At 66.2% G+C, this 57,671-nt stretch carries 28 protein-coding genes; 15 read left to right on the top strand and 13 right to left on the bottom strand.

Annotated features, from left to right (window positions below):
* The first annotated feature begins 29 nt into the window (after nt 1-29).
* The 7 genes from BST44_RS20175 (at nt 30) to BST44_RS20145 (ending at nt 8,353) form a co-directional block, all read left to right on the top strand.
* Nucleotides 30-1,061, top strand: a complete 1,032-nt coding sequence (locus BST44_RS20175) for a sulfotransferase family protein (protein ID WP_439330743.1) — start codon at nt 30-32, stop codon at nt 1,059-1,061.
* Between the two features lie 173 nt (nt 1,062-1,234).
* Nucleotides 1,235-2,299, top strand: a complete 1,065-nt coding sequence (locus tag BST44_RS20170) for an NAD-dependent epimerase/dehydratase family protein (protein ID WP_083178883.1) — start codon at nt 1,235-1,237, stop codon at nt 2,297-2,299.
* 282 nt (nt 2,300-2,581) lie between these two features.
* Entirely contained in the window at nt 2,582-3,409 is an 828-nt protein-coding gene (locus BST44_RS20165) for a TylF/MycF/NovP-related O-methyltransferase (protein WP_083178869.1), read from the top strand.
* Nucleotides 3,410-3,533: 124 nt separating this feature from the next.
* Nucleotides 3,534-4,802, top strand: coding sequence for a glycosyltransferase (locus BST44_RS20160; RefSeq protein WP_083178868.1), 1,269 nt, complete (start codon nt 3,534-3,536; stop codon nt 4,800-4,802).
* A 392-nt stretch (nt 4,803-5,194) separates the two neighbouring features.
* Nucleotides 5,195-6,478 (top strand): glycosyltransferase, encoded by a 1,284-nt coding sequence (locus BST44_RS20155; RefSeq protein ID WP_083178867.1) that lies wholly within the window; start codon nt 5,195-5,197, stop codon nt 6,476-6,478.
* Between the two features lie 135 nt (nt 6,479-6,613).
* Nucleotides 6,614-7,417: a TylF/MycF/NovP-related O-methyltransferase gene (locus BST44_RS20150; protein ID WP_083178866.1), complete on the top strand. Its 804-nt coding sequence runs from the start codon at nt 6,614-6,616 to the stop codon at nt 7,415-7,417.
* 132 nt (nt 7,418-7,549) lie between these two features.
* A complete protein-coding gene (locus BST44_RS20145) occupies nt 7,550-8,353 on the top strand; it encodes a TylF/MycF/NovP-related O-methyltransferase (RefSeq protein WP_167380232.1) in 804 nt (267 codons plus the stop codon).
* A gap of 9 nt (nt 8,354-8,362) precedes the next feature.
* On the opposite strand, the gene BST44_RS20140 is transcribed toward BST44_RS20145, so the two are convergent.
* From BST44_RS20140 to BST44_RS20130, 3 genes are all read right to left on the bottom strand, one after another.
* Entirely contained in the window at nt 8,363-9,640 is a 1,278-nt protein-coding gene (locus BST44_RS20140) for a glycosyltransferase (RefSeq protein ID WP_083178865.1), read from the bottom strand.
* A gap of 193 nt (nt 9,641-9,833) precedes the next feature.
* A complete protein-coding gene (locus BST44_RS20135; protein ID WP_083178864.1) occupies nt 9,834-10,919 on the bottom strand; it encodes a glycosyltransferase family 4 protein in 1,086 nt (361 codons plus the stop codon).
* Entirely contained in the window at nt 10,916-11,308 is a 393-nt protein-coding gene (locus BST44_RS20130; RefSeq protein ID WP_279628985.1) for a GDP-mannose 4,6-dehydratase, read from the bottom strand. The genes BST44_RS20135 and BST44_RS20130 overlap by 4 nt, the downstream gene beginning before the upstream one ends.
* Before the next feature lie 1,519 nt (nt 11,309-12,827).
* Between BST44_RS20130 and BST44_RS20125 the strand changes: the two genes are divergently transcribed.
* Complete coding sequence (locus BST44_RS20125; RefSeq protein ID WP_244184884.1) at nt 12,828-13,751, top strand: hypothetical protein; 924 nt, start codon at nt 12,828-12,830, stop codon at nt 13,749-13,751.
* Between the two features lie 272 nt (nt 13,752-14,023).
* Here the strand turns inward: BST44_RS20125 and BST44_RS20120 are convergent, their stop codons facing one another.
* The 4 genes from BST44_RS20120 to BST44_RS20105 form a co-directional block, all read right to left on the bottom strand.
* On the bottom strand, nt 14,024-14,680 hold the full coding sequence (locus BST44_RS20120) for a hypothetical protein (RefSeq protein ID WP_083178862.1): 657 nt from the start codon (nt 14,678-14,680) through the stop codon (nt 14,024-14,026).
* Between the two features lie 198 nt (nt 14,681-14,878).
* Nucleotides 14,879-16,000, bottom strand: a complete 1,122-nt coding sequence (locus BST44_RS20115; protein WP_083178861.1) for a glycosyltransferase family 4 protein — start codon at nt 15,998-16,000, stop codon at nt 14,879-14,881.
* Entirely contained in the window at nt 15,997-16,962 is a 966-nt protein-coding gene (locus BST44_RS20110; protein WP_083178860.1) for a GDP-mannose 4,6-dehydratase, read from the bottom strand. The genes BST44_RS20115 and BST44_RS20110 overlap by 4 nt, the downstream gene beginning before the upstream one ends.
* A 133-nt stretch (nt 16,963-17,095) precedes the next feature.
* A complete protein-coding gene (locus BST44_RS20105) occupies nt 17,096-18,217 on the bottom strand; it encodes a glycosyltransferase family 4 protein (protein WP_083178859.1) in 1,122 nt (373 codons plus the stop codon).
* 216 nt (nt 18,218-18,433) lie between these two features.
* Between BST44_RS20105 and gmd the strand changes: the two genes are divergently transcribed.
* The 3 genes from gmd to BST44_RS20090 all read left to right on the top strand — a co-directional run bounded on the left by gmd (nt 18,434) and on the right by BST44_RS20090 (nt 21,449).
* Complete coding sequence (gene gmd / locus BST44_RS20100) at nt 18,434-19,456, top strand: GDP-mannose 4,6-dehydratase (RefSeq protein ID WP_083178858.1); 1,023 nt, start codon at nt 18,434-18,436, stop codon at nt 19,454-19,456.
* Between the two features lie 8 nt (nt 19,457-19,464).
* A complete protein-coding gene (locus tag BST44_RS20095; RefSeq protein WP_083178880.1) occupies nt 19,465-20,427 on the top strand; it encodes a GDP-L-fucose synthase family protein in 963 nt (320 codons plus the stop codon).
* Between the two features lie 236 nt (nt 20,428-20,663).
* On the top strand, nt 20,664-21,449 hold the full coding sequence (locus BST44_RS20090; protein WP_208619845.1) for a glycosyltransferase family 2 protein: 786 nt from the start codon (nt 20,664-20,666) through the stop codon (nt 21,447-21,449).
* A gap of 37 nt (nt 21,450-21,486) precedes the next feature.
* Here BST44_RS20090 and BST44_RS20085 read toward each other — a convergent pair whose 3' ends face one another.
* From BST44_RS20085 to BST44_RS20060, 6 genes are all read right to left on the bottom strand, one after another.
* Nucleotides 21,487-22,260, bottom strand: coding sequence for an ABC transporter permease (locus tag BST44_RS20085; RefSeq protein ID WP_083178879.1), 774 nt, complete (start codon nt 22,258-22,260; stop codon nt 21,487-21,489).
* Nucleotides 22,261-22,274: 14 nt separating this feature from the next.
* The gene (locus tag BST44_RS20080; RefSeq protein ID WP_083178856.1) at nt 22,275-23,018 is read right to left on the bottom strand and encodes an ABC transporter permease; all 744 of its coding nucleotides are present in this window, start codon (nt 23,016-23,018) and stop codon (nt 22,275-22,277) included.
* Nucleotides 23,015-23,962: an ATP-binding cassette domain-containing protein gene (locus tag BST44_RS20075; protein ID WP_083178855.1), complete on the bottom strand. Its 948-nt coding sequence runs from the start codon at nt 23,960-23,962 to the stop codon at nt 23,015-23,017. The genes BST44_RS20080 and BST44_RS20075 overlap by 4 nt, the downstream gene beginning before the upstream one ends.
* Nucleotides 23,963-24,022: 60 nt before the next feature.
* On the bottom strand, nt 24,023-26,935 hold the full coding sequence (locus BST44_RS20070) for an MMPL/RND family transporter (protein ID WP_083178854.1): 2,913 nt from the start codon (nt 26,933-26,935) through the stop codon (nt 24,023-24,025).
* Between the two features lie 166 nt (nt 26,936-27,101).
* Nucleotides 27,102-30,002 carry an MMPL/RND family transporter gene (locus BST44_RS20065; RefSeq protein ID WP_083178853.1) on the bottom strand — a complete coding sequence of 967 codons (2,901 nt, stop codon included), beginning with the start codon at nt 30,000-30,002 and terminating at the stop codon, nt 27,102-27,104.
* Nucleotides 29,999-30,403 carry an MmpS family transport accessory protein gene (locus BST44_RS20060; protein WP_050790074.1) on the bottom strand — a complete coding sequence of 135 codons (405 nt, stop codon included), beginning with the start codon at nt 30,401-30,403 and terminating at the stop codon, nt 29,999-30,001. The genes BST44_RS20065 and BST44_RS20060 overlap by 4 nt, the downstream gene beginning before the upstream one ends.
* A 963-nt stretch (nt 30,404-31,366) precedes the next feature.
* Between BST44_RS20060 and BST44_RS20055 the strand changes: the two genes are divergently transcribed.
* The 4 genes from BST44_RS20055 to BST44_RS20040 form a co-directional block, all read left to right on the top strand.
* On the top strand, nt 31,367-31,597 hold the full coding sequence (locus tag BST44_RS20055; protein ID WP_083178851.1) for an MbtH family protein: 231 nt from the start codon (nt 31,367-31,369) through the stop codon (nt 31,595-31,597).
* 40 nt (nt 31,598-31,637) lie between these two features.
* Entirely contained in the window at nt 31,638-41,882 is a 10,245-nt protein-coding gene (locus BST44_RS20050; protein WP_083178878.1) for a non-ribosomal peptide synthetase, read from the top strand.
* A complete protein-coding gene (locus BST44_RS20045) occupies nt 41,879-49,525 on the top strand; it encodes a non-ribosomal peptide synthetase (RefSeq protein ID WP_083178850.1) in 7,647 nt (2,548 codons plus the stop codon). The genes BST44_RS20050 and BST44_RS20045 overlap by 4 nt, the downstream gene beginning before the upstream one ends.
* 423 nt (nt 49,526-49,948) lie before the next feature.
* The coding region (locus BST44_RS20040; protein WP_142274593.1) for a non-ribosomal peptide synthetase at nt 49,949-57,671 on the top strand (7,723 nt) is incomplete at its 3' end.

Below are 57,671 nucleotides of genomic sequence, written 5' to 3'. Positions count from 1 at the left end.
TGTGCGACACCGAAAGGTTTGCGTTTGCGATGAGATCCGCCCGAATCGCCACGCCCGATGGAAGCCCACCCCACGCCGTTCGCCACGCGAAGAATTCCGGCCACGGCGGAACGGTAAGTCGCCCGGTGATCATGTTCGTGTTGGGCCCGCAACGCTCGGGTACCTCTGCGATCACGCGGGTTCTCTCGCTCTGCGGTGGCACGCTGCCGGCCGGAATGTTGGGCGCCGACACGAACAATCCGCTGGGCTACTGGGAACCGCGGGCGGCCATCACGCTCAACGAGTCGATCCTGCGCAATCACGCCAGCAACTGGTACGACCCGTCGTTGCGCCTGCTGGAGGGCGACGCCTTCCGTGCCGACGAAAAGGCCGCCCACATCGCCAAGATCGGGGCGTATCTGGCCACCCTGCCGGCCGCGCCGCTCGTGGTGATCAAGGAGCCTCGGATCACCGTCCTGTCCGACCTGTGGTTCGAGGCCGCGCGCCTGGGCGGATTCGACGTCGCGACCGTCATCGCGGTGCGCCAGCCACAAGAGGTCGTCAAGTCCATCGCCGCCTCCTGGCGTGTCTCTCCCGCTCTCGCCAGCGCGATCTGGCTGAAGTACAACCTGCTGGCCGAGCGGCAAACGCGGGGGGTCACGCGCGTGTTCGTCGAATACGCCAATCTCCTTGACGACTGGCGCCGGGAGGTCAAGCGGATCTCCGTGACACTCCCGGATGAACTCAGCACCGAGGAGGAGCAGGCGGTCGAGGACTTCCTCAGGCCTGACCTGCGACGCCAACGACACGCCGGCCCGGTGGCAGACCTTTTCGGCGCCAATTGGATGTCCGCGGTGTACGAAACCTTTCGCGCGGCCGCGCAGGACGAGCCCGTCGACGGAGCCACACTGGACGGCGTCTTCGAGTCCTACCGGGCGTGCGAACGCGACTTTCGTCAGGCATTCCAGGACTTTCACGGGTTGTCCAACAGCATGCTGTTTCGGGCCTTCCCGCCCGTGATCGCGGCGCCGGTGATGGAGATCCTTGCGATGGCCCATCGGCGCAGGGGCACCTGGGCGTAGCCCGGGCGGCCCGGCAAATATGACCAACGCGCGTTCAGCCAAGCGGCACCTGTATCGGGAATCCGGCTGCCCCGCGACGGTCCCCGATATGATCGACCGGACCGCGCTCTCGGCAACTTGTGCCGGTCAGCGACCTGCACACCAATGGGAGGCATCGGCTCGTGTCAGCATCCGTGCTCATCACCGGGGGAGCGGGATTCATCGGGTCGGCGCTGTCGCATCGCCTCGTCGAGGCCGGTTACAACGTGGCGGTGATGGACATCCTGCACCCGCAGGTGCACGGCGCGGGTCGGCCGCTGGACCTGCCGTCGTCGGTGCGGTTGCTGACCGGCGACGTCACGCATGCCCCCGATTGGGACGCGGTGCTTCGGTTGTGCCGTCCGTCCCAGATCGTCCACTTGGCTGCCGAGACGGGGACGGCGCAGTCGCTGTCGGAGGCGACGCGCCACGGCTCGGTGAACGTCGTGGGCACCACTCAACTGCTCGACGCCTTGAGCCGCTCCGGCATCGTTCCCGACCAGCTGGTGCTTGCATCGTCGCGCGCGGTCTACGGCGAGGGATCGTGGCAAGCCGGCGGCGACATCTTCTATCCGCCGCCCCGCAGCCACGCGCAGCTGGTGGCCGGCCAGTGGGACCCGCAAGGGCCCGCCGGTGAGCCTGCGGCGCCGTTGCCGAGTTGCGCGAGCACCACCGAACCCCAGCCGACCAACGTGTATGCGGCGACCAAGCTCGCCCAGGAGCATCTGCTGGCGGCCTGGACCGCCGCCCACGACACAAACCTCAGCGTCCTGCGGCTACAGAACGTTTACGGCCCCGGGCAATCGTTGACCAATTCGTACACCGGCATCGTGGCTCTTTTCGCGCGGCTGGCGCGCGAAGGACAATCGCTGGAGGTCTACGAAGACGGCCGCATCGTGCGCGACTTCGTCTACATCGACGATGTCGTCGAAGCGTTGTTCGCGGCGCTCAAGCGAGCCGCGACCGGATCCCGCCGCTTGGACATCGGATCGGGCGACGCCACCACCATCCACCAGCTGGCCAATAAGGTCGCCGCCCTGTGCGACGCCCCCGACCCGACCGTCGTCCCGAAATTCCGCGACGGTGACGTGCGCGCCGCGAGCTGCGACATCCGACCGGCCGGCACCGAACTGGACTGGCGGCCAAAGTGGACCCTCGACGAGGGTTTGCCGGCGTTGCTGGAGTGGATCGGCAAGGAATCCGAATCTCCCGCCGGGTGATCGAACCGTAGTGACGGCTTTGCCGTGCCTACGAGGAGCAGTGGCGGCGAATCCAGCAAACCACGCCGGGACGTGTCGCCGGAGCGGTCTCGTCTGGGGCATATGATGGTCCATAGTGGCTGACCGGTGGTCAGGCGGCGGGGCGCACGGGTTGGCTACCCGGTTCGGATTGAGAGGTCGGGCGGTGACGAGGATGACGGAAAAATCCGAAACCCATTGGTGGCCTCGGCGGACGTCTAGGCTGATCAACGGGAGGAAATTCGTGCGAACTAGGGGGAAGCCTTGACCGTTGCCGGTCGCGATGCGCGCTCATCATTCGTGGACACGCGATCGGCCTACCTCGATCTGCTCCGGCGCAACCTCACCCGGTACGGCAGCGACGAGTTGGTGCCCGTCGGTTGGAACTACTTCGGCCGCCCGGTTTTCAGCACCCGCAAATTCATGCTGGTGCGCAAACGACCTTTCAATCCGCACGCACGCGGCCTCGGCCTCGATTGGCCGGCGGACGCCCTGACGATGATCGGCATGGAACGGCTGACGAGTTTGCAGCGCTGCGTGGAAACGGTGCTGGAAGACGACGTTCCCGGCGATCTGGTCGAATGCGGCGTGTGGCGCGGCGGGGCGTCGATCCTGATGCGGGCCGTGCTGGCGGTCTACGGCGACAAGAAGCGCAGCGTTTGGCTGGCCGATTCGTTCGAGGGGGTGCCGCCCCCTGACACCGCACACTACAAAGCGGACAAGGGGATTCGGCTGCACCGGGCCGCCGGCGTGCTGGCCGTGTCGGAGCCACAAGTCAGGGCGAACTTCGAACGCTACGGGTTGCTGGACGAGCAGGTTCGGTTTCTCCCCGGATGGTTCAAGGACACGCTGTGCGACGCCCCGATCGACCGCATCGCCGTCCTGCGGCTCGACGGCGACCTCTACGAGTCGACCATTCAAGGGCTCGACGCGCTCTACCCGCGCCTCTCTCCGGGTGGGTTTTGCATCATCGACGACTACCACGCTATCGACGCGTGCCGGCAGGCCGTCACCGATTACCGGACGAAACACGGTGTGACGGCGGAGATCGTCGAGATCGACGGCACCGGGGTGCTCTGGCGTAAGGGGTGAACGCGCTCGCCGCACTGATACCCGCTGAAGTCGGCCGGGTCGATGCGGGGATTCGTCGATATTTACAGTGATCTCCGGGCATCATTGCCGCCGATGGCGTAACTGAAGGGCTTGGATTTTCGCGATGAAACTTGTGCTGGCAAGCTACGGAACTCGCGGCGATATCGAGCCTTCCGTGGTGGTCGGACGCGAGCTGCTCCACAGGGGGCATGACGTGCGCATGGCGGTTCCGCCCGACTCCATCGCCTTCACCGAGGCGGCGGGGTTGCCGGCCGTTTCGTACGGGCTGGAATCGCAGGCCTGGCTCGACCTGTACCGCAACTTCTGGACGTCGCTGTTCAGCACGTTCTACAGGGTGCGGGAGATGAGACGCATGTGGCGCGAAATGTGGGACCTCAGCGACCAGTGCTGGTCGCAGATGAGCACGACCCTGGTCTCCGTGGCCGGGGGGGCCGACCTGCTGTTGACCGGGCAGAGTTATCAGGAACCGGCAGCCAACGTCGCGGAGTATTACGACATGCCCCTGGCCACGCTGCATCACGTTCCCATGCGGCCGAACGGTCAGGTCGTCTCGATGCTGCCACCGCCGCTGGCGCGTTCGGCGATGACTGCGTTCGACTGGTTCTCCTGGCGCCTCAACAAGAAGGTCGAGGACACGCAGCGCCGCGAACTCGGGCTGCCGCGGGCGACGTATCCATCGCCGCGACGCGTCGCCGAGCGGGGAGCACTGGAAATTCAGGCATACGACGAGGTTTGCTTTCCCGGGCTGGCGGCCGAATGGGCGAAATGGGAGGACCAGCGGCCATTTGTCGGCCCGTTGACAATGGCATTGACCACGGGCGCCGACGACGACGTCGCGTCGTGGATAGCCGCCGGAACGCCGCCGATCTGTTTCGGGTTCGGCAGCATGCCGGTCGAATCCCCGGTCGACACGGTCGAGATGATCGCCGGAGCCTCCGCGGAATTGGGCGAGCGGGCGCTGATTTGCGCCGGCTGGAGCGATTTCAGCGACGTGCCACTTCCCGGCCACGTCAAGGTGGTTGGCGCGGTGAATTATGCGACGGTGTTTCCCGCCTGTCGCGCGGTTGTCCACCACGGCGGTTCGGGCACCACCGCGGCAAGCCTGCGCGCCGGAGTGCCCACGCTGATCTTGTCTATGGACGCCAACCAGACCATCTGGGGCGCGCAGCTGAAGCGACTGAAAGTCGGTACGACGCGCCGCTTTTCGGCCACCACCCGCCAGACGCTGGTAGCGGACCTGCGCCGGATACTCGACCCGGACTACGCCCTTCGGGCGCGCGAGATTGCCAGGCACATGACCAAGCCCGCCGAGAGCGTCGTCAAGGCTGCCGACGTGGTGGAGAAGTTTGCCAGCTCGCGGAGCCGCGCCTGACCGCCCAGTCCCGGGGCCCCGGCTGCGTGCGTGTCGACCAGCGCATTTGACCATCGCGCCCGCGCCACGCCCAGTTCGTCCTTCTGGAGACATCGAACCGATCGTCTGGCAGACTGATGTCTGATCAGGCGACGACGCCTGGGCTCGCGTCGCGGCGCCCGGGGTTGTCATAGTTCGAGGTCGGGGGGTAGGGCCGATGCAGTTGGCTTCGTCGTACCTGGCTACGCCCGCTGATCGTGGTTATTCTGTCCGCTCGCGGACCGCCGACCGCAGTCCGATGCGGCGAAAACCCAGTCGATTCCAATCGGGAAGGGAGAGGCCGGAATTAGGGGCTAAAGACTCTATCTCGAGAGTTGCCCACGCACGGGAAAAGTGATTAGGGTTACAGGGCGATGAAATTTGCTGTGGCAAGCTATGGGACTCGTGGCGATATCGAGCCGTGCCTCGCTATCGGCCGAGAACTGATGCGCAGGGGCCACGAAGTGCGCATGGCCGTTCCGCCGAATCTCGTTGAGCTGGCTCAGGAAGTGGGGCTTTCGGCCATCGCGTACGGCCCCGATATGCACGACTTCTGGAGCGACGAATTCATCCGCGACTTCTGGAAGAATTTCGCGCGGGGGCCGGTCAAGTTGATGCGCGACGCCTGGGAGCCCGTGCTGCGCAACTGGCAGGAAATGAGCGCGTCGCTGATGTCGGTGGGTGCGGGGGCCGATTTGCTGTTCAGCGGCCAGCTCTATCAGGACCTCGCGGTCAACGTCGCGGATCATTACGGGATCCCGATGGCCACGCTGCACTACATCCCGATGCGGCCCAACGGCGAGCTGATTCCCAGGTTGCCCGGGCCGATGGTCCGCACCGGAATGTCGGTGTACGACTGGATGTGCTGGCGGATGAACAAGAAGGCCGAGGACAGGCAGCGCCGGGAGCTCGGCCTGCCCACCGCCTCGGTGGCGTCGCCACGACGGATCGCCGAACGCGGGTCGTTGGAAATCCAGGCCTACGACGAGGTGTGCTTCCCCGGTTTGGCGACCGAGTGGGCGAAATGGCAGGGCCAACGGCCGTTCGTCGGCTCGTTGACGATGGAGTTGACCACCGACGCCGACGACGAGGTGTTGTCGTGGATCGCCAAGGGCACGCCGCCGATCTGCTTCGGTTTCGGGAGCATGCCGGTCGCCGAATCCCCGGCGGACACGGTCGCCTTGATCAGCGCGGCCTGCGCGGAGCTGGGGGAGCGGGCGCTGGTCTGCTCCGGCTGGAGTGACTTCAGCGGCGTGCCGCAGTCCGACCACGTCAAGGTGGTGGGCGTGGTGAACTACACGAAGATCTTCCCTTCCTGCCGCGCTGTCGTCCACCACGGCGGCTCGGGCACCACGGCCGCGGGCCTGCGGGCCGGGATACCGACGCTGATCCTGTGGACGGCGGGGGACCAGCCGTTCTGGGGCTCGCACATCAAGCAGTTGAAGGTGGGCACGTCGCGGCGTTTCTCGGCAAGCACCCGCGAAACGCTGGTCAAGGACCTGCGCAAGATCCTCGCCCCCGAGTACACGGCTCGCGCGCGCGAGATCTCCGGCCGGATGAGCAAGCCCTCCGAGAGCGTGGGGCGCGCCGTCGACCTGCTGGAGAGCTTCGCCCGCTCGGGCCGCTGTGATCGCGCCGGCGCGGAGCGTGGTCGCTGAGCTGTTGCGGTGGTCCGGAGAGGTAAGTTGGCGATTCGGGTCTGATTGGCGGATAGACTGCGAAACGCATTGACGGCCCTGGCGGCCGTCTAGGCTCATGACCGGGATTATTGACTTGCGGGATAAGGGGCAGTTTTGGCCGTGACTGATCACGACACGCGGTTCGCATACCTCGATTTGCTCCGACGCGACCTGACCAGGTACGGCAACGACGAATTGGTGCCGGTGGGTTGGTACCGTTTGGGACGCCCCTTGTTCAGCACGCGCAATCTGATGCTGGTGCGCAAGCGGCCGTTCAACAAGCACGCTCGCGACCTGGGACTGGACTGGCCGGCGGACGCCCTGACGATGATCGGCATGCAGCGGCTGACCAGCCTGCAGCATTGTGTGGAGACGGTGCTGGAAGAAGACGTCCCCGGCGATCTGGTCGAGTGTGGGGTGTGGCGCGGCGGGGCGTCGATCTTGATGCGCGCAGTGCTGGCCGCCAACGGGGACGAAAAGCGTTGCGTGTGGCTGTGCGACTCGTTCGCCGGCGTGCCGCCCCCGGACGTCGCAAACTACAAGCAGGACAAAGGGATTACGCTGCACCGGCACGCGCGCATCCTCGGCATTCCCGAATCCGAAGTCAGGGCCAATTTCGAGCGCTACGGGTTGCTCGACGACCAGGTTCGGTTCGTCCCCGGCTGGTTCAAGGACACGCTGCAGGATGCGCCGATCGATCGGATCTCCGTGCTGCGGCTGGACGGCGACCTGTACGAGTCGACGATCCAGGCGCTCGATGCGCTCTATCCGCGGCTGTCGCCCGGCGGATTCTGCATCGTCGATGACTACCACGCGATCAAGGCGTGCGAACAGGCGGTGACCGACTACCGCGCAAAGCACGGCGTGACCGCGGAGATCGTGGAGATCGACGGCACCGGCGTGTTGTGGCGCAAGTAGGCCGCAGTGGGCTAACTGCCTGGCGCGCGCACGGGTGGCTGAAACTTCCTGGATTTCAGCAGCTTTGCTCATCCGGCTGGGTGAACAGGTGAGCCCGTCGCGTTTGTCGCAGATGAGCTGTCCGCCAGTGTTATGGTTGCCGCCGTGGCAACAGGGCTGACAACCGGAACCCGCCTGCGGATGTGGTGGGTGCGCACCGAGTACTGGCTCGCGCGCACCATTCTTCCCGACGTTTACGCCAACGACGCGCTGGTCACGTTCAACAACTATCACGCGTTCCTGGACGATCCGGACTTCCAGCGCGCCTACCGGCGCGGCGCCCGCTCTCTGGGCAAAGAGGATTGGTACCAGTGGCAGTGGCGCGTGCACGTGGGTCTGTGGGCGGCCGCCAGCGCCAGCAAGCTCGACGGTGACTTCGTGGAATGCGGCGTGAGTTACGGGTTCTTGAGCAGCGCCATCATGGAGTACCTGGACTGGGACCGGCTGGGCAAGACGTTCTATTTGCTCGATACGTTCGCCGGGATCGACCCGCGCTTTGTCACCGAGAACGAACGCCGGGCCGGGGCCTTGGAAGTCAGCGAAGACCACCTGCGCAACGGGATGTATGCCAGCGGTGTCGAAAGCGTCCGCGCGAATTTCGCGGAGTGGCAGAACCACCGCATCATCGTGGGCGCGGTTCCCGAGACTCTCGACGAGGTCGACGCGACGGCCGTCGCCTACCTGCACATCGATATGAACTGCGCCCCACCGGAAGTCGCCGCCCTGCGTTATTTCTGGCCGCGGCTCACACCCGGAGCGTTCGTGCTCCTGGACGATTACGCCAATCGGGGCCGCGACGAGCAACGTCGCGCCATGGACGCGGTGGCGAACGACCTGGGCGTGAAGATCTGCGCCCTGCCCACCGGGCAGGGCTTGCTGATCAAGCCGGCGCGCTGAGGACGCGCTTCAGCCGGAACCCTTCTCCCGCGCGGCCTTTTCCAACAGATCGGCGGCCCTTGCGACACTGTCGGCGGGGGTCGTCATCCGGGCGGCGAGTTCCCGGGCACGAATCGCGTACTCCGGGGCGAGGATCTCGCGGAGGTCCGACACAAGCGATTTCTCTGTGGTCCGCGAGAAGCGCCGGGCGGTTCCCACCTTGAGTCGCTTGACCTGATTGCCCCAGTACGGTTGGTCGGCCGAACTCCACAGGATCAACGTGGGGACGCCGGCACGCAGGCTCGCTGCGGTGGTGCCGGAACCCCCGTGGTGAACGACCGCGCGGCAGGCTGGGAAGACCGACGCGTAATTCACCACCCCCACCAGCTTGACGTGCTCGGAATGTGACACTTCGCTGAAGTCGGTTCCGCCGAAACACAACAACGCCCGCTCGCCCAACGCCGCGCACGCCGAGCTGATCATCTCGACTGTGGCGGAGGGCGATTCGAGCGGGATGCTGCCCGTGCCGAAGCAGATCGGCGGCGACCCGCCTGCGATCCACGACGCCACGTCCTCGTCGGCGTCGGTGGTCAACTGCATCGTCAGCGCACCGACAAAGGGCCGTCGGTCGCCCCATTTCGCCCATTCGGCGGCCAGGCCGGGAAAGCAGACTTCGTCATAGGCTTGAATCTCGAGCGAGCCGCGTTCGGCGATCCGTTGCGGCGAGGATTTCGTGGCCGCGGGCAGGCCGAGTTCGCGGCGCTGTTCGTTTTCGACCCACTTCGTCGAGCGCCAAAACAACCACTCGACCGTTTTCATGCTGGAGCGGAACAGCGGCGCCGGCACGCGCGGGACGAGCTGTCCGTTTGCCCGCATCGGGAAGTGATGGAGCGTGGCCAACGGAATGCCGTAAAACTCGGCGACGTTGGCGGCGGCCTGCTCGAAATTCAGGCCGGTGCAGAGCAGGTCGGCGCCGGCCGCGAGCGATGTCAGCGTCGTACTCACCTCGCCCCAATGCCGGATGAGGGGCTCCCACACCTTGCGCATCAGTCTGATCGGGCTGCGGACCGTCCAGATGCTCCGGAAGAACTCCGCCCACATGTTGCGAAGGAACTCTTCGTCGAGAAAATCATGCAGTTCCGGGCCGTACGGGACAGCCGCGAGCCCGGCGGACCCGGCGAAATCCGCCAATTCCGGCGGGACCGCCATGGCCACCTCGTGCCCTCGGCGCAGCAGTTCACGCCCGACAGCTGCCAAAGGCTCGATGTCGCCGCGCGTTCCATACCCGGCGAGGGCGAATTTCGTCACGGGTCCTAGCCTTGCAGTCGCCGCGCGTTGGCGAGGTGGGGGGTACCGGTCACTGCTCTCATTTGCTCTCCGCTGTCGACTGACTGTTCGAATGGTGGTGTCGGGTCGGCTTTGTTAATTAGCAGCAGCCGCGATTTGCGTTTATCGCTGCTTCGCTGCTTCGCTGTCCGTCGGCAGCGCACCGCGCCAGAGCTCACATCATTTCGCGATAAATCGCTGCCGTTTCCGCCGCGCACCTGTCCCAGGAAAACGTTTTAATGCGCGCGTATCCACGTGCTCGCAGATCGGCCTGCAATTCCTCGGCGGTCACGACATGCTCCAATGCCGTGCGCAGTTCATCGGCGCTGTTCGGATCGAAGTAGACGCCGGCATCTCCGACGACTTCTGGAATTGGGCCCGCGGTACTGCACACGACGGGACAGCCATAGCTCATGGCTTCAAGCGGAGGAATGCCGAACCCCTCGTACTTCGACGGGTATACAAAAGCGGCAGCCGCTCGGTAGCGTGCCGCCAGCTCTTGGTCGGAGCCGGACTCGAAACGCACCCGATCTGTAATGCCCAGCCGACTAATCTCGCTTTGCTCATCGCGCTGTGGCGGGTACCCGCCGAAGGCTATTAGATCGAATTCGCGCAGGATCGGTGAGCTGCCATAGGCATGCAGTACTGTTTTGAAATTCTTGTAGCCTCCGCGATGGCCTACGTACAAGAGGGTGGGTCTGCGTCCGTCACTGTCGATGTGCGGCGCTTCTGCCCCCGCAGTCAGCGAATAACCGAGATGCACAACGCTGGTTCGTGCCGCATCGACGTCGTGAAGCCGCAGCAGGTCCTGGCGCGTGTTCTCCGAAATGCAGATTATGTGATCGGCGCGGGCGACAGCGGCGCGCTTCGCAGCTATCGCAAATTTGGCCTCAGGCATAAAGAGCTCGTGAATCATGTCGTAAACCGTCACGACGCGGCGCTGGCCCTTACCAAAGGGTTTGGTGGAGAAGAAGGTTTCATGGATGATGTCGGGACTGGCCCCTCGCCATGACAGCGGTGCAACAAGCCGGTTTGTTAGGCCGACTGCAAGGGGAATGACGCTCAGCTCGGAATTCACGAACCTACCACGTGCAACGCTACGGGCGAAGCCGGCTGCTAGGTAGGTGTTGATATGTAAGGGAGCGATGACTGACGTCTCTACGCCCTGGGCGGGCAGGCGCGTCGCCAGTTCGACAAAGTAGCGTGAAACCCCGCCATACCGCTGCATAGAAAAGATGTGATGGTCGAATGCGACTTTCATAGGCGTTTACCTCCCGTCAGTTGGGCATCCACCATGGCTTTGCCGAAATCGGTCATCCGGTAGGTCGGTAACCTGCTGACAATGTCACGCGCTCTCGGACCATCGTCCATTCCCTGAGCCCGGTGCGAAGCGTATTGCAGCGCTTCGGAGAGGCCCATACGTTCGTGCCAGTTAGCTGCCACTTGCTCGGAAGCGGTTTGTACAAACGCTTCAAGCGTGTGGCCTTCGCCGGTGGCGATCGCAACATCGGCGTCGGTGGAGTGTTGCAGGATGTGCGACATCGCGTCGATGTGCTCACGCACCAACCCCCAGTCTCGAGCAATGCGGGTGTCGTCCGACATCAACCTGGCCCGCCCGGCTGCGACGACGCGAACGGCTGCAGTCGCAATTTTTTGGTCACAAAGCGCGCAGGGCGCAGCGGAGATTCACGGTTGACAGTATGCCGGTGCTTGCCTTCAGCGACTACGCGGCCCGGTGATTCGCGACTTCTCTTGCTCGTGATTGGGGACTGCAGGGGTGAAGACCAGGCTGCAGACCTTGCGGGGTCGGTTCCGCGAAGGATTTCGAGCATGCCGCAAAGTCGTTTCGCGCCATGGTCACTGATCATCGACCACCTCGGCGGCTGTCTCTCTTAATCAGATACGGCGGCTCACCCCCACCTCCTCTTCTGCAAGAGCGGTGGTGCTCGCTACGCTTTCGCCGGATTGGCCTCCGACCAGCCATTTCATGGGTACGAGCGGCGTAATGGTGATCGAGAACTTTTCGCAGATCGGCGGCCAGCGTTTCACACCCGGCGCTCGATAAGCGCCGGGTGGTGTCCATCTTCAGTGGTTTTTGGGTCTCGAAGACCGACTGACGAACCAACCACCCAAGGCAGAGCCCGGTTACTCCGGCGCGTAGGTCTCCCGCGGTGGTGCCCGTGCTGCCGTGGTGCACGACGGCGCGGGAGGCGGGAAAGTCCATCGCGTGGTTCTCACCACGCGATGGACTTTGATCTGGCTGAGCTTGGGCGCGTCGCTGAAATCAGCCGAGTCGCAGCAAACCAACGCACGCTCGTCCAACTGCGCGCAGGCGGCGCGAATCAGTTCGACCTTAGCGCCAGAGTCGACCGGTCGGCTGCCCCGACGCCCAAATCAAATTCTGCCGATCCATGATGCCTGCTCGTCATCAACGTCGGGTGGCACTCCGTCGTTAGCACGCCGACGAAGGGCCGTTAGCCGGCCCCGTTCTGCCGGTCGGTTGCTTGCCCGGAAAGCAAGGCACATTGTCGCTGTCAACGTCGGCTTGATCTCGAGCGGTCCGTGTTCAGCGAACCGTCGAGATACTGGAATTCTGATCGCGGTTTTCAAGTCTCGGCGTTGAGAATCCACGAATAACCCAACTGTGGACAATCGCGCAGGATAAAGGACTTCTTTTCTCCATGCGTCCAGGGTTTGCCATATGGCGCCGATGATGCAGCGCCGAGCGTTGAAAGGCGGTGTGCCAAGTGGCATAGAGACGAGATGCCGGTCAAGGGTACCGTTGCTGCGCGCTGGGCTGACGGTTCGTTCGGTGGTTCAACAACCTTAACGATAAGCGGCGATATAGCGTCCTGAACGTGAAAGTATTTGTGAGCAATTCTACTTCTGCGGATGCTCGGCGTCGGAAAAGGCGTGTGCATTTTCGCGTTGTCAGCGACTTAGGCATTGGCAGACATGTGACCGGCTGAGGATCTCATGATCCGCGTCCAACAGGACCGAGCGACGGCCAAGTTCAGAGTCGTCAGTATCAGCGTTTCCGACCCTGACGCCGTGTCAGCGATTCCAACCGGTAGTCGATAGTGATGATGGACGACGGTACTGTAGCTGAGTAGCGTCAGACACTGCTTCGACCCAGTCAACTTGTAGCCGCCCTGAGCCTGTGCGCCGCGTGTGCATCGGCGACGAGAAGAGGATAAGCGTGCAACTGTACTTTAACCCATTAACTCTGTTGGCAGAACTTCTAAGGCCAGGAGAGGCCAAGCAGCGCACTCTTATTGGACGTGGGTTAGCTTGGCGGGTGCAACAGCTGGAATCGATTAGGGGCTTCGCTGACGTCGAATTCTCGGTATTTAGCCAGTTTGGCGACGACGGCATAATCCAATGGCTCATTCATAGAATTTCCAGCATTGACGAGTCATTCGTAGAGTTCGGTGTCGAAGACTACCAGGAGTCCAACACCAGATTCCTATTGTTGAACAACAATTGGCGCGGCCTCGTGATGGACAGCTCTGATCGATACATCAAGGCCATCGGGCGCGACCAGATCTCATGGCGCCATGATCTTCAGAGCGTATGCTCGTTCATCACAGCCGAGAACATCGATGAGTTATTGCTCACGCACGGTTTTGAAGGTGATATCGGACTTCTCCATATCGACATCGACGGTAACGATTATTGGGTCTGGCGCGGTGTCACGGCGGTACGTCCTGCAATCGCGATCATCGAGTACAACAGCGTTTTCGGGGCAGAACGATCGATAACGATTCCTTACGACCCAAAATTTAGCAGGGGTGGGCCGATTAGCAACTTGTACTACGGAGCTTCCCTGCCTGCCCTCTGCGACCTAGCTTATTCAAAGGGATATGACTTTGTCGGGAGCAATAGTGCGGGAAATAACGCATTCTTCATCCGATCCGACGTAGATCACGGCCTCAAACCTCTGACGGCGGGGGAGGGCTACGTGACTTCCAGGTATGCGGAGTCTATGGATAGCAAGGGGCGGCTGACGTATCTCCGTGGTGAACGTAGGCTCGCGTCCCTCAGGGGATTGCCGGTAATTAACACACGGACAGGCGCCGAAGAAGAACTCTAAACGCCGGTCTTCGGGCCAAAGTGTTTGGGGCGGCACGCGCTATCAAGTCAAGCGCTTCTTTAGCGGGCTCGGGAGCGAACGCGGATGCCCAGATGAGCCGGCAAGAAGTCTTTCGCCCTAAACTATCTTGTACTTTGCGCTGAGTTGCCCGCGTGGCTTGGGTCGGCGATGCCTGTTGTATACGACACGCATTGTTTTGGCTAAGGCGAGAATTGGCGCGTTAACGTCCGGGGACTCGATACTCGCCGTTCGAAGGTAAGCGCCTGCCCAGCCTAGGGAATCTCGACGACTATCGAATCGAGGCCAGCACGGATGAGTGCAGCCGGAAACGCCGCGCGCGCAGCTGCCGTGATGGCATCGAGCTGCGGATACCCCATCAGCCCGGACCCGAACATTCGAAGATCGTCAATCACGACCGTGGTGCCCGCCGGTGCTACGTCGGCGAGGCGCCGGAGGGTTGACTCAGCTGGCTCCATCTCCGCGCCCTCCGCGGTACCGGCCCCAGAGAAATGTCCGTCGAGGAACACTAGAGGTGGCCCAGAGCAGTTCGCGACAATCTTCGGGATCTCTACGAGCGAGTCGCCGTGGATCAGCGTTACGTTCGGATTTTTTGCGAACCGCCGCTTCGCTTCGGCAAAGAGCCCGTCATGCAGTTCGACAGAAATCACTTGGTCCGCATGTCGCATGAAGTACGCGGCTGTTTCACCCTTGTAGGTGCCAGCCTCCACGAAGATCCGGTGCTTGCGCGCGTTCAAAATACGCAGCAGGTGGCGCCGCTTCGCTACGGCAGGTGGCGTAGCGACGAGGTACTCTCCGCGAAACCAGAGAAACGCGGCAGCGCGTCGCGTGGGCTCCAACGACTTCTTGTTGCGGCCCCAGTTGAGCACGGTGTAGATGAGGTCGGTCCGATTACGTGGGATCACCAACATAGTGGTCACAGTAACTGAACTGGCCACCCGTTGTGGTTGCCGCAGCCGGGCGCCGGCACCACGAAGCAGCCCGTTCCGCGTTAATCAGCTGATTGATGGATGCGAGACCCCGGCGCGATGGGTCCAGTTAGCCGCGCAAGGAGATGCCGGGCCAGCGCGGGCTACGGAGGAATGGCACAACGCGGTCACCTCCGGTGATCATATGAGTTCGCGGTAGATCTTTGCGCTCTCAGCTGCGCATCTGTCCCAGGAAAAGGCGTTAATTCGGGCGTAGCCGCGTACGCGTAGCGCATCCTGCAGCCCCTCGCTCGTTGCGACACGTTCTAGAACTGTGCGCAGTTGCTCGGCACTGTTTGGATCGAAATACACGCCGGCGTCTCCGACTACTTCGGGAATCGAACCGGCATTGCTGCACACGACCGGACAACCGTGGCTCATGGCTTCAAGCGGAGGAATCCCGAAACCCTCGTATTTAGATGGGTATACGAACACAGCAGCCGCCCGGTAGCGTGCTGCGAGTTGGCTATCAGAGCCGGATTCGAAATGTACTCGGTCCGTGATGCCCAACCGCCTCATTTCTTCCTGTTCTTCGGGCAGGGGTGGGAATCCGCCAAAGGCAATTAACTCGAATTCCCGCAACAAAGGCGAGCTGCCATAAGCCTGCAGCAGCGTCTTGAAATTTTTGTATCCCGTGCGATGCCCAACGTAGAGGAGTGTGGTCGGGTTTCCGCCGCTGCGAACCTGCACCGCATTCGGCTCCGCCGTCAGCGAATGCCCAAGGTAGACGACGCTGGTGCGTGCCGGGTCGGTGCCGTAGAGGCGCACGAGGTCCTGCCGTGTGTTTTCCGAAATGCAAATTATATGGTCAGCGCGAGCGACCGCGGCACGTTTGGCGGCGATCGTTTGCTTGACGAAGGGAAACTCCTCAGGAAATAGATCGTGGGTCATGTCATAAACCGTCACGACGCGGCGCTGCCCCTTACCTACAGGTTTAGTCGCGGAAAAGTAGGTCTGGTGAACGATATCGGCATTCGCTCCCCGCCATGCTACCGGCGCTACAGCCCGATTTATCACGTCGAGGAGCGGAAGGCACTGGCGAATCTGAATCCACGAGTCTCCGACGGTGCTGGCCACATACCTACCACGCGTTAAATGCCGGACGGAGTCAGCCGCGAGATAGTTGTTGATATGTAGTGGGGCGATGACGGACACGTCCGACACACCATGGGCGGGCAGGCGGTTCGCGAGTTCGACAATATAACGAGAAGCACCGCCGTAGCGCTGGAAAGTAAAGATCTGGTGGTCGAATGCGACTTTCATAGGGGAGTGTCCCCGGCGACCTGGGATTCAACCATGGCTTTGACGACGTCGCGCATCCGGTATGCAGGTGACCAGCCGAGGACGTCACGTGCCCTGGAGGCATCGCCGAGCCCTTCAGCCAGATCTGAAGGTCGCCGCAGCGCCTCGGAAAGATCGGTATGTTCGCGCCAGTCCAGACCGAGCTGTCCAAAAGCGGCTTCCGCGAACTCCTCGAGGGTGTTGCTTTCACCGGTGGCGATCACAAAGTCGGAGCCGGTGGGCTGCTGCAGCATGCGCCACATCGCGTCGACATACTCAGGCGCCCATCCCCAGTCGCGTTTGATATCGACGTTGCCCAGCATCAGTCGAGTCTGCTCGCCTGCGGCTATGCGAACCGCGGCCGTTACGATCTTCTTCGTCACGAAACGCGCAGGGCGCAAGGGGGATTCGTGATTGAACAATATGCCGGTGCTGGCATGGAGTCCGTACGCGGTCCGGTAGTTCGCGACCAGCCAGTGCGCCGTGCTCTTGGCTACGGCGTAGGGGCTGCAGGGGCGAAACGATGTGTGCTCGTCCGCCGCTTGGCCGTGGGTGTCTCCGAAGCATTCACCAGAGCCGGCGCTGTAGAAACGGATGGGCTTGTCCAAAAAACGTATGGCCTCAAGCAAATTAACAGTGCCGACGGCGATGCTTTCGAGGGTTTCCACCGGCTGCTCAAAGGACAGGCCGACTGAGCTTTGTCCGGCCAGGTTGTAGATTTCCTCAGGATCGGTTCTCCGCAGCACGTTGAGCACGCTGCGAAAGTCATTGGCCGCCATAGATTCCAGGTGTACATCGTCGCGAATCCCTAGCCGCACCAGGTTGGCAAAGCTACTGACCTGCGCGTCGCGCGATGTGCCGAAAACCTCGTAACCCTTTGCGAGTAGCAAGCGCGCGAGGTACGCGCCATCCTGGCCTGAGATGCCACAGACGAGCGCTCTCAATCAAACCCTCCTGAACTGTCTCCCGCGACATCAGCAAGTACGGAAGCAGGACAATCAGAACGTACGGCACGCCCCGCGCGATGAGCAAGTCAAATGGCTTCCATGCCTCCCGATGAATCGGCTACACCCGCCGTTACATGATTTCGCGATAGACTCGTGCGGTCTCGGCGGCGCATCTGTCCCAGGAAAATGCGCGGACCCGTGTGTAGCCACGCGTGCGCAGATCCGCCCGCAGATCCTCGGTCGTTACGACGCGTTCGAGAGCTATACGCAGTTCGTCGGCACTGTTGGGGTCGAAGTAGATGCCGGCGTCTCCCACAACTTCTGGAATAGCGCCGGCATTGCTGCACACCACGGGGCAGCCGTGGCTCATCGCTTCCAGCGGAGGAAGCCCAAAGCCTTCGTATTTCGATGGGTAGATGAACGCGGCTGCCTCGTGATAATGTGCCGCTAGCTGTTGATCGGACCCGGATTCGAAACGCACTCGATCGGTGATACCGAGGCGCCGAATCTCTTTCTGCTCTTCGGGCAACAACGGGTGCCCGCCGAAAGCGACCAAGTCAAATTCTCGCAATGTCGGAGAGCTGGCATAGGCCTGCAGCAGCGTTGTGAAGTTTTTGTATCCTCGACGATGCCCGACGTGCAAAAGTGAAGGTGTGCGCTTACCGCCGCCTTCGACCTGAGTCGCTTTGGCCTGCGCGGTTAGTGAATATCCAAGGTGTACAACGCTAACGCGTGCTGGATCAATACCGTGGAGGCGCACGAGGTCTTGGCGCGTGTTTTCAGAAATGCAAATTACGTGATCGGCGCGGTCGACGGCGGCGCGCTTGGCGGCGATCCATCGCTGGGCGAACGGAATTTCTTCGGAGAACAGCTCATGGGTCATGTCGAAGACCGTCACAACGCGGCGCCGGCCCTTGCCGCCAGGCCTGGCGGCGTAGTGGGTCTCGTGGACGATGTCCGGCACCGGTCCCCGCCAGGCTAGCGGCGCCGCAAACCGGTTTACGAGGTGAAGAACCGGAACGCATTGACGAAGACAAATCACGGCGTCTCCGAGTGCGTAAGGTACGTACCTGCCGCGCGTCAAGCGGTGCGCAGTGTCAGCCGCCAGGTAATTGTTGATGTGAAATGGGGCGATGACTGATACCTGCGACATTCCATAGGCGGGCAAGCGGCTTGCCAGTTCGAAGAAATAGCGTGAAACCCCGCCATATCGCTGGATGGTAAATATCTGGTCGTCGAATGCGACTTTCACCCGCGCTCGGCCTCCTTATAATAAGATGTGCCCCGCCGCGATCGGATCTCTTCCGTGGAAGGCTTGTAGCCATCGCTCAACGTCGGCCCGCCTCGGACCTCTACTATAAGTCGCAGCGAACCCGGAGCGATGTAGCACGATGAGAGCTGGGACGGCTCCGACGATGGGATGGGGGACATCTGGTGACGATCATGGACCGACAGAAGTAGGAATCGAGTGAAGCGAGCGCTCATAACCGGCATTACCGGGCAGGACGGCTCATATCTTGCTGAACTGCTGCTAAACAAGGGATATGAGGTCCATGGACTCATCCGCCGAGCTTCGACGTTTAACACATCGAGGATTGATCACCTCTATGTTGACCCGCACGAAGCTGGTGCACGACTGTTCTTGCACTTCGGCGACCTGACGGACGGTGCCCGTCTGGTTACCTTGCTGAGCACCATCGAACCCGACGAAGTGTACAACCTGGCCGCGCAGTCGCATGTGCGAGTGAGCTTTGACGAGCCCGTTCACACTGGGGACACCACTGGTATGGGGTCGATCCGCCTGTTAGAAGCTGTTCGCCTTTCCGGGGCGGACTGCAGATTTTATCAGGCATCCTCGTCGGAGATGTTTGGCGCATCTCCGCCGCCTCAGAACGAGCAGACACCGTTCTATCCGCGCTCACCCTACGGCGCGGCAAAGGTTTACTCGTACTGGGCGACGCGCAACTATCGAGAGGCGTACGGCCTGTTCGCGGTGAACGGCATCTTGTTCAATCACGAATCGCCGCGGCGCGGTGAGACGTTCGTGACCCGAAAGGTCACTCGAGCTGTGGCGCGCATCAGAGGCGGCTTGCAGTCATACCTCTACATGGGCAATCTCGATGCCGTCCGTGACTGGGGTTACGCACCTGAGTACGTCGAAGGGATGTGGCGGATGTTGCAAGCTCCTGATCCCGACGACTTCGTCCTCGCAACGGGACGCGGTTACACCGTCCGCGATTTCGTCCAGACCGCGTTCGACCACGCTGGACTCGACTGGCAGAAGCACGTGAAATTTGACGAGCGTTATCTGCGTCCCACGGAAGTGGATTCGCTGATAGGCGATGGGGGCAAGGCCGCCCAATCGCTCGGATGGAATGCTTCAGTACACACCGCCGAACTGGCTCGCATTATGGTCGACGCCGACATTGCTGCGCTGGAATGCGATGGGAAGCCGTGGACCGATAAGCCGGCCCTTCCCGGTTGGAGCTGAGCTAGGTGATGGACATGTCCATCGGCGTCCTCGATCGCTCATCACCGGTATACATCGCCGGGCACCGTGGGCTGGCCGGCGCTGCCCTGCTGCGCAAGTTTCAGGCAGCGGGATTCACCAATCTTCTTGTGCGATCACACAATGAGCTCGACCTGACGGATCGAGCAGCGACATTTGACTTCGTTTTGCAGACAAGCCCACACGTCATCGTCGATGCTGCGGCCAAGGTTGGCGGCATCATGGCCAATAGCACACACCCGGCCGATTTTCTGTCCGAGAACCTCCAGATCCAGGTCAATCTGCTCGACGCCGCTGTGGCTGCGCGGGTGCCGCGGCTGCTGTTTCTCGGGTCCTCGTGTATTTACCCGAAATATGCCGCGCAGCCCATCAAGGAGAGTGCGCTGCTCACTGGCCTCTTGGAGCCCACCAACGACGCATACGCGATCGCCAAAATCGCCGGCATCCTGCAAGTTCAGGCGGTTAGGCGTCAGTATGGACTGCCGTGGATCTCTGCAATGCCAACCAACTTGTACGGGCCAGGCGACAACTTTTCCCAGTTCGACTCGCACCTACTACCGGCGCTTATCCGCCGGTATGAAGAGGCTAAAGCTACCGGCGCCTCGGAGGTAGCAAACTGGGGCACCGGAACCCCGCGGCGCGAGTTGCTGCATGTCGATGATCTGGCCAGCGCGTGTCTTTACCTGCTGGAACACTTTGACAGTCCGACCCCCGTCAACGTCGGGACCGGTATTGACAACACGATAAGCGAGATCGCCAATATGGTCGCCGCCGCCGTGGGCTACACGGGTGAAACACTCTGGGACCCAACGAAACCGGATGGAACACCACGTAAGGTGTTGGATGTTTCGATATTGCGGGCGGCGGGGTGGCAGGCTGAAATCCCGTTGCGGGAGGGCATCCGAACAACGGTGGCGTGGTATCGCGCGAACGCCAGTGCGGCGAGGACTTGATGTCCGTATGACGGCAACTGTTTGGTGCGTAGTGTTGCGCTTTGGCGTTGAACCGCAGCTCGTAGCGCCCAAGCGTGCTCAATGGGGTTTCCACGGGCTAGCTAGACGTTGTCGTTCTGGCGGTTCACGCACCTAATCACGGTTCGTGACAGGGGGCTCTAGCGGGGGTCCTTGTGAACGAAGCGGCACACTCCGGGTTGACCGCTGCTAACGTGACTAAAGCCATGACTGCACCAATGTTTTCGATCGTCGTCCCCACATTCAATGCCGCGGCGACTTTGCCTGCCTGCCTTCGCAGCATCGCTCGCCAGACAGACAGCTCCTTCGAAATCGTCCTCATCGACGGCGGCTCGACAGACGACACCCTTGACATCGCGAACAAGTTCGCCCACACCCTTGGTCCACGTCTGGTCACTCATAGTGGGCCCGACCAAGGTCCCTACGACGCCATGAACCGCGGTGTTGGCATGGCAACAGGGGAGTGGCTGCTGTTCTTGGGTGCTGATGACACCCTCTACGAAATTGACACTCTCGCTCGCGTGGCCGCATTCATCCACAACCACGAGCACAGCGATCTGGTGTATGGCGATGTCATCATGCGCTCGACCGGGGCCCGTCACGCTGGCGTCTTCGATCTCGACCGATTGCTATTCGAGACGAATATGTGCCATCAGTCGATCTTTTACCGCCGCGGGCTTTTCGCTGGCATCGGTCCGTACAACCTGCGCTACCGGATCTGGGCTGACTGGGACTTCAACATTCGCTGCTTCTCCAACCCAGCGCTGGTAACTCGGTACATGGACATCATCATTGCGAAATACAACGACATGACCGGACTGAGCATGAGGGAGAGCACAGACAAGGAATTCAGAAAGCGCCTACCGATGTATTTCTGGGTTGCGGGTATGGAGACCTGCGGCCGAATGCTGGCATTTTTGAGGCATAAAGAGAACCGCCGAGTGGCGTTGCGTTCGAGGCTAATCCGATACAGGGCTGCCTCAAGTGCTCGCGTACGCAAGTAGAACCAGGCGCATCGCAGCAGTGGCGTGGACGGTGTGTTTATGTGCCAGACTCGGCGGCGGTCCGATAGCCGCGCACGGCAATCGGCGTGAAGATCGCGAACAGGCCGACTGCCCAAACAAGAGTCATTGCAATCGGCCGTATAAGTGGCCCGTCGTAGGCAAGGGCCCACATCGCTTCGATGGGTGGTGAAATCGGCTGCACGCGGACTAAGGGGCGAAGCCAATCCGGGAACAGGGCGATCGGGGTGGTGCCGGGATTCATAAACGCCAGTGCGACAACTATGCCTACCAGCCAGGTCATCACGGTCCGCGCATTCGCGCGGATTGCCAGCGCCATCACCAGCGCGGTGAAGCCCACCACCACCATGGACGGAATCAAAATAAACGCCAAGACCGACGGCCAGCCGTGCCTAAAGCGTAAGCCCATTGCCAGGCCGAGGGCGGTGATCAGAACCGTTCCGATCAGCGCGCGCACGGCCTCGGCCGTGAGCCGTCCGGTGACCGCGCTGGTCCGGTGGATCGGTAAGACCCACATGCGGCTGAGCAGCCCGGACTGGCGATCGGTCGTAATACCGACCGCATTGCCCATGGAGCCGAACATCGCGGACAGCACCGCGCTCATCGGAACCAGGCCGTAAAGGCTATCGACGCCGGTGACCTTGCGCACCTGATCACCCAGGACCATTTGGTAGACGAGCATGAGGCAGATAGGGAAGAGGAGCGAGCCAAGCAGCACCGTCCGGTCACGCCGCCACCGAAGGAGCAGTTGACCGGCCTGCACCCAGCTCTGGGTCAGTAGCGAACCTTGCATCCCGGGCTGTACGGTCACTTGCCTCGCCTCTGCATGCGTACGGTGATTGCGCCGAAAACCAGCACCATCCCCAGGCACCAGGCAAGGCTGGCCGCCAGGTTGGCAACCACCACATATCCGGAGGCAAGACCCCGTAGTGTCTCCGACACCTGCGATACGGGTTGGTAGCGCACGTACGGACGCAACCAACCCGGAAAGGTCGCCTCCGGTGCGATCCCGGTGGACAGCATGAATAGCAGTAGTTGGGGAACGAACAGCAAGTAGCTGATTCCCTCGAGAGTGCTCGCAGTCGACCCCAGCGCATCGGCGCCCAGCGCCACGCCCAGGCACAGTAGAAGCGCGATGGCCGCGAAGGCCAACGCATACCCCGGCCCGCCGGTCATCCTGAATCCGAACGCATAGCCGGCGACCATAGCAACCACGAGGACGATGGCGGCCCGTATCAGGGTGGCGACCATGCGCGCGCTCACGGGAGCAGCCGCGGAAATGGGCAGCGTCCCCAACCGCACGGCAACCCCATGCAGGTGATCACGCGCCGCGCGGTCCGCGGTGAGCACCGCGACAAAGACCATGGATTGGACGACCACCGCCGGCAGCAAATACTGCGAATAACTGGTGCGCCCGGTGTCAACCAGGCCATGCAGCGCGACGGTGAAGCCCGCCAAATACCCTACGGGGGAAAGGATTTCGAAGATCAGTCCACCATCTCGCGCCGAGGACATCAACGAGCGTTCGGTGAGGGCGGCGAGCGCGCTCATGACTGCCGGACGGTGCTTTCGGTGAGGTGCAGAAATGCCTCGTCGAGTGAGGGTTTGCGCAGCGAGATATCCGTCAGTTCGACGCCAGCCGCGTCGACCCGCCGAAACACCTCACCGAGCGTGCCCACCCCGTCGGGCGCAAATATCGACACCGAATTCATGTCGGCGTCGACCTCGATCCCGTCGAGCCCGGCCAGCGCCGCGGCCACCCGGGGTAGATCGACCGGATTCGTCGGGGTCACCTGGCAGTAACTGCCTCCCACCCGCCGTTTGAGGTCTTCCGCGGTGCCGCTGGCGATCACTTGGCCTTGGTCAATAACGACGATCGAGTCGCTCAGCACGTCGGCTTCTTCCAGGTACTGCGTGGTCAGGAGCACTGTGGTTCCCTGCATGGCCAGCGAACTCACCAGCGCCCATACGTCGCGTCGGCCGCGCGGATCGAGGCCGACCGTCGGCTCGTCGAGGAAGAGCACCTTCGGTGGCACCACCAGGGCCGCGGCGAGGTCGACGCGTCGCCGCATGCCGCCGGAATAGGTGAGAACAGCCCGATTGGCGGCTGCGTTGAGGCCGAACTGTTCGATCAGCTCGTCGGCGCGCCCCTTTGCATCGCGCCGATGCAGGCCTCGTAACCGGCCGAAAAGAACCAGATTCTCCCGGCCGGTGAGCACGGGGTCCAAGGCCGTGTACTGGCCGGCCATCGCTATTTTGGCGCGCACCTGAGCGGCCTGGCGGACCACGTCGTATCCGGCGACGGTGGCGCGGCCCGAAGTGGGGCGCATCAGCGTCGAGAGGATGTTAATCGTCGTCGTCTTGCCCGCCCCATTGTGGCCGAGCAGACCGCATACCGTGCCGGCGGGAACCGAAAAGCTCACACCGCGCAGCGCGGCTGTCTTTCCTCCGAACGTTTTTGTGAGGCCAGCTACCTCGATCGCCAGTGAACTCACGTTAGGCAGTATTTCACGATGGGTCCCCCGATGTTTGGAGTTCAGACGGTGCGGCCGACCCTAGAGGGACTGCCGTGGGATCTCCGCGGTTGGCATGTCATCTTCCAGGTCGTGGTGCAGCAGCAGGGAGCGCACCACCGGACGCGGCCCTTCCGACCGGAGCATTTTGCTCGCGGGCCGGGGACGCACGATCTGCGGCCACCAGAACCAGCGTCCGAGCAGCGCGGCGATGGACGGTGTCATGAACGAGCGGACGATCAAGGTGTCGAACAACAGGCCCAGGCCGATGGTGGTACCGACCTGGCCGATGATCCGCAGGTCGCTGGCCACCATGGAAGCCATGGTGAAGGCGAACACCAGGCCCGCGTTGGTCACGACCTTGCCGGTGCCCCCCATCGCGCGGATGATGCCGGTGTTGATGCCCCCGGCTAGTTCCTCTCTCATCCGGGACACCAGCAGCAGGTTGTAGTCGGACCCCACCGCCAGCAGGACGATCACCGACATCGGCAGCACCATCCAGTACAGGTTGATGCCGAGGATGTATTGCCAGATCAGTACGGACAACCCGAACGACGAGCCCAGCGATAGCGCCACCGTGCCGACGATGACCAGTGAGGCCACGAAACCGCGGGTGATGATCAACATGATGATGAAAATGAGGCAGAGCGCACCGACTCCCGCGATGAACAGGTCGTACGTGGAGCCGTCGCGGAAGTCTTTGAACGTCGAGGCGGTGCCGGCAATATAGATCTTTGCTGACTCCAGCGGCGTTGTCTTGAGCGCCTCCTCGGCCGCCGTCCGTATCTTGTCGATGCGCGCGAGGCCCTCGGGTGACGCGGGGTCACCCTTGTGGGAAATGATAAATCGGGCGGCTTTACCGTCCGGGGACAAGAACTGGCTCATCGCGCGCTTGAAATCTTCGTTCTGGAAGATGTCGGGGGGAAGGAAGAAGGAATCGTCGTCCCGCGCGGCGTCGAAGGTCGCCCCCATGGCGGTGGCATTCTCTTTCTGGTTCTCCATCTGGCCGAGCGTTCCGTTCATGGTGCTGTAGCTCGTCAGCAGCATGTTTCGCGCTTCCTCGGCGATCGCGATCGACGGCGGGAAGATTTCGAGCAGTTTCGGCAACAGCGCGTCCATTTTGTCCAAATCGACGATGAGTTCGTCGAGTTTGTCGCTCAGCGTGTCGACGCCGTCGAGGGTCTCGAAGATATTTCTCAGCGACCAGCAGATCGGGATGTCATAACAGTGCCGTTCCCAGTAGAAATAGCTTCGAAGCGGCCGGAAGAAATCCTCAAAATCGGACATGTGACCCCGGATATCCGATATCACGTCGCGCATTTCTTTGGTCTTGCCGATCGAGTCGTGCGTAATGGTCGTGATCTGCTTCTGCAGTGCGTACATGCGCTTCATCGTCGCGATTTGGTACGACAGGACGTCCGCCTGATGGAGCATGTCTTGTGTGCGGGCTTTCATGTAATGCTGATCCTGCTGCATCACCGAATACTGCATCTGCAGCAAGAATGGTATCGACGTGTGCTGAATCGGCGTGCCCTCGGGCCGGGTTATGCCCTGCACCCGAGAAATGCCGTGAACCTTGAATATTGCCTTCGCGAGCCTGTGCAAGACCAGGAAGTCTGCCGGGTTGCGCATATCGTGATCGGACTCGATCATCACGATTTCCGGCATCATTCGCGCTTGAGAGAAGTGGCGATCGGCGGCCGCGTATCCGACGTTGGCCGGAATGTCGTTGGGCATGTAGAACCGGTTGTTGTAGCTGGTCTGATAGCCGGGCAACGTCACCAGTCCGACGACGGCCACCGCTATGGTCGCGGCGAGAATGGGTACGGGCCAGCGGACGATGGCCGTGCCGATTCGGCGCCAGCGACCGAACGCGAGAACCCGCTTGGGGTCGAATAGCCCGAACCCGCTTCCAATGGTCAGAACCGCCGGAACCAACGTGAGCGCGATGAGGACCGCCGCGAGCATGCCCACGGCGCACGGCACACCCATGGTCTGGAAGATGGGCATGCGGGTAAAGCCCAGGCACAACATCGCCCCGGCGATCGTCAGCCCCGATCCCAAGACGACGGGAGCGACCGCGCGGTAGGTGGTGTAGAAGGCGGCTTCCCGGTCCTCGCCGGCCTGGCGCGCCTCCTGATAGCGACCGAAGAAGAAGATCGCGTAGTCGGTTCCGGCCGCCATCGCAAGGGCCACCAACAGGTTGACGGCGAAAGTCGAGAGCGCGACGAGACTGTGATCGCCGAGGAACGCAACGATTCCCCGAGCCGCAAGAACCTCGATCCCCACGGTGACCAACAACAGAATCACGGTGAGGATAGACCGGTAGACGAAGAGCAGCACAACAAAGATGATCAGCGCGCCCACCGCGGTCATTTTCAGGATGGACCGGTCCCCGGCCTGCTGCATATCGGATAACAGCGCCGACGGGCCGGTGACATAAACCTTGAGTCCCGGGGGTGGGGGATTCCGCGCAATGATGTCGCGGACCGAGGCAATCGAGTCCTGGCCCAGGGTGGTGCCCTGATTCCCCGCCAGGTTGAGTTGCACATAGACGGCCTTGCCGTCGTCGCTTTGCGCACCCGCCGCCGTCAGCCGGTCGCCCCACAGATCCTGCACGTGCTCGACGTGCTTCTGGTCGGCCTTCAGTGCGCGCATCAGTTTGTCGTAGTAATTGTGGGCGTCGTCCCCGAGGCGCTGCTGCCCCTCGAACACGATCATCGCGATGCTGTCCGAATCGGACTCCTTGAAGTCCTTGCCCATGCGTTGCATGGCCTGGACCGCCGGTGCGTCCTGCGGGGCCAGCGGCACGGAATGCTCGCGTCCGACCGTCTCCAACCAGGGAACGCAGAATGTCACCACCAGCGTCAGCGCGACCCACGCCAGCACGATGAGCACCGAAAGCCGGCGGATGCTCCGGGCGAAGAAAGGGGGTCGAGCGTGCTCGGTCGTCATGCGGCCCCCGACGGCCAACAGATAACGGCCCGCCGTGGGCGCGGGAAGCTCGTGGCTTTTACCGCTCCGTCCACGGCCGCGCAGCGGCGAATGCCGTCCCTGTTGTGCTGTGTCACGATGTTCCCCACGGTCGCGATGCCTGTTGCTGGAAGTGGAAGTCCGGCCGTTACAAAGGCTGTTTTAACAGCAGCGAGCGCACCAGCGGCCGGGGTCCCGACGGCCGGAGCATCGAGCTCGCGGGCCGCTGACGCACGCGTTGCGGCCACCAGAACCAGCGTCCCAGCAGCGCGGCGACCGACGGCGTCATGAACGCGCGCACCACCAGCGTGTCGAACAGCAGGCCCAACCCGATCGTCGTGCCCGTCTGCGCGACGCTGCGCAGATCGCTGACCCCCATCGACGCCATCGTGAAGGCGAACACCAGGCCCGCGTTGGTCACGACCTTGCCCGTGCCGGCCATCGCCCGGATGATGCCGGTGTTGATGCCGGCGGCCAATTCCTCCTGCATTCGGGAGACCAGCAGCAGGTTGTAGTCCGATCCCACCGCCAGAAGGACGATCACGGACGTCGACAGCACCGTCCAGTGCAGTTGCAGCCCGAGGAGGTACTGCCAGACGAGCACGGACAGCCCATAGGACGCACCCATGGACAACAACACCGTGCCGACGATCACCAGCGCGGCAATGAAGCTGCGCGTCATGATCAGCATGATGATGAAAATGAGGCAGATCGCGGCGACCCCGGCGATCAAGAGATCCCATTTGGAGCCGTCGACGATGTCTTTCGTGATCGCCGCGGTGCCGGTGAGGTAGACCTTGGCATCCTCGAGGGGAGTGCCCTTGAGCGCCTCTTCGGCCGCCGTCTTGATGGGCTCGACGCGCGAAAGCCCTTCCGGCGTGGCGGGATCGCCCTTTTGTGAAATCAACATGCGGACGTCTTTTCCGTCCGGCGACATGAAGATCTTCTCGACCCGCTTGAAGGCCTCCGAGTCGTTGATGATTCCCGGCGGCAGGTAGAAGGAATCCTCGTTTCGGGACTGGTCGAACGCCTGGCCCATCGCGGCCGAGTTGTTGCCCTGCGATTCCATCTGGCCCATCACGCCGGACATGGTGCTGTGCATCGTCAGCATCATGGTTCGCATGCTCTGCATGGATTCGATCATCGGCGGCAGCAGCACAACCATTTGCGGCAGCAGCGTGTCCAGCTGATCCAGGTCCGCCACCAGCTCCTTCAGCTTGTCGGTGATCTCGTCCACGCCGTCCAGTGCGTCGAAAATGGATCGCAACGAAAAGCAGACCGGGATGTCGTAGCAGTGCCGTTCCCAATAGAAATAGCTGCGAAGCGGCCTGAAGAAATCCTCGAAATCGGAGATCTTGTCCCGCAATTCGTTGGTGATCTCCTGCATCTCATGCGTTTTGCCGACCATGTGGTGGGTGGTGGCGACGAGTTCCTTCATCAGGCCGTACATGTGCTGCATGATGGCGATCATTCGCCCCAGGTCTTCGGCCTGCTTGAGCATGTCGTCCATGCGGTCCTTCTGGAACGCCATGTTTATCTGCTGGCTTGACTGCGACATGCTCACGATCCACGGGATCGTCGTGTGCTCGAGTGGGATGCCCTCAGGACGGGTCACCGACTGCACGGTGGAAACGCCAGGGACAGCCAGGACCCCCTTGGCCACCTTGTTCAACACGATCATGTCAGCCGGATTGCGCAAATCGTGATCGCTCTCCAGCAGCAGAATCTCGGGCATCATCGTTCGCGACTGCGGGAAGTGTCGCTGGGCGGCGGCATTTCCCACACTCGCGGGAATGTCGCTGGGGATGAATTTCTGATCGTCATAGCTGGGGTTGTAATTCGGCAGCGTTATCAGGCCGATGAGCGCAACCGCCAGCGTCGTGATCAGAATGGGTGCCGGCCACCGCACGATCGCGGTGCCGATCCGCCGCCACCGATGCGTCGTGATCACCCGTCTCGGATCGAACAGACCGAAACGGCCGCCGACCACCAGCAGTGCGGGCGCCAGCGTGAGGGCAACGAGAACCGCGACGGTGATGCCGATGGCGCAGGGGATGCCCAGTGGCTGGAAATAGGGCAACCGGGTGAAGTTGAGGCAGAAGACGGCCCCGGCGATCGTCAAACCGGACGCCAACACGACCTTGGCCACACTGCCAAACGTGGTGTAGAAGGCCATTTCCCGGCTCTCGCCGGCCTGTCGCGCTTCCTGATATCGCCCGACGAAGAAGATGCCGTAGTCGGTTCCCGTCGCGATGACGGCGGCGACCAGCAGGTTGACGGCGAAGGTGGTGAGGCCAAGCAGCTGGAGATGGCCAAGGAATGCCACGATTCCTCGCGCCACCTGCAACTGCAGCCCGACCATCAGCAACAACAGGATCACGGTCGTGATCGACCGGTAGACGATGAGCAGGGTGATGAAGATGACCGCGAGGCTGGTCACGGTGACCAGCATGACCGTCTTCTGGCCGGCGATGTTCATGTCCGCGACTGTCGGCGCGGGGCCGGTAACGTAGGCCTTCAGACCCTCCGGCGCGGGCGTCTTCGCAACGATCTGACGAACCGCCGCTACCGATTCGTCCCCCGACGCCCCGCCCTGGCTACCGGCAAGCTGGACTTGCACATAGACGGCCTTCCCGTCTGAGCTCTCCGCGGCTTTCGAGGTGACCGGATCGCCCCAGAAGTCCTGGACGTTCTGCACGTGCTTATCGGCGCGCAATTCGCGGATCAACTGGTTGTAGTACTTGTGCGCCGCGTCGCCCAGGGGTTGCTGGCTCTCCAGCACGATCATCGCCAAGGCGCCGGAGTTGGTCTCCTTGAAGTCCTGACCCAGGTGCTCCATCGCCCTAAACGACGGTGCGGCAACGGGACTCAGTGAAACCGCGTTCTCCGCCTCGACCTGCTCCAGTGGGGGAACGCCCACCGCGATGACGACGGCGATCCCCAGCCACCCCAAAATGATGGGTATCGCAAGGCGATGGAGCATCCGCGCGATCAGCGGTGGCTTCGCGCGCTCGGTCGTCGTATTCGGGTCACTCTGCACGTCGGTCATGTGGCCGTCAGCATGCAGTAGGTGAACGCGTTCAACTCGTGCGAAACCCTCTCGGCTTTGACGACACCGTCAACCACGATTCGGCAGCCGAGCATGTCGCCATTCCCTTGTGCCACAACGTTTCCCAATATCGACGGCAACGTGGTCGAGATGTCGAAAGACCACGGCACCGGTTGCCCGTTGACGTGCACCGGGTTTCCGTCGACGTCGAAGTAGCTGATGTCGGCCGTCGTCCCCGGCGGCCCGAAGATCTCGTACCTGATGTGCTTGGGGTTAAAGGGTTTGGTGTCTTTGATCCTGGTGTCCGCGTAGGACTCGCGCTTCTCCGAGCCGAAGATGCCGTGCAAACGTGAAACCGTCAAACCTCCCGCGAGGACCACGGCGACGATAAGCAGAGGGATCCAGAGCCGCTTGAGCGCGGCGAGAACTCCCGTTCCACGGGGATGGGTCTGATTCCGCCCGACGGGCCGCTGAGGTGCGGTCGAGGATCGGCGACCAAAGCGCATGAGGCCACGTCGCCCGGTGGGAGTCTGGCTAATGTCGCGGCCTTCCGTAGCGATATCGGGCCGGGCCCGCACGTCCGGTTCGGTCACCGCACCCCCTTCTACCCATTTCTGCGTCTCTTGTTATTCCGCCGGCCCGGGCAACCCGTTACACATTGGTCCCGATACGCCGGTGGGGGCACTCCGAATGGGGTGTACGTCGCAGACTAGTCGTGCTTCGGCACCTCATACGAGCCCCGCCCCCCGGGGAGCGCGACCGAGTCTTCATGAGTAAACCACGCCAGTGGACTCCGTATCAGTCCTTTGACATCGAGATACGGGATCGTAATGCATACCGCGTGCGTAACAGCACTTTTTGGATTGTCCGTCTCCGATGGCCGACCCGGCTCTCACCGGGTGCCCACCCGATCCGGAACGGCACACGCCCACCCACGGTCCGCCCGGACGCCGAAGCCTGCTGAGTGATCAGCAGCCCCAGTCAGCTAACGACGATCACCGCCCGTAGTCAATGGGTTCCGCCAGGCCTGTTTCGCGGCGCCCCGAGCGGCCTCCGGACGTTCGCCTCGTGGTGATTTTCGCGGGGGCTTCCAGGTCGGTACCCTGGGCGGTGACAACCACCCAAAATTTCATCGTCCATGAAGGCCGACCATGCCCAGTCGCGAGCCGCCCCGGCGAGCGATTGCGGCAGGTCACAGCAGCCAACGGCGGCAGCTGTGCAGCCCTGCTTAAGCCAATCTTGAGGCTGCGTTAAGAGCCTGACAGGTCACACGGGGAACTTTGTCCAAATCTCGGACGCACAGTGGTGCCTCCAGTAGGGTTTGGAACCGTTCCACTCGTGTCAACTAGGCATTCTGGAGAAATGTGAGCATCAATCCGTTCGACGACGACAACGGCAGCTTTTTCGTCTTGGTGAACGACGAGGAGCAACACAGCCTGTGGCCGGCCTTCGCCGACGTTCCAGCCGGCTGGCGAGTGGTGTACGGGGAGACCGACCGCGCTGCGTGCTTGGAGTACATCGAACAGAACTGGCCCGACATTCGGCCAAAGAGTCTGCGCGACAAGCTCTCAACGGGTCGGGGTTTTGACCAGTAACGAGTCGGGGTATGGGGCGGGTGGAGCTTTGGGGGAGTCGATGGGAGTTGGTGATCACACACTTCCGCTGACGCGCGGACAGCTGGACATCTGGCTTTCGCAGGAAACGGGCTTCGTCGGCACGGAGTGGCAGCTGGGCTTGTTGATCAAGATCGAGGGTCCGGTCGATCGCGATGCCCTCGGGCGTGCGCTCACCCAGACCGTCGCGGAGGCCGAGGCCGGCCGGGTCTCGTTCTTCGAGGTGGACGGCCAGGTGGTCCAGAAGCCGATCGACTACCCCGACGTCGAGCTCGCCTTCCACGATCTGACGTCCCTGCCCGACCCCGTGCAGGAAGCCCGCGCGATGGCTTCGTCGATCCAGCGGACGCCCATGGCATTGAACGGGCAGCTGTTCCAATTCGTGTTGTTCCAAACGGGGGCTGACGAGTTTTATTTGTTCGGTTGCTGCCATCACATCGCAATCGACGGATTGGGTATGGCGCTGGTGTCCCGCCGGGTTGCCACCATTTATTCCGCCATGATGGCCGGAAAACCCATTCCCGATGCGTATTTCGGCTCGGCGCAGGATTTAGTTGACCTGGAGTCCGAATACGAGGCGTCCTCCGACTACCAGGACGACAAGGCGTATTGGAGCAAGAACCTCCCCCCGGAGACCGCCTGGGTTGACCGGCCGACCGACAGCGCGAACGGCAAAGACCACTACTCGCCGTCCGCGTCCGTCCAGTTGGACCCGTCCGTCACCACCCGCATCAAAGAGCTGTCCAAGAAGCTGGGCATCCGCCGGTTCTCCGTCACCACGGCGGCGTGCGCGCTGCTGGTGCGCGCCTGGTCCGGGAGCGGCTCCGAGGTGGCGCTCGACTTCCCGGTGAGCCGGCGGGTGCGCCAGGAGTCGAAGACCCTTCCCGGGATGTTCGCCGGGGTGGTGCCGCTGGTGCTGAACACCTCGCCGACGGCCACGGTTGCCGACTTCTGCAAACACGTCGACATCAAAATCCGGGAGCTGCTGCACCATCAGCGGTTCCCGGTGCACACCCTGGAGAGCGACGGCCTGCGGCAGGCGGCCAATCGGGTCGGCATCAACTTCATCCCCATGCGACTCACGCTCGACCTCGCCGGTTCCCCGGCGACGGCGACGTACACCAACCACGGCCCCGTGGGGCACTTCAGCCTGTTCTTCCTGGGCGCTGGTGACCAGCTCTTCCTGAGCACCGCGGGCCCGGGGCAACCGTTTGCCGACTTCGGCGTCGCCGACCTGGCGGCCCGCATGCAGCAGGTGCTGGAGGAGATGACCGCCGACCCCGAGCGGTGGCTGTCCTCGATCGACCTGCTGGCCGCCGACGAGCCGGCCCAGATCGACGAGTGGAGCAACCGGGCCGCCCTGACCCAGCCGGTCCCGGCGCCGGTGTCCATCCCGGTGGCGTTCGCCGAACACGTGCAGCGCTCGCCCGACACCCCGGCGGTCACCTGCTCCGCCAAGTCGTTGACGTACGCCGAACTCGACGAGGCCTCCAACCGGCTGGCGCACCTGCTGGCCGATCACGGCGTGGGCCCGGGTGGCTGCGTGGCGGTCATGTTCCCCCGCTGCGCCGACGCGATCGTGGCCATGCTCGCGGTGCTCAAGACCGGCGCGGCCTACGTGCCGATCGACCCGGCGCACTCCGCGGCACGCATGGAGTTCGTGCTCTCCGACGCGGCGCCGAGTGCCGTGATCACCACCGCGGACCTGCGCTCGCGGCTGGACGGGCGCGACCTGTTGGTGGTCGACGTCCACGACCCGGCCGTCGACGAGCAGCCGAGCACCGCGCTGCCCGCGCCGGCCCCGGAGAACATCGCCTACATCATCTACACCTCCGGAACCACCGGAACCCCCAAAGGCGTTGCGATACCTCACCTGAACGTCACGTGGCTGATCGAGTCGCTGGACGCGGGCCTGCCCAAGGGGCAGGTGTGGACGCAATGCCACTCGTCGGCCTTCGACTTCTCCGTGTGGGAGATCTTCGGCGCCCTGCTGCGGGGCAGGCGGCTGCTGGTGGTCCCCGAGTCGGTCGCGAGCTCCCCGGAGGACCTCCACGACCTGCTGGTCGAGGAGAAGGTCAGCGTGCTCACCCAGACCCCGTCGTCGGTGGCGATGCTGCCCGCGGACGGCCTGGAGTCCACCGCCCTGGTGGTGGCGGGCGAGGCCTGCCCGAGCGACGTGGTGGACCGATGGGCGGCGCCCGGCCGGGTGATGCTCGACGCCTACGGCCCGACGGAAACCACGGTGTGCGCGTCGATCAGCAAGCCGCTGATCCCCGGGTCGGGCGTGGTGCCGATCGGTTCACCGATCGCCGGCGCGGCGATGTTCGTGCTCGACAAGTGGCTGCAGCCGGTGCCGGCCGGGGTGGTCGGCGAGCTGTACCTGGCGGGCCGCGGCGTCGGGATCGGATACGTGCGCCGGTCGGGGCTGACGGCCTCGCGGTTCGTGGCCAACCCCTTCGGCGGCCCGGGCGCCCGTATGTACCGCACCGGCGACCTGGTCTGCTGGGGCCCGGACGGACAGCTGCAGTACTTCGGCCGCTCCGACGAGCAGGTCAAGATCCGCGGCTACCGCATCGAGCTCGGTGAGATCCAGTCGGTGCTCAAGGGCCTCGACGGGGTGGACCAGGCGGCAGTGGTCGCGCGCGAGGACCGCCCCGGGGACAAGCGCCTGGTGGGCTACATCACCGGCACGGCCGACCCGGCCGCGATCCGGGCCGCGCTGGCCGACCGCCTGCCGCCCTATATGGTGCCGGCCGCCGTGGTGGTGCTCGAGGCGCTGCCCCTGACCGGCAACGGCAAGCTGGACAAGCGCGCCCTGCCCGCACCCGAATACGCCACCGCCGAGTACCGCGCCCCCGAGGACCCGGTCGAGGAGATCCTGGCCGACATCTACGCCCAGGTGCTGGGCCTGGAGCGGGTCGGCGTCGACGCCTCGTTCTTCGACCTGGGCGGCGACAGCATCCTGTCGATGCAGGTCGTGGCCCGCGCCCGCGCGGCCGGGATCCTGTTCCGCCCGCGCGACGTGTTCGTCGAGCAATCGGTGGCCCGGCTGGCGCGGGTGGCCGAGGTGGCGGTTGACGGCGCGGGCGGCGCGGGCGACGACGGCGTCGGGCCGGTGGTGGCCACCCCGATCATGCGCTGGCTGCAGAGCATCGAGGGCCCGATCGAGCAGTTCAACCAGACCATGGTGGTGCAGGCGCCGGCGGGCGCGACCGAGGCCGACGTGGTCGCGGTGCTGCAGGCCCTGCTGGATCGGCACGCCGCGCTGCGGCTGCGCGCCGACGACGACGGCGCGGGGGACTGGTCGCTGCAGGTGCCCGAGCCCGGCGCGGTCGACGCGCGCGGCTGCGTGCACGCCGTCGAGGCCTTGTCCGAGGAGGCGCTGGCCGAGGCGCGGTCGCGGCTGAACCCGGCCGCCGGCGTGATGGTCAGCGCCGCATGGGCGGAGTCCACCGGCCAGCTGGCGTTGATCATCCACCACCTGGCCGTCGACGGGGTCTCCTGGCGAATCCTGTTGGAAGACTTCAACATCGCCTGGGCCCAGCATCACAACGGACAGCCGGTGGCCCTGCTGGCGCCCGGGACGTCGTTCGCCCGCTGGTCGACGTTGCTGCAGGAGTATGCGCAACGCCCCGACGTGGTGGCGCGCGCCGACGAGTGGCGGCAGGTGGCGTCCACCCCGGCGGCGTTGCCGGCGGCGCGGCCCGACGCCGACACCTACGTGAACGCCGGCCAGCTGTCCGCCGCGCTGGACGTCGAGACGACGCGGCTGCTGCTCGGCGAGGTGCCGGCCGCGTTCCACGCCGGCGTGGGCGACATCCTGCTGATCGCCTTCGGCCTGGCATTCGCCGAATTCCTCGGGACCGGCGCGGCGCCGATCGGCATCGACGTGGAGGGCCACGGGCGGCAGGAGGAACTGTTCCCGCGGGTGGATCTCTCGCGCACCGTGGGCTGGTTCACCACCAAATACCCGGTCGCGCTGAAGCCTGGCCGGTTGAGCTGGTCGCAGGTCGTCGCCGGCGACGCGGCGCTGGGTCCGGTGATCAAGGCCGCCAAGGAACAGCTGCGCGGCCTACCCGACGGCCTGACCTACGGCCTGCTGCGCTACCTGAACCCCGACGTCGACCTCGACGGCTCCGACCCGGTGATCGGGTTCAACTACCTGGGGCGGCTCGGCGCGGGCGCCGACCTGTCCGACGAGCTGTGGCGGGTCAGTCACGACAGCCTGGCGGTGGCCGCGGTGGCGACGGCGGTGCCCATGCCGCTGGCGCACACGGTGGAGCTCAACGCCGGCACCATGGACACCGAGGCCGGCCCGCACCTGCAGGCCAACTGGAGCTGGGCGCCGTCGGCGCTGGACCACGAGCGCGTCGACCGGTTGAGCCAGTTGTGGTTCGAGGCGCTGACCGGGATCTGCGCGCACGTCCGCAGCGGCGGCGGCGGCCTGACCCCGTCGGACGTCGCTCCCGCTCACCTGAGCCAGCAACAGATCGACGCCCTGTGCCGTCAGGGCGGCGTCGCCGACGTGCTGCCGCTGACCCCGGTGCAGCAGGGGCTGCTGTTCCACACCGCCTTCGCGCAGGACATGGACGACCTGTACGCGGTGCAGCTGGGGATCACCGTCAGCGGCGGCCTCGACGCGGCCCGCCTGCGCGAGGCGGTCCACACCGCGGTCAAGCGGCACCCCAACCTGGTCGCCCGGTTCTCCGAAGACTTCGGTGAGCCCGTCCAGGTCATCCCGGCCGACCCCCAGATGGCGTGGCGCTACGTCGAGCTGGACGGCGGCGACGTCGACGAGCAGGTCGACCGGCTGTGCGCCGACGAGCGCGCCGCGGTGTGCAACCTGGCCGACAAGCCGTCGTTCCGGGCCGCGCTGATCCGCACCGCGCTCGACCGGCACCGGTTCGTGCTGACCATCCACCACATCGTGGTCGACGGCTGGTCGCTGCCGATCCTGCTGCAGGAGGTCTTCGCCAGCTACTACGGCGAGCGGCTGCCCGCCGCCCCGTCCTACCGCAGCTTCGTCACCTGGCTGACCAACCAGGACCGCGCCGCCGCCCAGGCGGCGTGGGCGCAGGCGCTGGCCGGTTTCGAGACCCCCACCCTGGTCGGGCCCCTCGGGCAGATCGGGCGGCGCGGCGTCGCCGCCTTCCACGTGCCCGCCGAGACCACGAAGGCGCTGGGCGAGCTGGCTCGCTCATGCCGCACCACCATCAGCACCGTGCTGCAGGGCGCGTGGTCGCAGCTGCTGACGTGGCTGACCGGCCAGCACGACGTCGCCTTCGGCACCGCGGTTTCGGGCCGGACCACCGAGCTGGCCGGCGCGGACGCGATGGTCGGCCTGCTGATCAACACGGTGCCGGTGCGGGCGAAGATCACCGCCACCACCACCGTCGCCGACCTGCTGGACCAGCTGCAGCGGCTGCACAACGACACCGTCGACTACGAGCACCTGTCGCTGCCGGACATCCACCGCGCCACCGGCCACGACCAGTTGTTCGACACCCTCTTCCTCTACGAGAACTACCCGATCGACGCGGGCGCGCTGCTGGGCGTCCACGAGCTGGCCGTCACCGACTTCAGCAGCCGCGAGTACAACCACTACCCGCTGTCGGTGGTGGTCTCGCCGGGCCACGAGCTGAGCCTGCGCGTCGAGTTCGACACCGAGGTGTTCGACCGGGCCGCCGTCGACACGCTGATCGAGCGGCTGCAGCAGGTGATGGTGGCCATGACCGCCGACCCCGCCCGTCGCCTGTCCTCGATCGACCTGCTCGATGCCGCCGAGCACGCCCGGCTCGACGACTGGGGCAACCGGGGGGTGCTCGCCGAGTCGGCGCGCAAGCTGGTCTCGATCCCGGAGCTGTTCGCCGCGCAGGCCGCCCGCGCCCCCGAGGCGGTGGCCATCACCGACGGCGACCGTTCGTGGACCTACGGCGAGGTCGAGGAATCCGCCAACCGGCTGGCGCACCTGCTGGTGAGCCGCGGCGCCGGGCCGGGGGAGCGGGTCGCGGTGCTGTTCCCCAGGACGGCTGAGGCCGTCGTGGCGATCCTCGCGGTGCTCAAGAGCGGGGCGGCCTACCTGCCCGTCGACCCGGCGGTGCCGGCCGCGCGGATCGAGTTCGTGCTCGGCGACGCCGCCCCGATCGCCGCCGTCACCACCGCGGACGTGCGGTCGCGGCTCGACGGGCAGAACCTGGACGTCATCGAATTCGACGACCCCGCCGTCGCGACCCAGCCCGGCGACGGGCTGCCCGCGCCGTCCCCGGCGAACATCGCCTACATCATCTACACGTCCGGCACGACCGGCACCCCCAAGGGCGTGGCCGTGCCGCACCGCAACGTCACCCAGCTGCTGGAGTCCCTGGACGCGCAGCTGGCGCTGGGGCAGGTCTGGACGCAGTGCCACTCGCTGGCGTTCGACTTCTCGGTGTGGGAGATCTTCGGGTCGCTGCTGTACGGCGGCCGGCTGGTCATCGTGCCCGACAACGTCGTCCGCTCGCCGGAAGAGCTGCACGCCATGCTGGTCCGCGAACAGGTCAGCGTGCTGAGCCAGACGCCGTCGGCGTTCTACGCGCTGCAGACCGCGGACTCGCTGCAGCCCGAGCTGGGGCAGCAGCTGAAGCTGCAGACCGTGGTGTTCGGCGGCGAGGCGCTGGAACCGCACCGGCTGGGCAAGTGGTTGCACAACCACCCCGGGCTGCCGCGCCTGATCAACATGTACGGCATCACCGAGACCACGGTGCACGCCTCGTTCCGGGAGATCGTCGACGGCGACGTCGACAACAGCGCCAGCCCCATCGGCGTGCCGCTGGCCCACCTGGGCTTCTTCGTCCTGGACGGCTGGCTGCGGCCGGTGCCCGAGGGCGTGGTCGGCGAGCTGTACGTGGCCGGGCTCGGCCTGGCCTATGGATACGTGGGCCGGTCGGGGCTGTCCGCGACGCGGTTCGTGGCCTGCCCGTTCGGCGGGTCCGGGGCGCGCATGTACCGGACCGGCGACCTGGTGCGCTGGGGCGCCGACGGCCAGCTGCAGTACATGGGGCGGGCCGACGAGCAGGTCAAGATCCGCGGCTACCGCATCGAGCTCGGCGAGGTGCACGCGGCCCTGGCCGCGCTGGACGGGGTCAACGAGGCGGCGGTGATCGCCCGCGAGGACCGCCCCGGCGACAAGCGGCTGGTGGGCTACGTGACCGGCACCGCCGACCCGGCCGCGATCCGCAACCAGCTCGGCGAGCGGCTGCCCACCTACATGGTGCCCACCGCGGTGGTGGTACTCGAGGCGCTGCCGCTGACGGTCAACGGCAAACTCGACACCCGCGCGCTGCCGGCGCCCGAATACTCCGACGCCGACCACTACCGCGCGCCCAGCACCGCGATCGAGGAGATCCTGGCCGGCATCTACGCCCAGGTGCTGGGCGTGGACCGGGTCGGGGTCGACGACTCGTTCTTCGACCTCGGCGGCGACAGCATCCTGTCCATGCAGGTGGTCGCCCGCGCCCGCGCGGCCGGCGTGGTCTGCCGCCCCCGCGACATCTTCGTCGAGCAGACCGTGTCCCGGCTGGCCCGGGTGGCCGGGCTCGCCACCGACGACGACGTCGTCGACGAGGGCATCGGCCCGGTGGTGGCCACCCCGATCATGCGCTGGCTGCACAGCGTCGACGGCCCGGTCGAGCAGTTCAACCAGACCATGGTGGTGCAGGCCCCCGCCGGGGCGGGCGAAACCGACGTGGTGGCGGTCCTGCAGGCTTTGCTGGATCGGCACGCCATGCTGCGGTTGCGGGTCGACGACGACGGCGCCGGCGGCTGGTCGCTGCGGGTCCCCGAGGCCGGCGTGGTGGACGCCGCCGGGTGCGTGCACACCGTCGAGACGCTGTCCGACGCGGCATTGGCGGCGGCGGTCTCGCAGCTGAACCCGGCCAGCGGCGCGATGCTGCGGGCGGTGTGGGTGCCGTCGACGGGGCAGCTGGCGCTGATCATCCACCACCTGGCCGTCGACGGGGTGTCGTGGCGAATCCTGTTGGAAGACTTCAACATCGCCTGGGCCCAGCATCACAGCGGGCAGCCGGTGGCGTTGCCGGTGGGCGGGATGTCGTTCGCCCGGTGGTCGTCGCTGCTTGCCGAGCACGCGCGCCGGCCGGAGGTCGTCGACACCGCCGAAGCGTGGCGGCAGATCTCGTCGACGCCGGCGCCGCTGCCGGCGGTGCGGCCCGACATCGACACCTACGTCAGCGCCGGGCAGCTGTCGGTGGCGCTGGACGCCGACACCACGCGGATGTTGCTGGGCGAGGTGCCCGCGGCCTTCCACGCGGGTGTGCAGGACATCCTGCTGATCGCGTTCGGGCTGGCCTGGGCGCAGTTCGTCGGCACCGGCGCGCCGATCGGCATCGACGTCGAGGGCCACGGCCGCCACGAGGAACTCGGCCCACAGGTGGACCTGTCCCGCACGGTCGGCTGGTTCACCACCAAGTACCCCGTCGCGCTTCAGGTCGGCGGGCTGTCCTGGGGACACGTCGTCACCGGCGAGGCCGAGCTGGGCGTGCTGGTCAAGGACGCCAAGGAACAGCTGCGCGCCCTGCCGGACACGCTGACCTACGGCCTGCTGCGCTACCTGAACGACGACGTCGACCTGGACGCGTCGGACCCGGTGATCGGGTTCAACTACCTCGGGCGGCTGGGCGGCGCGGGCGACCTGTCCAGCGAGCTGTGGCGGCTCGACCAGGACAGCCTGGCGTCGGCCGGCGCCGCGACCGCGGTGCCCCTCCCGCTGCCGCACACCGTCGAGCTCAACGCCGGCACCCTGGACACCGCCACCGGCCCGCTCCTGCAGGCCAACTGGACCTGGGCGCGCTCGGCGCTCGACGAGGGACAGGTGGCCCGGCTGAGCGAACTGTGGTTCGACGCCCTCAGCGGCATCTGCAGCCACGTCCGCAGCGGCGGGGGCGGGCTGACGCCGTCGGACCTCGCGCCCGCCCGGCTGACCCAGCGCGACATCGACGAGCTGTGCCAGCGCTACCCGATCGCCGACGTGCTGCCGTTGACCCCGCTGCAGCAGGGCCTGCTGTTCCACACCGGGACCGCGCACGGCAGCGACGACCTCTACGCGGTGCAGCTCGACATCAGCGTGAGCGGTGCCCTCGACCCGCACCGGTTGCGCGACGCGGTGCACACCATGCTCAAGCGGCACCCCAACGTGGTGGCGCATTTCGTCGAGGACTTCGGCGAGCCCGTGCAGGTCCTTTCGGCCGAGCCCCCGCTGTCGTGGCACTACGTCGAACTCGACGCCGACGACGCCGAACCCGAGGAGCAGATCCAGCAGCTCTGCGCCGGCGAACGCGCCGCGGTGTGCGACCTGGCGGAGCGGCCGCCGTTCCGGGCCGCGCTGATCCGCACCGCCGACAACCGGCACCGGTTCGTGCTGACCAACCACCACATCGTGCTCGACGGCTGGTCGAAGCCGCTCCTGCTGCAGGAGATCTTCGCCGCCTACTACGGGGTGCAGCTACCGGCCCCGGTGCCCTACCGCAAGTTCGTCGACTGGCTGGCCGCGCAGGACCGCGGGGCAGCCCAGGCGGCGTGGCGCCGGGTGCTGGCCGGGTTCGACACCCCGACGCTGGTCGGCCCGCCCGGGCGGATGAGCCTCGGGCCGCGGAGCGTCTCCTCGTTCCAGATGTCGGCGGAGACCACGCGGGCGCTGGGCGAGCTGGCGCGGTCGTGCCGCACGACCGTCAGCACCGTGCTGCAGGCCGCGTGGGCGCAGCTGCTGATGTGGCTGACCGGTCAGCACGACGTGACGTTCGGGACCGCGGTCTCCGGGCGGCCGACCGAGCTGGCCGGCTCGGACCAGATGGTGGGCCTGCTCATCAACACCGTCCCGGTGCGGGCCACGATCGGCGCCGAAACCACGATCGCCGACCTGCTCAACCAGCTGCAGAGCGCCTACAACGACACGCTCGAACACCAGCATTTAGCGCTGAACGATATCCATCGTGTAACGGGACACGACCAATTATTCGACACCATGTTCGTGTACGAGAACTATCCGATCGACACCGCCGCGCTGTCGGCCGTCGATGAGCTGGCCATTGATGGCTTCACCAACCGCGAATTCAACCATTACCCGCTCTCGGTCCAGGCCGTACCGGGTCACGAACTGGGTCTTCGGGTCGAATTCGATACAGAAGTCTTCGACCAGGGCAGAATCGAGAGGTTGGTCGAGCGGTTCCGGCGCGTGCTGGAAGCCATGACCGCAGATGTGGAGGAGCAGGCATGACCGTCGGCGCGGGGCGGCGATTGTTGTCGATCGACTTGCTCGATGGCGGCGAACACGACCGCCTCGACGAATGGGGTAACCGGGCGGTGCTGACCGCGCCGGCGACGGGGGCTGTCTCGATCCCGGCGTTGTTCGCCAAGCAGGTCGCCCGCGTTCCGGAGGCTCCGGCGCTGACGTTCGAGGGCCGCTCGCTGACCTACCAAGAACTCGACGAGGCCGCCAACCGGCTCGCGCACCTGCTGGCCGACCACGGCGCGTGCCCGGGCGAGTGCGTGGCGCTGCTGCTGTCCCGCTCAGCCGAGGCGATCGTGTCGATCCTGGCGGTGCTCAAGACCGGGGCCGCCTACCTGCCGATCGACCCCGCCGTCCCGGCCGCGCGGATGGAGTTCATGCTCGGCGACGCGGCGCCGGTCGCCGCGGTCACGACGGCCGAACTGCGGGCGCGGCTGGACGGGTTCGACCTGCTGGTCGTCGACGTCGACGACCCGGCGGTGGCCGACCAGCCCAGCTCGGGTCTGCCGGGGCCGGCCCCCGAGGACATCGCGTACATGATCTACACCTCGGGCACCACCGGAACCCCGAAGGGCGTGGCGGTCACCCACCAGAACGTCACCCAGCTGCTCAAGAAGCTGCCCGCCGACCTGCCGCAGGCCGGTGTCTGGTCGCAGTGGCACTCGTTGGTCTTCGACGTGTCGGTCTGGGAGATCTGGGGCCCGCTGCTGCACGGCGGCCGCCTGGTGGTGGTGCCCGAGTCGGTGGCCGGCTCGCCGGACGAGCTGCACGCGCTGCTGATCGCCGAGAAGGTCACCGTGTTGTGCCAGACGCCGTCGGCGGTGGGGATGCTCTCGCCGGACGGGCTCGACGCGACGGCGCTGATCGTGGCGGGCGAGGCCTGCCCGTCGGAGGTGGTGGACCGCTGGGCGCCCGGCCGGGTGATGATCAACGCCTACGGCCCGACCGAGGGCACCGTGTACGCCTCGATGAGCTCGGCGCTGAAGGCCGAGTCGGGGGCGCCGCCGATCGGCTCGCCGGTGCCCGGCGCGGCGCTGTTCGTGCTCGACAAGTGGCTGCGCCCGGCGCCGGAGGGCGTCGTCGGTGAGCTGTACATCGCCGGCCGCGGTGTGGCCTCCGGCTACGTGCGCCGGCCGGGCCTGACGGCCTCCCGGTTCATCGCGTGCCCGTTCGGGGCGCCGGGGAGCCGGATGTACCGCACCGGGGACCTGGTGCGCTGGGGCGTCGACGGCCAGCTGCAGTACCTCGGCCGCGCCGACGAGCAGGTCAAGATCCGCGGCTACCGCATCGAGCTCGGCGAAATCCAGACGGCGCTCGCCGGGCTCGACGGCGTGGAGCAGGCGGTGGTGATCGCCCGCGAGGACCGCCCCGGCGACAAGCGCCTGGTCGGTTACATCACCGGGACCGCCGACCCCGCCGAGATCCGCACCCAGCTCGGCCAGCGGCTGCCCGGCTACATGGTGCCCGCCGCGGTGGTGGTGCTGGACGCGCTGCCGCTGACGGTCAACGGCAAGCTCGACAAGCGGGCGCTGCCCGCCCCGGAGTACCAGAAGACGAACGGCGAGTACCGCGCGCCGACCACGGCCGTCGAAGAAACCCTGACCGCCATCTACGCCCAGGTCCTCGGACTGGAGCGGGTCGGCGTCGACGACTCGTTCTTCGACCTCGGCGGCGACAGCATCCTGTCGATGCAGGTGGTGGCCCGCGCCCGCGCGGCCGGCGTGGTGTGCCGCCCGCGCGACGTCTTCGTCGAGCAGACGGTGGCCCGGCTGGCCCGGGTGGCCGGCGTGGCCTCCGACGATGACGTCGTCGACGAGGGCATCGGCCCGGTGGTCGCGATCCCGATCATGCGCTGGCTGCAGCAGGTCGACGGCCCGACCGACCAGTTCAACCAGACCATGGTGGTGCAGGCGCCCGCGGGCGTCACCGGCGACGACGTGCTGGTGGTGCTGCAGTCGCTGCTGGACCGGCACGCCACGCTGCGGATGCGGGTCGACGACGACGGCGCCGGCGGCTGGTCGCTACAGGTGCCCGACGTCGGCGCGGTCGAGGCCGCCGCGTGCCTGCACACCGTCGACGCGTTGTCCGACGCTTCGCTGGTCGCGGCGCGCTCGCAGCTCAACCCCGCCGCGGGGACCATGCTCCGCGCGGTGTGGGCGGAATCCACCGCCCAGCTGGCGTTGATGATCCACCACCTGGCGGTGGACGGGGTGTCGTGGCGAATCCTGTTGGAAGACCTGAATATCGCCTGGGCGCAGCACCACAGTGGGCAGCCGGTGGCGCTGCCGACCGGCGGGACGTCGTTCGCGCGGTGGTCGGCGATGCTGGAGGAGCACGCCCAGCGGCCCGAGGTCGTCGCGCAGGCCGAGGCGTGGCGGGAGGTCGCCGCGACGCCGGCGCTGTTGCCGGCGGTGCGCCCCGACGTCGACACCTACGAGACGGCCAAGCAGCTGTCGGTGTCGCTGGACGTCGACACCACGCGGATGCTGCTGGGCGAGGTGCCCGCGGCCTTCCACGCGGGCGTCCAGGACATCCTGTTGATCGCGTTCGGGCTGGCCTGGGCGCGGTTCGTGGGCACCGGCGCGCCGATCGGCATCGACGTGGAGGGCCACGGCCGGCACGAGGAGCTGGGCCCGCACGTCGACCTGTCCCGCACCGTGGGCTGGTTCACCACCAAGTACCCGGTCGCACTGGCCGTCGGCGAGCTGGACTGGGCGGAGGTGATGGCCGGCGACCGGGCGCTCGGCGTGCTGGTGAAGAAGGCCAAGGAGCAGCTGCGCGCGCTGCCCGACCCGCTGACCTACGGGCTGCTGCGGTACATGAACGCCGAGGTCGACCTGGACGGGTCGGACCCGGTGATCGGCTTCAACTACCTGGGACGCCTGGGTGCGGCGGCCGACCTGCCCGGCGAGATGTGGCGGATCAGCCAGGACAGCCTGTCGTTCACCGGCGCCGCCAGCGCGGCGCTGCCCATGCCGCTGATGCACACCGTCGACCTCAACGCCGGCACCATGGACACCGAGGCCGGCCCCAACCTGCAGGCCAACTGGACGTGGGCGCCCTCGGCGCTGGACCACGAGCAGGTCAGCCGGTTGAGCCAGCTGTGGTTCGAGGCCCTGGCCGGGATCTGCGCGCACGTCCGCAGCGGCGGCGGCGGGCTGACCCCGTCGGACATCGCCCCCGCCCAGCTGAACCAGCAGCAGCTCGACGACCTCTGCCAGCAATACGCCGTCGCCGACGTGTTGCCGTTGACCCCGCTGCAGCAGGGCCTGCTGTTCCACGCCAGCTTCGCCAACGACCCCGGCGACGACGTCTACGCGGTGCAGCTCGGCATCACCGTCACCGGCGACCTGGACCCGCACCGGTTGCGGGAGGCCGTCCACGCCGTCGTCAACCGGCACCCCAACCTGGCGGCCCGGTTCTGCCCGCAGTTCGGCCAGCCGGTGCAGGTCATCCCGGCCGACCCGGCGATGGCGTGGCGGTACATCCAGCTCGGCGCCGAAGACCTGGACCCCGAGGAGAAGATCGAGCAGCTCTGCGCCGCCGAGCGCGCCGCGGTCAGCGACCTCGCCAACCGGCCCGCCTTCCGGGCCGCGCTGATCCGCACCGCCGACAACCGGCACCGGTTCGTGCTGACCAACCACCACATCGTGATGGACGGGTGGTCGCTGCCGATCCTGCTGCGCGAGATCCTCACCAGCTACTACGGGGAGCGGCTGCCCGCGCCCGCGTCCTACCGCAGCTACCTGACGTGGCTGGCGGCCCAGGACCGCACGGCCGCCCGGGCGGCCTGGGGTGAGGTGCTCGCCGGGTTCGACACGCCCACGCTGGTGGGGCCGCCCGCCCGGCTGAGCGTCGGACGCCGCGGCGTCGAGTCCTACCGCCTGCCGGCCGAGACCACCCGCGCGCTGGGCGAGCTCGCCCGGTCCTGCCACACCACGATCAACACCGTGCTGCAAGCGGCCTGGGCCCAGCTGCTGATGCGGTTGACCGGCCAGTACGACGTGGCCTTCGGCACCGCGGTCTCCGGTCGCCCGGCCGAATTGCCCGGCGCCGAATCGATGGTGGGCCTGCTGATCAACACGGTGCCGGTGCGTGCGCACATCACCGCCGCGACCACCGTGGCCGAGCTGCTGCAGCAGCTGCAGAACGCCCACAACAACACGATCGAGCACGAGCACCTGGCCCTGAACGAGATCCACCGCGTCACCGGCCACGACCTGCTGTTCGACACGCTGTTCCTGTACGAGAACTACCCGATCGACACCAGCGTCCCGCTGGGCTTCCACGAGTTGGCGATCACCGACGTCACCAACCGCGAGTACAACCACTACCCGCTGGCGGTGATGGCGCTCCCGGGCCGGGAGCTGGGCCTGCGCGTCGAGTTCGACACCAGCGTCTTCGACACCGCCGGCATCGAGTCGGTGATCGAGCGGTTCGAGCGGGTGTTGGGGGCGATGACCGCCGACTCCAGCCAGCGACTGTCGGCGATGGACGTGTTGGACCTCGGCGAGCGCGCCCGCCTGGACGAGTGGGGCAACCGGGCGGTGCTGACCGCGCCGGTGCGTGCCGCGGCGTCCATCCCGGCGCTGTTCGCCAAGCAGGTGGCCCGCGTCCCCGACGCGGTGGCGCTGACGTTCGACGGCCACTCGATGACCTACCGCGAACTCGACGAGGCCGCGAACCGGTTGGCCCACCTGCTCGTTGAGCACGGCGCCCGCCCGGGCGAGAGCGTCGCACTGCTGTTCTCCCGGTCGGCCGAGGCGATCGTGTCGATCCTGGCGGTGCTCAAGACCGGGGCGGCCTACCTGCCGATCGACCCGGCCGTCCCCGCCGCGCGGATCGAGTTCGTGCTGTCCGACGCCGCGCCGGTCGCCGCGGTCACGACCGCCGACCTGCGCTCCCGGTTGGACGGCTTCGACGGAGTGGTCGTCGACGTCGACGACGCGCCGGCCGACACCCGGCCCGCCACGGCGCTGCCCGGGCCGACGCCCCAGGACATCGCGTACGTCATCTACACGTCGGGCACCACCGGCGTCCCCAAGGGCGTCGCGGTCACCCACCACAACGCCACCCAGCTGCTGGAGAGGCTGCACGCCGACCTGCCGGACCCGGGCGTGTGGGCGCAGTGGCATTCCCTGGTCTTCGACGTCTCGGTGCACGAGATCTTCGGCGCGCTGTTGCACGGCGGCCGGCTGGTCGTGGTGCCCGAATCCGTCGCCGGTTCGCCCAAGGACCTGCACGCCCTGCTGGTCGCCGAGAACGTGACCGTGCTCAGCCAGACACCGTCGGCGGTGGGCATGCTCTCGCCGGAGGGTCTGGAGTCGACGGCCCTGGTGGTGGCCGGCGAGGCCTGCCCGCCCGAGGTGGTCGAGCGCTGGGCGCCGGGCCGGGTGATGATCAACGCCTACGGCCCGACCGAAGGCACGGTGTACGCGGCGATGAGCGCGCCGCTGAACCCGGACGCGGGGGCGCCGATCGGTTCCCCGGTGCCCGGGGCGGCGCTGTTCGTCCTGGACAAGTGGCTGCGGCCGGCGCCCGAGGGCGTGGTCGGTGAGCTGTACATCGCCGGCCGCGGTGTGGCGTGCGGCTATGCGCGCCGCTCGGGCCTGACGGCCTCGCGGTTCGTGGCGTGCCCGTTCGGGGCGCCCGGGGCCCGGATGTATCGCACCGGTGACCTGGTGTGCTGGGGCGCCGACGGCCAGCTGCAATACCTGGGCCGCGTCGACGAGCAGGTGAAGATCCGCGGCTACCGCATCGAGCTGGGCGAGATCCAGGCGGCCCTGGCCGGTCTGGACGGGGTCGAGCAGGCGGCGGTGATCGCCCGCGAGGACCGCCCCGGCGACAAGCGGCTGGTGGGATACATCACCGGGACGGCCGACCCGGCCGATGTCCGCGCGCGGCTGGGCGAGCGGCTGCCGGCCTACATGGTGCCGGTCGCGGTGGTGGTGTTGGACGCGCTGCCGTTGACCGTCAACGGCAAGCTCGACAAGCGCGCCCTGCCGGCCCCGGAGTACCAGAAGACCGGCGGCGAATACCGCGCACCGGCCACCCCGGTGGAAGAGACGTTGGCCGACGTTTTCGCCGGTGTCCTTGGCTTGCAGCGTGTTTCGGTCGAGGAGTCCTTCTTCGACCTGGGCGGCGATTCGCTCTCCGCGATGCGGGTGATCGCCGAGGTGAACACGGCGCTCGACGCCAACCTCTCGGTGCGCACCCTGTTCGAGGCGCCGACGGTTCGCCGCCTCGCCCAGCGGGCGGAGCACGACGCCAGCGGCGCGGACGAGCTCGAGGCAGGCGGTCCGAGCTTTGCCTCGGTGCACGGCCGCGACGCGACCCACGTCTACGCGAGCGACCTGACGCTGGAGAAGTTCATCGACGCCCCGACGCTGGGCAACGCGCCGGCGCTGCCGGGGCCGAGTTCGGAAGTCCGCACGGTCCTGCTGACCGGGGCGACGGGCTTCCTGGGCCGGTACCTGGCGCTGCAGTGGCTCGAGCAGCTGGAGCTGGTCGACGGGAAGCTGATCTGTCTGGTGCGGGCCGGTTCCGACGAGGAGGCCCGGCAGCGGCTGGAGAAGACGTTCGACACCGGCGACCCGCAGCTGCTGCGGTACTTCCAGGAGCTGGCCGCCGACCACCTCGAGGTCATCGCCGGGGACAAGGGCGCGGCCAACCTCGGGCTGGACGAGCAGACCTGGCAGCGGCTGGCCGACACCGTCGACCTGATCGTCGACTCGGCTGCCCTGGTCAACGGCGTGCTGCCGTATCGCGAGCTGTTCGGGCCGAACGTCGCGGGCACCGCGGAGCTGATCCGGGTGGCGCTGACCACGAAGCTGAAGCCGTACGCCTACGTCTCGACCTCCGACGTCGGCCGCCAGATCGACCCCGCGGTGTTCACCGAGGATGCCGACATCCGGGAGATCAGCCCCATCCGCAAGGTCGACGGCAGCTACGCCAACGGCTACGGCAACAGCAAGTGGGCCGGCGAGGTGCTGCTGCGCGAGGCCCACGACCTCTGTGGGCTGCCGGTCTCGGTGTTCCGGTCCGACATGATCCTGTCCGACACCAGCTACGCCGGCCAGTTCAACCTGTCGGACATGTTCACCCGGATGGTGCTGAGCCTGGTGGCGACCGGCATCGCGCCGCGGTCGTTCTACCAGCTGGACGCCGAGGGCAACCGGCAGCGTTCGCATTTCGATGCGCTGCCGGTGGAGTTCGTCGCCGAGGCGGTCACCACGCTGGGCGCCCAGGTGGTGGAAGGGTTCGAGACGTATCACGTGATGAACCCGCACGACGACGGCATCGGCATCGACGAGTACGTCGACTGGCTGATCGAGGCCGGCTACCCGATCGAGCGGATCGACGACTTCGGGGAGTGGCTGAGCCGGTTCGAGGCGGCGCTGCGTGAGCTGCCGGAGCGGCAGCGCAAGCATTCGGTGCTGCAGATGTTGCAGGTGCCGGGTTACAACCAGCTGCAGGCGCCGGAGCCGGCCACCGGTTCGTTCGCCCCGACCGACCGTTTCCGCACCGCCGTGCAGGAAGCCAAGATCGGCGCCGACAGCGACATCCCGCACATCTCCCCGCCGGTGATCGTCAAATACGTCACCGACCTGCAGTTGGTCGGACTGCTCTAAATCGCACGCTCGGTTCGGGACGGTCCTACGGGGCCGTCCCGAACCGTTTGCCCTCTTTAAGCAACTGAAACATTCTTCGCGTATCTTTTGGGTGCGATCTACGGGAGTCCTGATATGAAGCTGGGACTTTTTCGAAACCTCTAGCGCACTTTCGTATCCATCCGTTAACCTTGCGAACTGTTGCACTCATGTTGACTAATTTGACGGAGATACTGTGCGCGTCGGCCCGTTCGATGACGACATCAGCACTTCCGCCTCTTTAGTCGGCGCCGTGCGGCGACGGCGGCGAGGATTCCGACGCGGACTGCGCTGCGTTTCTGCGCCACCTCAAGCGGAACCGAACGGGCATTGCGGAGGAGTTCGGTCGAGCGGCTGTAGTCAACCGGGGGTTTTACAGGGTGAACCCTATGGTTGGGAAGTTGGATGGAGCTTGGAGATCAGGCACTTCCGCTTACTTGCGGACAACTAGACATATGGCTTGCGCAGGAGACCGGCCACTCCGGCACCGAGTGGCAGATCGGCCTCTTCGTCACGATCGACGGCTTGGTCCAGCGTGACGCCCTGAAGTGGGCGATCCGCCAGGCGCTGAAAGAAGCCGAACCGGCCCGGGCCTCGTTCGTCGAGACCGACGGCCAGGTCTTTCAGCGGGCGGTCGACTACCCGGACGTCGAACTGGCCTTCCATGACCTGACCGGCTCGTGCGACGCCGTCGAGGAAGCCCGGCGGATCGCGTTGGCGATCCAACGGACGCCCATGCCGTTCACCGGCCCGCTGTTCAGGTTCGCCCTGTTCAGGACCCGCGCCGACGAATTTCACCTGTTCGCCTGCTGCCACCACATCATCCTCGACGGCACCGGCGTCGCGCTCGTCGGTCACCGGATCGCCTCGATCTATTCGGCCATCGTCTCCGCCGCGCCGGTCCCCGCGCCCGTCTTCGGCTCGCTGCAGGAGCTGGTGGATTGCGAGTCCAGATACGAAGCGTCCGGCGACTACCGGAGGGACGAGGCCTACTGGATTCAGCACCTGCCCGCGGATGACGCATTGCCGCACCGGGCGCCGCGCGCCTCCGGGGAGCGCGACCCATGGCCGTCGGCGCCGGTCCCGCTGGACGCCGGGGTCCTGCGCCGGGTCGACAAGCTGTCCCGGGTGTGGGGCGTTTCCCCGACATCGGTCGTCACCGCGGCGTGCGCGCTGCTGGTGCGCGGCTGGAGCGGCGACGGCCCGGAGGTGGTCCTCGACTTCCCGGTCAACAGGCGCGTGAGTCCCGAGGCGAAGACCCTCCCGGGCATGGTTGCCGGCGTGGTGCCGCTGGTCCTGCGGGTCTCACCGGAGTTGACGGGCGCCGAGTTCTGCCGACAGGTCGACGCGCGGGTTCGGGAGGCGGTGGAGCACCAACGCTTTCCGGTGCAGGCGCTGGAGCGCAAAGCCCGCGGCCCGGCGGGGCCGGCCGAGCGGGTCAGCGTCAACTTCGTCCCGTCGGCCTTCACCCTCCCCTTCGGCGGTGTCACCGCCTCGGCCTCGTACACCAACTCGGGTCAGGCGAGTGGCTTCGGTCTGATCTTCTCCTCCGACGGCGACCGGCTGTTCCTCAGCACGGCGGGCGTCTGGGAGCCCTTCTCCGGCTTCGACGCCGCCGATCTGGCCGCGCGTCTGGAGCGGCTACTGGTCGCCCTGACCGCGGACACCACCCGCCGGTTGCTGTCCATCGACGTTCTCGACGATGCCGACCGCCCGGGCCTGGCCGGCTGGGGGAACTGGGCGGCGATCGGTAGGCCCGCGCCCGCGGGACGGACGATCCCGGAGTTGTTCGGCGTGCAGGCCGGCCGGTCGCCGTCGGCGGTGGCGGTGTCGTGTGAAGGGCGCCGGTGGTCGTATCGGGAGGTCGACGAGGCCTCGAACCGGCTGGCGCGTTGGCTGATCGGGCGGGGCGTCGGCCGGGGGGCGCGCGTGGGTCTGCTGATGGAGCGTTCGGCCGAGGCGGTGATCGCGGTGCTGGGCGTGCTGAAGGCCGGGGCCGCATACGTGCCGATGGATCCTGGGCTGCCGGCGGGGCGGGTGGAATTCATGCTGACCGACGCGGCGCCGGCGGTCGTGATCGCTTCCGCGGGACTGCGGCCGCGGTTGGGTGAGTTCGCCGGCGAGGTGGCCGACATCGACGATCCCGCGATCCGGCAGCAGCCGGCTGCGGGTTTGGCCGGGCCCAGCGCCGACGACGTCGCGCACGTGATCTACACGTCGGGCACGACGGGCGTGCCCAAGGGGGTGGCGGTCACGCATCGCAACGTGACGCAGCTGTTTGATGCGCTGGCCGGCGACGGCTTGCTGTCGCCGGGGCGGGTGTGGAGTCAGTGCCACTCGCTGGCCTTCGACTTCTCGGTGTGGGAGATCTGGGGTGCGCTGCTGCACGGCGGCCACCTGGTGGTGGTGCCCGACGCGCTGACGCGCCGCGCCGACGACCTGCGGGCGTTGCTGGTGGGGGAGCGGGTGTCGGTGCTGACCCAGACGCCGTCGTCGCTGGGGGCGTTGTCGCCGGAGGGCGTGGGGGCGGCGTTGGTGGTGGGCGCCGAGGCGTGTCCGGCGGCGGTGGTGGACCGATGGGCGCCGGGCCGGGCGATGGTGAACGTGTACGGGCCGACCGAGACCACGATGTGGGTGTCCAAGAGCGCGCCGTTGGCGGCCGGGTCGGGGCCCCCTGCCATCGGGTCACCGGTGGACGGGGCGGCGCTGTTCGTGCTCGACGGGTGGCTGCGGCCGGCGCCGTCGGGTGTGGTCGGTGAGCTGTATGTCGCCGGTGCCGGTGTCGGCGTGGGCTATCTGGGCCGCGCGGGGCTGACGGGTTCGCGGTTCGTGGCGTGTCCGTTCGGTGGCTCCGGGACGCGGATGTACCGCACGGGAGACCTGGTGTGGTGGGACCCGGATGGGCAGCTGCGCTACGTGGGGCGCGCCGACGAGCAGGTCAAGGTTCGTGGATACCGCATCGAGCTCGGCGAAATCCAATCAACCCTAACGGTTTTGGCGGGCGTGGAGCAGGCGGCGGTGATCGCGCGGGAGGACCGCCCCGGCGACAAGCGGCTGGTGGGCTACATCACCGGGACGGCCGACCCGGCCGAGGTCAGGGCGCGGTTGGCCGAGCGGCTGCCGGCCTACTTGGTCCCCGCGGCGATCGTGGCGCTGCCCGAATTGCCCATGACGCTCAACGGCAAACTCGACACCCGCGCGCTGCCCGCACCCGAATATCTCGGCCGTGGATATCGCGCCCCGGCCACCCTCACCGAGGAGGTCCTCGCCGGCGTTTACTCGCAGGTGCTGGGGCTGGAGCGCGTCGGCGTCGACGACTCCTTCTTCGACCTGGGTGGCGATTCGCTATCGGCGATGCGGCTGGTCGCCGCGGTGAACGCCCGCCTGGACGCGTCCCTTTCCGTGCGGGCGCTGTTCGAGGCGCCCACGATTCGCCGGCTGGCGCCACGGCTCGACGGGGGCGGGGGCGGGCTCGCGCGGGTGGTGGCCGGGGCGCGGCCCGCGGTGGTGCCGTTGTCGTTCGCGCAGTCCCGGTTGTGGTTCCTCGACCAGCTGCACGGCTCCTCGCCGGTTCACAACATGGCGGTGGCGCTGCGCCTGTGTGGAGGCCTGGATGCCGACGTGCTGGGGACGGCGTTCGCCGACGTGGTGGCCCGGCACGAGAGCCTGCGCACCGTCTTCGTCGCACCCGAGGGAACCCCCCGGCAGGTCGTCGTCCCCGCCGAGCACGCGGATTTCGGCTGGCGGATCGTCGACGCCGGCGGGTGGCCGGCCGGGCGGCTGGCCGAGGCGATCGACACGGTCGCCCACCAGCCATTCGACCTGACCACCGCGATTCCGTTGCGCGCGACGCTGTTTCGGGTGGGCGCCGGTGAGCATGTGCTGGTGGCGGTGGCTCACCACATCGCCGCCGACGGGTGGTCGATCACGCCGTTGGTGCGTGATTTGGGGATTGCCTATGCCAGCCGGTGTGCCGGTGAGGCGCCGGGGTGGGCCGAATTGCCGGTGCAATACGTGGATTACACGCTCTGGCAGCGGGCCCAGTTCGGGGATCTGGAGGACCCGCACAGCGCGATCAGCGCCCAGCTGGCGTATTGGCTCGGCGCGCTGGCGGGGATGCCGGAGCGTTTGGAGTTGCCGACGGATCGCCCCTACCCGTTGGTGGCTGATTATCGCGGGGCGCGGGTGGCCGTGGAGTGGCCCCCGGAGTTGCAGCAGCGAGTGAGGGAGGTGGCTGGTGAACACAATGCAACCAGTTTCATGGTGGTACAGGCGGCGTTGGCTCTCCTATTGGCCAAGCTGGGCGCGACTTCGGATGTGGCGGTGGGTTTTCCGATCGCCGGGCGCCGCGATCCTGCGCTTGATGAGTTGGTCGGATTTTTCGTCAATACACTTGTTCTGCGCACCGACCTGGGTGGAAATCCGACCGTGGCTGAGGTCTTCACCCAGGTACAACAGCGCAGCCTGGCCGCATACGAGCACCAGGACGTCCCCTTCGAAGTCCTCGTCGAACGGCTGCACCCCACCCGAAGCCTCACCCACCACCCCCTGATCCAGGTCGTCCTGGCCTGGCAGAACCTGCCCTGGCAGCACGACGGCCCGGCGGCCGGGCTGGCCCTGGGCGACGTGCGGGTGACCCCGGAACCGGTGGACACCCAGGTCGCCCGGATGGATCTGGTGTTCTCGTTGGCCGAGCGCTGGACCGGGGACGGCCGCCCCGCCGGTATCGGCGGGGCGGTGGAGTTCCGCACCGACGTGTTCGACACCGCCAGCGTCGAGGCGCTCGTCGAGCAGTTCCGGCGGGTGCTGGCGGCGGTCACGGCCGACCCGGCGCGGCGGGTGTCGTCGATCGATGTGCTCGACGAGGACGAGCACACCCGCCTCGGGGTCATCGGCAACCGGGCGGTGCTGCGTGGGCCTTCGCCCGCCGGGGTCTCGATCCCGGAGTTGTTCGCCGCGCAGGTGGACCGCGCCCCCGATGCGGTGGCGATCACGTGTGCGCGGCGTTCGTGGAGTTATGGCGAGGTGGACGAGGCGTCGAATCGGTTGGCGCACTTGCTGATCGAGTATGGTGCCGGGCCGGGGGAGTGTGTGGCGCTGCTGGCCGAGCGTTCGGCGCAGGCCGTCGTGGCGATGCTGGCGGTGCTCAAGACCGGGGCGGCCTACCTGCCCCTCGACCCGGGCCTGCCCGCGGCGCGCATGGAGTTCCTGCTGGGGGATGCCGCGCCGATCGCCGCCATTGTCACCCCCGGCATGCGCTCGCGGCTCGACGGCTCCGGCCTGGCGGTCCTTGTTGTCGACGATCCCGCCGTCGCGACCGGACGCAGGGACGGACTGCCCGCGCCGGACGCGGGAAACATCGCGTACGTGATCTACACCTCGGGCACCACCGGGGCGCCCAAGGGCGTGGCGGTCACCCACCGCAACGTCACCCAATTGCTGGAGTCGGTGGACCGAGAACTCGAACTGGGCCGGGTGTGGTCGCAGTGTCACTCGTTGGCCTTCGACTTCTCGGTCTGGGAGATCTTCGGCGCGCTGCTGCGCGGCGCCCGGCTGGTCATCGTCCCCGACGACGTCGTCCGCTCACGAGATGACCTGCAGGCCATGCTCGTTCGCGAACGGGTCAGCGTGCTCAGCCAGACGCCGTCGGCGTTCTACGCCTTATCGCCCGAGCCGAACGAGCTGAAGCTGCAGACCGTGGTGTTCGGGGGCGAGGCGCTGGAACCCCCGCGGCTGGGCAAGTGGCTGCACAACCACCCGAAGCTGCCGCGCCTGATCAACATGTATGGCATCACCGAGACCACGGTGCACGCCTCCTTCCGGGAGATCACCGACGCGGACGTCGACGACAACGCCAGCCCCATCGGGGCGCCCCTGGCCCACCTGGGCTTCTTCGTGCTCGACGAGTGGCTGCACCCGGTGCCCGCGGGCGTGACGGGTGAGCTTTATGTGGCCGGCCGCGGCGTGGCGTGCGGCTACGTGGGCCGGGCCGGCCTGACGGCGTCGCGGTTCGTGGCGTGCCCGTTCGGCGGGTCCGGCGCGCGGATGTACCGCACCGGGGACCTGGTGCGCCGGAGCACCGACGGCCAGCTGCAATACCTCGGTCGGGCCGACGAGCAGGTCAAGATCCGCGGCTACCGCATCGAGCTCGGCGAAATCCGCACCGCGCTCACCGCTTTCGACGATGTCGAACAGGCGGCGGTGCTCGCCCGTGAGGACCGCCCGGGCGACAAGCGGCTGGTCGCCTACGTCACCGGAACCGCCAACCCCGGCCTCCTCCGCGGCCTGCTGGGCGACCGCCTGCCCAGCTACATGGTCCCCGCGGCCGTCGTCGCGGTGGACGCCATCCCGCTGACCGTCAACGGCAAACTCGACACCCGAGCCCTGCCCGCACCCGACTACCAGGAAGGTGGCGAATACCGCGCACCGGCCACTCCGGTGGAGGAGATTCTGGCCGGCATCTACGCCCGGGTGCTGGGGCTGGAGCGCGTCGGCGTCGAGGAATCCTTCTTCGACCTGGGCGGGGATTCGTTGTCGGCCATGCGCCTGGTGGCGGCGGTCGCGACCGGCCTGGACGCCCGTCTGGAAGTGCGGACCCTGTTCGAGGCGCCCACGATTCGCCAGCTGGCGCCCCGCCTCGGAACGGGCGGCGGGGGCCGGCCCGCCCGAGTGGTGGCCGCGGCGCGCCCGGCCGTGGTGCCGTTGTCGTTCGCGCAGAACCGGTTGTGGTTCACCGACCAATTGCAGGGCCCCTCACCGGTTTACAACATGGCCGCGGCGATGCGGCTGGACGGGCACCTGGACGTCGGGGCGCTGCGCGCCGCGTTGGGCGACGTGGTGGCGCGGCACGAAAGCCTGCGCACGGTGTTCGTGGCACGGAAGGGGATACCCCAACAGGTGGTCGTCCCCGCCGAGCGGGCCGACTTCGGCTGGCGGGTGGTCGACGCCCTGGGCTGGTCTGCGAGCCGACTCGACGAGGCCATCGAGGCCGCGGCGCACCACCCGTTCGATCTGGCCAACGAAGTGCCGCTGCGCGCAGAGCTTTTCAGGGTCGACGCGAACCGGCATGTGCTGGTGGCGGTCGCCCACCACGTCGCCGCCGACGGGTCATCGCTGACGCCGCTGGTGCGTGACCTCGGGTTGGCGTACGCCAGCCGGTGCGCGGGCCACCCGCCGACGTGGGCGCCGCTGCCCGTGCAGTACATCGATTACACGCTGTGGCAGCACGCCCGCCTGGGGGACCTGGACGATCCGGGCAGCGCCATCGCCGGCCAACTACGGTACTGGCAGCACGCTTTGGCCGACCTGCCCGAGCATCTCGCGCTCCCCACCGACCGGCCCTATCCGGCGGTGGCCGACCACCGCGGGTCCAGCGTGAGGGTGGCGTGGCCGGCCGAGTTGCACCAACGCGTGCGCGAAGCGGCCCGCGCGCACAACGCCACGAGCTTCATGGTGCTCCAGGCCGCCCTGGCGGTGCTGCTGGCCAAGGTCAGCGCGACTTCCGATGTGGCGGTTGGCTTTCCGATCGCCGGGCGACCCGATCCGGTGCTCGACGAGCTGGTGGGCTTCTTCGTCAACACCCTGGTGCTTCGGGTTGACCTCGCCGGGAACCCCACCCTCGCCGAGGTGCTCGCCCAGGTGCGGCAGCGCAGCCTAGCCGCTTACGAACATCAGGACGTGCCCTTCGAGGCGCTCGTCGAACGACTCAACCCAAGCCGCAGCCTGACCCATCACCCGCTGGTACAGGTGATGCTGACCTGGCAGACCAACGGCCCGGCCGAGTTGAGTCTCGGCGAGCTGCAGGTCACCCCGCTGCCGGTGAGCACCCGCACGGCGCGGATGGATTTGGTGTTCTCACTCGCGGAGCGCTGGACCGACGACGGGCAACCGGCCGGCATCGGCGGGGCGGTGGAGTTCCGCACCGACGTGTTCGACACCGACACCGTCGCGACGCTGATCGGCCGGCTGGAGCGGGTGCTGGTCGCGCTGACGACCGATACCACCCGGCGGGTGTCGGCGATCGACCTGCTGGGCGCCGCCGAGCATCGTCTGCTGGATGAGATGGGTAACCGTGCGGTGCTGGTCGAGCCGTGGGTGCCGGTGTCGATTCCGGGGTTGTTCGCGGCGC

It is taken from the genome of Mycobacterium scrofulaceum (assembly GCF_002086735.1).
In the GTDB taxonomy this organism is placed as follows: domain Bacteria; phylum Actinomycetota; class Actinomycetes; order Mycobacteriales; family Mycobacteriaceae; genus Mycobacterium; species Mycobacterium scrofulaceum.
The sequence above is the reverse complement of the archived record's forward strand: the minus strand, read 5'-3'. Positions and strand labels throughout refer to the sequence as shown.

Coding starts and splice junctions, on each gene's coding strand:
- BST44_RS20175 (WP_439330743.1), top strand. CDS start 30: ATGAGATCCGCCCGAATCGCCACGCCCGATGGAAGCCCACCCCACGCC.
- BST44_RS20160 (WP_083178868.1), top strand. CDS start 3,534: ATGAAACTTGTGCTGGCAAGCTACGGAACTCGCGGCGATATCGAGCCT.
- BST44_RS20155 (WP_083178867.1), top strand. CDS start 5,195: ATGAAATTTGCTGTGGCAAGCTATGGGACTCGTGGCGATATCGAGCCG.
- BST44_RS20145 (WP_167380232.1), top strand. CDS start 7,550: ATGGTTGCCGCCGTGGCAACAGGGCTGACAACCGGAACCCGCCTGCGG.
- BST44_RS20135 (WP_083178864.1), bottom strand. CDS start 10,919: ATGAAAGTCGCATTCGACCATCACATCTTTTCTATGCAGCGGTATGGC.
- BST44_RS20120 (WP_083178862.1), bottom strand. CDS start 14,680: ATGTTGGTGATCCCACGTAATCGGACCGACCTCATCTACACCGTGCTC.
- BST44_RS20115 (WP_083178861.1), bottom strand. CDS start 16,000: ATGAAAGTCGCATTCGACCACCAGATCTTTACTTTCCAGCGCTACGGC.
- BST44_RS20095 (WP_083178880.1), top strand. CDS start 19,465: ATGGACATGTCCATCGGCGTCCTCGATCGCTCATCACCGGTATACATC.
- BST44_RS20090 (WP_208619845.1), top strand. CDS start 20,664: ATGTTTTCGATCGTCGTCCCCACATTCAATGCCGCGGCGACTTTGCCT.
- BST44_RS20085 (WP_083178879.1), bottom strand. CDS start 22,260: ATGCAAGGTTCGCTACTGACCCAGAGCTGGGTGCAGGCCGGTCAACTG.
- BST44_RS20080 (WP_083178856.1), bottom strand. CDS start 23,018: ATGAGCGCGCTCGCCGCCCTCACCGAACGCTCGTTGATGTCCTCGGCG.
- BST44_RS20070 (WP_083178854.1), bottom strand. CDS start 26,935: ATGACGACCGAGCACGCTCGACCCCCTTTCTTCGCCCGGAGCATCCGC.
- BST44_RS20065 (WP_083178853.1), bottom strand. CDS start 30,002: ATGACCGACGTGCAGAGTGACCCGAATACGACGACCGAGCGCGCGAAG.
- BST44_RS20050 (WP_083178878.1), top strand. CDS start 31,638: ATGGGAGTTGGTGATCACACACTTCCGCTGACGCGCGGACAGCTGGAC.
- BST44_RS20045 (WP_083178850.1), top strand. CDS start 41,879: ATGACCGTCGGCGCGGGGCGGCGATTGTTGTCGATCGACTTGCTCGAT.